Origin of the sequence: Streptomyces sp. NPDC060366 (assembly GCF_042725135.1) — a bacterium.
In the GTDB taxonomy this organism is placed as follows: Bacteria; Actinomycetota; Actinomycetes; order Streptomycetales; family Streptomycetaceae; genus Streptomyces.
The window spans coordinates 230564-287690 of sequence record NZ_JBHXDC010000006.1 but is presented as its reverse complement, the minus strand read 5'-3'; the positions used below and the strand labels follow the sequence as shown (position 1 = coordinate 287690).

At 70.5% G+C, this 57127-nt stretch carries 50 protein-coding genes, 1 tRNA gene and 1 pseudogene (2 of these 52 cut by a window edge); 31 read left to right on the top strand and 21 right to left on the bottom strand.

The features are described from left to right. The 3 genes in view from ACFWHU_RS18080 to ACFWHU_RS18070 are tightly spaced (at most 56 nt apart) and all read left to right on the top strand, a layout consistent with a single transcriptional unit that may run on beyond the window. Positions 1–875, top strand: partial view of a flavin-containing monooxygenase gene (locus tag ACFWHU_RS18080; RefSeq protein WP_387225529.1) — the 3' portion only. 184 nt of this gene lie to the left of the window's left edge; 875 of the gene's 1059 nt are visible here — the last part of the coding sequence; the start codon falls outside the window, past its left edge; the stop codon is at positions 873–875. Positions 876–931: 56 nt separating this feature from the next. Further along, positions 932–1303, top strand: coding sequence for an ArsR/SmtB family transcription factor (locus ACFWHU_RS18075; protein ID WP_387225528.1), 372 nt, complete (start codon positions 932–934; stop codon positions 1301–1303). A gap of 28 nt (positions 1304–1331) precedes the next feature. Continuing rightward, a complete protein-coding gene (locus tag ACFWHU_RS18070; RefSeq protein WP_387225527.1) occupies positions 1332–1847 on the top strand; it encodes a GNAT family N-acetyltransferase in 516 nt (171 codons plus the stop codon). A gap of 20 nt (positions 1848–1867) precedes the next feature. Here the strand turns inward: ACFWHU_RS18070 and ACFWHU_RS18065 are convergent, their stop codons facing one another. Genes ACFWHU_RS18065 through ACFWHU_RS18055 form a run of 3 tightly spaced genes read right to left on the bottom strand, consistent with a single transcriptional unit; the run spans position 1868 to position 4402 of the window. After that, entirely contained in the window at positions 1868–2923 is a 1056-nt protein-coding gene (locus tag ACFWHU_RS18065; protein WP_387225526.1) for an ArsO family NAD(P)H-dependent flavin-containing monooxygenase, read from the bottom strand. Positions 2924–2951: 28 nt separating this feature from the next. Next, positions 2952–4073 carry an ACR3 family arsenite efflux transporter gene (gene arsB / locus ACFWHU_RS18060; RefSeq protein ID WP_387225701.1) on the bottom strand — a complete coding sequence of 374 codons (1122 nt, stop codon included), beginning with the start codon at positions 4071–4073 and terminating at the stop codon, positions 2952–2954. A 14-nt stretch (positions 4074–4087) separates the two neighbouring features. Next, a complete protein-coding gene (locus tag ACFWHU_RS18055) occupies positions 4088–4402 on the bottom strand; it encodes an ArsR/SmtB family transcription factor (protein ID WP_381956476.1) in 315 nt (104 codons plus the stop codon). Positions 4403–4515: 113 nt separating this feature from the next. Here ACFWHU_RS18055 and ACFWHU_RS18050 point away from each other — a divergent pair, with 113 nt between their 5' ends. The 3 genes from ACFWHU_RS18050 to ACFWHU_RS18040 all read left to right on the top strand — a co-directional run bounded on the left by ACFWHU_RS18050 (position 4516) and on the right by ACFWHU_RS18040 (position 6348). Next, positions 4516–4929: an arsenate reductase ArsC gene (locus ACFWHU_RS18050; RefSeq protein ID WP_387225525.1), complete on the top strand. Its 414-nt coding sequence runs from the start codon at positions 4516–4518 to the stop codon at positions 4927–4929. Further along, positions 4926–5921 carry a thioredoxin-disulfide reductase gene (gene trxB, locus ACFWHU_RS18045; RefSeq protein ID WP_387225524.1) on the top strand — a complete coding sequence of 332 codons (996 nt, stop codon included), beginning with the start codon at positions 4926–4928 and terminating at the stop codon, positions 5919–5921. Before ACFWHU_RS18050 ends, trxB begins: the two co-directional genes overlap by 4 nt. Positions 5922–6078: 157 nt before the next feature. Further along, a complete protein-coding gene (locus ACFWHU_RS18040) occupies positions 6079–6348 on the top strand; it encodes a DUF305 domain-containing protein (RefSeq protein ID WP_387225523.1) in 270 nt (89 codons plus the stop codon). A gap of 445 nt (positions 6349–6793) precedes the next feature. Here ACFWHU_RS18040 and ACFWHU_RS18035 read toward each other — a convergent pair whose 3' ends face one another. Beyond that, positions 6794–7132 carry a MerR family transcriptional regulator gene (locus ACFWHU_RS18035; RefSeq protein ID WP_387225522.1) on the bottom strand — a complete coding sequence of 113 codons (339 nt, stop codon included), beginning with the start codon at positions 7130–7132 and terminating at the stop codon, positions 6794–6796. A gap of 839 nt (positions 7133–7971) precedes the next feature. On the opposite strand from ACFWHU_RS18035, the gene ACFWHU_RS18030 reads away from it, so the two are divergent. Further along, positions 7972–8352: an ATP-binding protein gene (locus ACFWHU_RS18030; RefSeq protein WP_387225521.1), complete on the top strand. Its 381-nt coding sequence runs from the start codon at positions 7972–7974 to the stop codon at positions 8350–8352. Positions 8353–8688: 336 nt separating this feature from the next. On the opposite strand, the gene ACFWHU_RS18025 is transcribed toward ACFWHU_RS18030, so the two are convergent. From ACFWHU_RS18025 to ACFWHU_RS18005, 5 genes are all read right to left on the bottom strand, one after another. Next, positions 8689–10413: a relaxase/mobilization nuclease domain-containing protein gene (locus ACFWHU_RS18025; protein ID WP_387225520.1), complete on the bottom strand. Its 1725-nt coding sequence runs from the start codon at positions 10411–10413 to the stop codon at positions 8689–8691. After that, positions 10410–10805, bottom strand: coding sequence for a plasmid mobilization protein (locus ACFWHU_RS18020; RefSeq protein WP_078075956.1), 396 nt, complete (start codon positions 10803–10805; stop codon positions 10410–10412). Before ACFWHU_RS18020 ends, ACFWHU_RS18025 begins: the two co-directional genes overlap by 4 nt. Positions 10806–11117: 312 nt before the next feature. Further along, the gene (locus tag ACFWHU_RS18015) at positions 11118–12638 is read right to left on the bottom strand and encodes a hypothetical protein (protein WP_387225519.1); all 1521 of its coding nucleotides are present in this window, start codon (positions 12636–12638) and stop codon (positions 11118–11120) included. Further along, positions 12635–13450 (bottom strand): hypothetical protein, encoded by an 816-nt coding sequence (locus ACFWHU_RS18010; protein ID WP_387225518.1) that lies wholly within the window; start codon positions 13448–13450, stop codon positions 12635–12637. Before ACFWHU_RS18010 ends, ACFWHU_RS18015 begins: the two co-directional genes overlap by 4 nt. Beyond that, positions 13447–14358 (bottom strand): helix-turn-helix domain-containing protein, encoded by a 912-nt coding sequence (locus ACFWHU_RS18005; RefSeq protein WP_387225517.1) that lies wholly within the window; start codon positions 14356–14358, stop codon positions 13447–13449. The genes ACFWHU_RS18010 and ACFWHU_RS18005 overlap by 4 nt, the downstream gene beginning before the upstream one ends. Positions 14359–15364: 1006 nt before the next feature. On the opposite strand from ACFWHU_RS18005, the gene ACFWHU_RS18000 reads away from it, so the two are divergent. Both ACFWHU_RS18000 and ACFWHU_RS17995 read left to right on the top strand, forming a co-directional pair. Further along, positions 15365–15586, top strand: a complete 222-nt coding sequence (locus tag ACFWHU_RS18000; protein WP_364758718.1) for a helix-turn-helix domain-containing protein — start codon at positions 15365–15367, stop codon at positions 15584–15586. Beyond that, complete coding sequence (locus tag ACFWHU_RS17995; protein ID WP_387225516.1) at positions 15583–16788, top strand: tyrosine-type recombinase/integrase; 1206 nt, start codon at positions 15583–15585, stop codon at positions 16786–16788. The genes ACFWHU_RS18000 and ACFWHU_RS17995 overlap by 4 nt, the downstream gene beginning before the upstream one ends. 282 nt (positions 16789–17070) lie before the next feature. Here ACFWHU_RS17995 and ACFWHU_RS17990 read toward each other — a convergent pair. Continuing rightward, a tRNA-Gly gene (locus tag ACFWHU_RS17990) sits at positions 17071–17144 on the bottom strand. A gap of 431 nt (positions 17145–17575) precedes the next feature. Here ACFWHU_RS17990 and dcd point away from each other — a divergent pair. Together dcd and ACFWHU_RS17980 are read left to right on the top strand one after the other, a co-directional pair. Further along, entirely contained in the window at positions 17576–18151 is a 576-nt protein-coding gene (gene dcd / locus ACFWHU_RS17985) for a dCTP deaminase (protein WP_381795719.1), read from the top strand. Positions 18152–18156: 5 nt separating this feature from the next. After that, positions 18157–18654 (top strand): phosphoribosyltransferase, encoded by a 498-nt coding sequence (locus ACFWHU_RS17980; protein ID WP_387225515.1) that lies wholly within the window; start codon positions 18157–18159, stop codon positions 18652–18654. Positions 18655–18720: 66 nt separating this feature from the next. On the opposite strand, the gene ACFWHU_RS17975 is transcribed toward ACFWHU_RS17980, so the two are convergent. The 4 genes from ACFWHU_RS17975 to ACFWHU_RS17960 all read right to left on the bottom strand — a co-directional run bounded on the left by ACFWHU_RS17975 (position 18721) and on the right by ACFWHU_RS17960 (position 24118). Next, positions 18721–19677 (bottom strand): Yip1 family protein, encoded by a 957-nt coding sequence (locus tag ACFWHU_RS17975; protein WP_385797964.1) that lies wholly within the window; start codon positions 19675–19677, stop codon positions 18721–18723. A 138-nt stretch (positions 19678–19815) separates the two neighbouring features. Beyond that, complete coding sequence (locus tag ACFWHU_RS17970; protein WP_387225699.1) at positions 19816–20925, bottom strand: FG-GAP repeat domain-containing protein; 1110 nt, start codon at positions 20923–20925, stop codon at positions 19816–19818. Between the two features lie 239 nt (positions 20926–21164). After that, entirely contained in the window at positions 21165–23435 is a 2271-nt protein-coding gene (locus tag ACFWHU_RS17965) for a heterodisulfide reductase-related iron-sulfur binding cluster (RefSeq protein WP_387225514.1), read from the bottom strand. 110 nt (positions 23436–23545) lie between these two features. Beyond that, positions 23546–24118, bottom strand: a complete 573-nt coding sequence (locus tag ACFWHU_RS17960) for a sugar transferase (RefSeq protein WP_385797960.1) — start codon at positions 24116–24118, stop codon at positions 23546–23548. A gap of 244 nt (positions 24119–24362) precedes the next feature. Here ACFWHU_RS17960 and dnaK point away from each other — a divergent pair, with 244 nt between their 5' ends. The 4 genes from dnaK to ACFWHU_RS17940 all read left to right on the top strand — a co-directional run bounded on the left by dnaK (position 24363) and on the right by ACFWHU_RS17940 (position 28695). Then, the gene (gene dnaK / locus ACFWHU_RS17955) at positions 24363–26225 is read left to right on the top strand and encodes a molecular chaperone DnaK (protein ID WP_385797958.1); all 1863 of its coding nucleotides are present in this window, start codon (positions 24363–24365) and stop codon (positions 26223–26225) included. Continuing rightward, on the top strand, positions 26222–26902 hold the full coding sequence (gene grpE, locus ACFWHU_RS17950) for a nucleotide exchange factor GrpE (RefSeq protein ID WP_387225513.1): 681 nt from the start codon (positions 26222–26224) through the stop codon (positions 26900–26902). Before dnaK ends, grpE begins: the two co-directional genes overlap by 4 nt. A 99-nt stretch (positions 26903–27001) precedes the next feature. Next, positions 27002–28213: a molecular chaperone DnaJ gene (gene dnaJ, locus ACFWHU_RS17945; RefSeq protein ID WP_078075944.1), complete on the top strand. Its 1212-nt coding sequence runs from the start codon at positions 27002–27004 to the stop codon at positions 28211–28213. 5 nt (positions 28214–28218) lie between these two features. Continuing rightward, complete coding sequence (locus tag ACFWHU_RS17940) at positions 28219–28695, top strand: heat shock protein transcriptional repressor HspR (protein WP_387225512.1); 477 nt, start codon at positions 28219–28221, stop codon at positions 28693–28695. Here the strand turns inward: ACFWHU_RS17940 and ACFWHU_RS17935 are convergent. Continuing rightward, positions 28692–29783, bottom strand: a complete 1092-nt coding sequence (locus tag ACFWHU_RS17935; protein ID WP_387225511.1) for a LuxR C-terminal-related transcriptional regulator — start codon at positions 29781–29783, stop codon at positions 28692–28694. The genes ACFWHU_RS17940 and ACFWHU_RS17935 overlap by 4 nt on opposite strands. Positions 29784–29896: 113 nt before the next feature. Further along, a complete protein-coding gene (locus tag ACFWHU_RS17930; RefSeq protein ID WP_385797951.1) occupies positions 29897–30880 on the bottom strand; it encodes a helix-turn-helix transcriptional regulator in 984 nt (327 codons plus the stop codon). A 296-nt stretch (positions 30881–31176) separates the two neighbouring features. Here ACFWHU_RS17930 and ACFWHU_RS17925 point away from each other — a divergent pair, with 296 nt between their 5' ends. Beyond that, positions 31177–31497, top strand: coding sequence for a hypothetical protein (locus ACFWHU_RS17925; protein WP_023539836.1), 321 nt, complete (start codon positions 31177–31179; stop codon positions 31495–31497). 149 nt (positions 31498–31646) lie between these two features. Here ACFWHU_RS17925 and ACFWHU_RS17920 read toward each other — a convergent pair whose 3' ends face one another. Then, the gene (locus ACFWHU_RS17920) at positions 31647–32051 is read right to left on the bottom strand and encodes a pyridoxamine 5'-phosphate oxidase family protein (RefSeq protein WP_387225510.1); all 405 of its coding nucleotides are present in this window, start codon (positions 32049–32051) and stop codon (positions 31647–31649) included. Between the two features lie 184 nt (positions 32052–32235). Between ACFWHU_RS17920 and clpB the strand changes: the two are divergent. Both clpB and ACFWHU_RS17910 read left to right on the top strand, forming a co-directional pair. Further along, positions 32236–34818 (top strand): annotated as a pseudogene (clpB, locus tag ACFWHU_RS17915) (ATP-dependent chaperone ClpB); the annotation flags it as partial. A 273-nt stretch (positions 34819–35091) separates the two neighbouring features. Further along, a complete protein-coding gene (locus ACFWHU_RS17910; RefSeq protein WP_385797947.1) occupies positions 35092–35640 on the top strand; it encodes a YbjN domain-containing protein in 549 nt (182 codons plus the stop codon). A 46-nt stretch (positions 35641–35686) separates the two neighbouring features. Here ACFWHU_RS17910 and ACFWHU_RS17905 read toward each other — a convergent pair whose 3' ends face one another. The 3 genes from ACFWHU_RS17905 to ACFWHU_RS17895 all read right to left on the bottom strand — a co-directional run bounded on the left by ACFWHU_RS17905 (position 35687) and on the right by ACFWHU_RS17895 (position 38755). Further along, complete coding sequence (locus ACFWHU_RS17905; protein ID WP_387225509.1) at positions 35687–37015, bottom strand: mannosyltransferase family protein; 1329 nt, start codon at positions 37013–37015, stop codon at positions 35687–35689. A 338-nt stretch (positions 37016–37353) separates the two neighbouring features. Further along, positions 37354–38271: a hypothetical protein gene (locus ACFWHU_RS17900; protein ID WP_387225508.1), complete on the bottom strand. Its 918-nt coding sequence runs from the start codon at positions 38269–38271 to the stop codon at positions 37354–37356. A 16-nt stretch (positions 38272–38287) separates the two neighbouring features. Beyond that, the gene (locus ACFWHU_RS17895) at positions 38288–38755 is read right to left on the bottom strand and encodes a hypothetical protein (protein ID WP_387225507.1); all 468 of its coding nucleotides are present in this window, start codon (positions 38753–38755) and stop codon (positions 38288–38290) included. A 101-nt stretch (positions 38756–38856) separates the two neighbouring features. Between ACFWHU_RS17895 and ACFWHU_RS17890 the strand changes: the two genes are divergently transcribed. Further along, entirely contained in the window at positions 38857–42735 is a 3879-nt protein-coding gene (locus tag ACFWHU_RS17890; protein WP_387225506.1) for a CHAT domain-containing protein, read from the top strand. Positions 42736–42751: 16 nt separating this feature from the next. Here ACFWHU_RS17890 and ACFWHU_RS17885 read toward each other — a convergent pair whose 3' ends face one another. Further along, on the bottom strand, positions 42752–43969 hold the full coding sequence (locus tag ACFWHU_RS17885; RefSeq protein WP_385797935.1) for a pyridoxal phosphate-dependent aminotransferase: 1218 nt from the start codon (positions 43967–43969) through the stop codon (positions 42752–42754). A gap of 817 nt (positions 43970–44786) precedes the next feature. On the opposite strand from ACFWHU_RS17885, the gene ACFWHU_RS17880 reads away from it, so the two are divergent. The 12 genes from ACFWHU_RS17880 to kynU form a co-directional block, all read left to right on the top strand. After that, the gene (locus tag ACFWHU_RS17880) at positions 44787–45305 is read left to right on the top strand and encodes a DUF2617 family protein (protein WP_385797933.1); all 519 of its coding nucleotides are present in this window, start codon (positions 44787–44789) and stop codon (positions 45303–45305) included. Positions 45306–45400: 95 nt separating this feature from the next. Next, positions 45401–47035: a polyamine aminopropyltransferase gene (locus tag ACFWHU_RS17875; protein WP_385797931.1), complete on the top strand. Its 1635-nt coding sequence runs from the start codon at positions 45401–45403 to the stop codon at positions 47033–47035. A gap of 81 nt (positions 47036–47116) precedes the next feature. Next, on the top strand, positions 47117–48334 hold the full coding sequence (locus ACFWHU_RS17870) for an SRPBCC domain-containing protein (protein WP_387225505.1): 1218 nt from the start codon (positions 47117–47119) through the stop codon (positions 48332–48334). Positions 48335–48369: 35 nt separating this feature from the next. Next, entirely contained in the window at positions 48370–49188 is an 819-nt protein-coding gene (locus tag ACFWHU_RS17865) for an aldose 1-epimerase (RefSeq protein WP_385797927.1), read from the top strand. A gap of 87 nt (positions 49189–49275) precedes the next feature. After that, the gene (gene pyrE, locus ACFWHU_RS17860; protein ID WP_387225504.1) at positions 49276–49821 is read left to right on the top strand and encodes an orotate phosphoribosyltransferase; all 546 of its coding nucleotides are present in this window, start codon (positions 49276–49278) and stop codon (positions 49819–49821) included. A gap of 105 nt (positions 49822–49926) precedes the next feature. Then, a complete protein-coding gene (gene fbaA, locus ACFWHU_RS17855; protein ID WP_385797923.1) occupies positions 49927–50958 on the top strand; it encodes a class II fructose-bisphosphate aldolase in 1032 nt (343 codons plus the stop codon). Between the two features lie 89 nt (positions 50959–51047). Continuing rightward, positions 51048–52235 (top strand): MalY/PatB family protein, encoded by a 1188-nt coding sequence (locus tag ACFWHU_RS17850; RefSeq protein WP_387225503.1) that lies wholly within the window; start codon positions 51048–51050, stop codon positions 52233–52235. Between the two features lie 24 nt (positions 52236–52259). Then, positions 52260–53762, top strand: coding sequence for an MFS transporter (locus tag ACFWHU_RS17845; protein ID WP_385797919.1), 1503 nt, complete (start codon positions 52260–52262; stop codon positions 53760–53762). Between the two features lie 126 nt (positions 53763–53888). Further along, positions 53889–54302: a DUF3151 domain-containing protein gene (locus ACFWHU_RS17840; RefSeq protein WP_387225502.1), complete on the top strand. Its 414-nt coding sequence runs from the start codon at positions 53889–53891 to the stop codon at positions 54300–54302. 141 nt (positions 54303–54443) lie between these two features. After that, positions 54444–55259, top strand: a complete 816-nt coding sequence (locus ACFWHU_RS17835; protein ID WP_387225501.1) for a DUF3152 domain-containing protein — start codon at positions 54444–54446, stop codon at positions 55257–55259. Between the two features lie 92 nt (positions 55260–55351). Further along, positions 55352–56197: a tryptophan 2,3-dioxygenase gene (locus ACFWHU_RS17830; RefSeq protein WP_385797913.1), complete on the top strand. Its 846-nt coding sequence runs from the start codon at positions 55352–55354 to the stop codon at positions 56195–56197. After that, positions 56190–57127: the 5' portion of a kynureninase gene (gene kynU, locus ACFWHU_RS17825; protein WP_385797911.1), read on the top strand. The gene runs 355 nt beyond the window's last position; 938 of the gene's 1293 nt are visible here — the first part of the coding sequence; the start codon lies at positions 56190–56192; its stop codon lies beyond the right edge, outside the window. Before ACFWHU_RS17830 ends, kynU begins: the two co-directional genes overlap by 8 nt.

The window sequence follows — 57127 nt, the reverse complement described above, 5'->3', positions numbered from 1 at the left end:
GCCTGCCGTTCGGCGGCGACCCGGACAGATACCCCCACCGCGACGAGGTCGTCACCTACCTCCTGCGGTACGCGGACCGGCTGGACGCCGGGATACGCACCGGCCACCGGGTGCGCGAAGTCCGCCCGGACGGGGACAGGTTCACGCTCACCATGGCCGACGGATCCGAGGTCGGAGCCCGGGCGGTGGTGGCCGCGACCGGCGGCTTCGGCCGGCCCAAACGCCCCGAGCTGCCCGGCCTGGACTCCTTCACCGGAGACGTCCTGCACGTCACCGACTACCGCAGCCCGGAGCCTTTCGCCGGGCAGCGCGTCGTGGTGGTGGGTGCCGGCAACTCCGCCGTGCAGATAGCGGCGGAACTAGCCCTGCGCTCCCGCGTCACCCTCGCCAGCCGGGCACCCGTGAGATGGTTCAAGCAGCGCCCGCTGGCGGGGAAGGACCTGCACTTCTGGCTCAAGATCACCGGCCTGGACACCGCACCGCTCGGCCGCTTCCAGAAAGCCCCGGCCACCATGGCCGTCATCGACGACGGCCGCTACCGCGCGGCCCTCGCGGCCCGGGCCCCCGACCGGCGCCCGCTGTTCACCGGCATCGACGGCACGGAACTGACCTGGCAGGACGGCGCGACCGAGCACATCGACACCATCATCCTGGCCACCGGTTACCACCCCGACCTCACCTACCTCGCACCCCTGGGCGCCCTCGACGGGCAGGGGCGCCCCCGTCACCGCGACGGAGCCTCCCTCGCCCATCCCGCCCTGGCGTATGTGGGCCAGGAGTGGCAGCGCAGCCTCTCCTCCGCCTCCCTGCGCGGCGTCGGCCGCGACGCGCAGCGCGCCGCCCGCCGGCTCGCGGCCCGCCTCGCCACCGCTTGAGCGCCCAGCAGCGGCGGCCCCTGGGCGCTTGGTTCGACGTGTGTCAACATAGACGTATGTCGAATGTGCAGGTGTTGCCGCTGCTGGAGCCCGACGCCGCCGACGTCGCGCCGTGCTGCCCGCCACTGAACGAACGCCCCTTCAGCGCCGAAGAGGCCGAAGTGGCCGCCAGGATGTTCAAGGCGCTCGGCGACCCGGTCCGCCTCCGGCTGTTCTCCGCCGTCGCCTCCCACGAGGGCGGCGAGGCATGCGTGTGCGACATCTCCGACGTCGGCGTCTCTCAGCCGACCGTCTCCCACCACCTGAAGAAGCTCAAGGACGCCGGACTGCTGACGTCCGAGCGCCGCGGCACCTGGGTCTACTACCGGGTGGAGCCGAGCATACTGAAGGCCATGGGCCTGCTGCTGACCACCGCGGCCGGCACCTGATCTTCGCCCCGACCCGAGGAGCAACACCGTGTCCACCCCCGTCGGACGGGCGCCGACCGTCATCGTGCCGCTCCACGCCGCGCACGCCGACGAGGTGCTGGCGATTTACCAGGCAGGCATCGACGAGGGCAACGCGACCTTCGAGACCTCGCCCCCGCCGTGGGAGTCCTTCGATACGGCGAAACTGCCCGAGCACCGCTTCGCCGCCCTCGGCGACGACGGCACGGTAGTCGGCTGGGCAGCCGTCACACCTGTATCAAACCGCTCTGCGTACGCCGGAGTTGTCGAGCACTCCGTATACATTCACCCCGGCGCCCGGGGGCGCGGTATCGCCTCCGCACTGCTCAAAGCGCTGATCGAATCCACCGAGGCAGCCGGCATCTGGACCATCCAGTCCGGCATCTTCCCCGAGAACACCGCCAGCCTCGCGCTTCACCAACGAGCCGGCTTCCGCATCATCGGCACCCGCGAACGCGTCGGCCGCCACCACGGAGTCTGGCGCGACGTCCTTCTCATCGAACGCCGCAGCCCCGCCGTTCTCTGATGGCCGGCGATTCGGGACGGTCAGCGCAAAAAGGCGGCGATCTCGCGTGCCGCGTCTCGGGCGGGGCGGCCGACGCCGATGAGGGTGGCGGAGGCAGGGCCGGTCCAGTCGCCGTAGCCGAGCAGGTGGAGGCGGGGTTCGCCGACAGCCCGTGTGCCGTTCGTGGAGATATGGCCGCGTGGCCCGCGCAGCGCGAGCGGGGCGAGGTGGGAGAGGGCGGGGCGGAAGCCGGTGCACCAGATGACGGTGTCGGTCTGGGCGCGTGTGCCGTCGGACCATTCGGCGCTGTCGGAGGTGAGGCGGGTGAACATGGGCTGGGCTTTGAGCAGTCCGGCGTCGCGGGCTTCCCGTACGGGAGGTACGGCGACGATGTCGCCGAGCGAGGCGACGCCGCCGGTGTCCGTACGGCCTTCGTCCAGTGCGCGGCGGCGGGCGGTCGCGGTGTCGAACAGGGCCCGGCCGTCGATGTCGTCGGCGAGGAAGCGCGGCGGGCGCGAAGTCACCCAGGTCAGCTCGGTGTTGTGGGCGAGGTCGGCCGCGATCTGGGCGCCGGAGTTGCCTCCGCCGACCACGACGACGCGCTGTCCGGCGAAGCCGGCCGGACTCCGGTAGCCAGCGGTGTGGAGCTGGCGGCCGGTGAAGGAGTTCATGCCGGGGACGGCGGGCAGGAACGGCCGCCACCAGGTGCCGGTCGCCGAGATCACGGCCCGCGCGGACCAGGCACCGGAGTCCGTCTCCACCCGCAGCCAAGTTCCGTCACGCCGTACGGTGTTCACCCGCACCGGCCGGTGTACGGGCAGGTCGTAGCGGTGTTCGTAGTCGGTCAGGTAGTCCACGACGTGGTCGGCGTCCGGGTATTCCTGCCCCGTCTGAGGGGGCATGAGCCGGCCGGGCAGTGAGGAGTACGCCGCCGGGGAGAACAGGCGCAGCGAGTCCCAGGCGTGCTGCCACGCGCCGCCCGCCCTGGACTGGGCGTCGAGGACGACGAAGTCCAGGCCGAGTCGGCGCAGGTGGTAACCGGCGGCGAGCCCGGCCTGGCCGCCGCCGATCACCACCACATCGGCCGTCGCGCTCACGGGCCCGCCGACCAGTTGCGAGGGCGCATCAGCTCGTGGTGTTCGTGGCCGGGCTGGTGGTGATCGCCGTGGGGGCGAACTTCCGCCGCCAGGCCAGGGAGACGTAGACGAGCCCGATGAGGACGGGGACTTCGATGAGGGGGCCGACGACGCCGGACAACGCTTGGCCGGAGGTGACGCCGAAGGTGGCGATGGCGACCGCGATGGCGAGTTCGAAGTTGTTGCCCGCCGCGGTGAAGGCCAGGGTCGTGGTGCGGTCGTAGGCCAGGCCGATGGCCTTGCCCAGCGCGAAGGTGCCGAAGAACATGATCGCGAAGTACACCAGCAGCGGGAGCGCGATCCGGGCGACGTCCATGGGCTGTGAGGTGATCGTCTTTCCCTGGAGGGCGAAGAGGATGACGATCGTGAACAGCAGCCCGTACAGGGCCCAGGGGCCGATCTTCGGCAGGAACGTGGCCTCGTAGGACTCGCGGCCCATCTTCTTCTCGCCCAGACGGCGGGTCAGGAACCCGGCCAGCAGCGGGATGCCGAGGAAGATGACGACGTTCAGCGCGATCTTCCACATGGAGATGTCGAGCTTCTCACCGTCGCCCAGGCCGAGCCAGCCGGGGAGCAGGTCGAGGTAGAGCCAGCCGAGCAGGCCGAAGGCGATGACCTGGAACACGGAGTTGAGGGCGACGAGGACGGCGGCGGCTTCGCGGTCGCCGCAGGCCAGGTCGTTCCAGATGATGACCATGGCGATGCAGCGGGCGAGGCCGACGATGATCAGGCCGGTGCGGTACTCGGGCAGGTCCGGCAGGAAGATCCAGGCCAGCGCGAACATGACGGCCGGGCCGACGATCCAGTTGACCGCCAGGGACGACGCCATGAGCTTGCGGTCGCCGGTGACGGCGTCCAGCTTGTCGTAACGCACCTTGGCCAGTACGGGATACATCATGATCAGCAGGCCGACGGCGATCGGCAGGGAGATGCCGCCGATCTCGACCTTGGCGAGCGCGTCGTTCAGTCCTGGGATCAGCCGGCCGAGGCCGAGGCCCAGGGCCATGGCAAGCAGGATCCAGACGGCCAGGAACCGGTCGAGTGTCGAGAGCTTGGCGACGACCGAGGCGTCCCCGGGGTCCCCGCTTACGGACGAGGCCGCCTGGGGCAGCGTCGGTTCGGTGGTCACGGGCACGCCCTCTTGATGTCGGCGGCCTGGTTCACGCGGGCGGTCGAGGCCAGCGTGGCGAAGGAACCGGCGAGGCTTTCGATGACCTCCGGACGCAGCTTGTAGTACGTGAACCGCCCGCAGGGCTCGGTGTCCACGACCCCGGCCTCGCGCAGGACACGCAGGTGGTTGGAGAGGTTCGTCTGCTTGGCGCCGGTCTCCTCGACCAGGTGCGTGGTGCAGAGCGTCTCGCGCGCGAGCAGGGTCACGATCTGGAGTCTGAGCGGGTCCGCGAGAACGCGGATCAGATCAGTGTCGACTGACGTCATCATGGAGTGATACTTTCACATCAGTGGCGACTGACGCCACCAGGTACTGATATCACTGGTGCCTGACTCCGTCGCGCGACGCCTGGCGTCGCCTGCGAGAAACAAGAGAGCCCTCGATGCCTGAGAAGCCTTCTGTGCTGTTCGTGTGTGTCCACAACGCCGGCCGTTCCCAGATGGCCGCCGCGTGGCTGACCCATCTCGCGGGGGACCGCGTCGAGGTCCGCTCGGCCGGATCGAACCCCGGCGACGCCGTAAACCCCGCTGCCGTCGAGGCGATGGCCGAGGTCGGCATCGACATCTCCGCGGAGACCCCGAAGATCCTCACCGTCGACGCGGTCAAGGAGTCGGACGTCTGCATCACCATGGGCTGCGGCGACACCTGCCCCGTCTTCCCCGGCAAGCGCTACCTCGACTGGACGCTGGACGACCCGGCCGGCCAGGGCGTCGAGGCCGTACGCCCCATCCGCGACGAGATCAAGAAGCGCGTCGAGGTCCTGATCGAGGAGATCGCGCCGGAGAAGACGGCGTGAGCGAGATACGCGACGTCATCATCATCGGCTCCGGACCCGCCGGCTACACCGCCGCCCTCTACACCGCTCGTGCACAGCTGAAGCCGCTGCTGTTCGGCAGCTCGATCTTCGTCGGCGGCGCTCTGACCACGACCACCGAGGTCGAGAACTTCCCGGGCTTTCCCGACGGCGTCGACGGCCCCGTCCTCATGGAGAACATGCGGGCCCAGGCCGAGAAGTTCGGCGCGGAGATGGTCGACGACGACATCGTCTCCGTCGACCTGACCGGCCCCGTCAAGGAACTCACCGACTCCCAGGGGACGGTCCACCGCGCGAAGGCCGTGATCGTGGCGACCGGATCCGGCTACCGCAAGCTCGGACTGCCACGCGAGGACGAACTCTCCGGCCGCGGCGTGTCCTGGTGCGCGACCTGCGACGGCTTCTTCTTCAAGGGCCGCGACATCGTGGTCGTCGGCGGCGGCGACACCGCGATGGAAGAAGCCACCTTCCTCACCCGCTTCGCCAACTCCGTCACCGTCATCCACCGCCGCAGCACCCTGCGGGCCTCGCAGGTCATGCAGAACCGCGCCTTCGCCGACGACAAGATCACCTTCGCGTTCGACAGCGAGATCGCGGAGATCAAGGAAGAGGGCGGCATGCTCTCCGGCCTCGTCCTGCGGGACACCTTCACCGGCAAGACCCGCGACCTCGACGCGACGGGCCTGTTCATCGCCATCGGCCACGACCCGCGCACCGAACTCTTCACCGGCCAGCTGGAGCTGGACCACGAGGGCTACCTCAAGGTCGACTCCCCCTCCACCCGCACCAACATCCCCGGAGTCTTCGCCGCCGGCGACGTCGTCGACCACACCTACCGCCAGGCCATCACCGCAGCCGGCACCGGCTGCGCCGCCGCCCTGGACACCGAGCGCTACCTCGCCGCCCTCGCCGACACCCAGGGCGAGCAGACTCCGGAGCCTGGTGTGGCCTGCACCAACGAACTGACCGCGTGAGCTCCGAGGCGCCGATTCGCGCTGGTTCCTGCTGGCCAGGACGCTGTTGATCCTCTGCGTCGCCACCGGGGCACTCCTGGTCGCCCTCCCTGGGCGAACGCAGGCGACGCAGGGCCGTCCGGGCAGCGATTCGGCGGATGCGGGGTTCTCGCGGGACATGGCGACCCGCGAGCAACTCGACAGACTGCGAGCCGCCAAAGGGCGGGAGGCCGAAGTCCTGTACCTCCAGCTCATGATTCCGCACCACCAAGGTGGCGTGGCGATGGCGAAAGCGGCGATGAATCAGGCGAGGGACCGTCAGGTAGTGGCGCTCGCTGACGGCATCGCTCGCGCCCAGCAGTCCGATATCCGGCTGATGCGAGACATGCTCAACCAGCGAGGCGCGCCTCGGCCTGAAGCACCGGCGCCCGCCTTGACGCATCACTGAGCGCAGGCGCAGCAGACACGGAATCTCCGGCCCCTTTCGCGCCTGCCTGCGCCGCTCTCTGCTGCAGCGGGCCACCCGTGGCCGACTGAAGTGGCCTTCTCAGATTAGAGAAGGCCACTGACACACCGCCCAAGCCTGCTGGACCGTGGGCCGACCCTCACCGCGAGCCTGAACGGCGTCCTCGCTGACCCTGGAGTCCTGATCACTCCGCACGGACAGTGCGGGCCGACGCTACATGCCGCACGTGGAGTAACGAGCCACTCCGGCGGCTTCGCAGGTCACGTTGCGTCAGCTTCCCCCAGGGCAGACGAACGTCCTGACCTCTTTATGTGGTCAGGGCCTTCGCTCTGCCGGGCGGTGTTCCGTTCGATCCGGGTGGCGGGGCTGCCGGACCGGGTTCCGACCAGGACGCAGCGCTGCCCGGGACGCCGGTGTTACGGCAGCGTCAGGCCAAGGTCGTTGGGTTCGCCGGTCCGGCGGTGCGGTGGTGCTCGGCGTTGATGCGCTGGGCCTCTTCGAGCTGGTCTTCGAGGATGACGATGCGGCAGGCGGCCTCGATGGGGGTGCCCTGGTCGACGAGCTCACGGGCACGGGCGGCGATGCGCAACTGGTAGCGGGAGTAGCGCCGGTGGCCGCCGTCGGAACGCAGCGGGGTGATGAGGCGGGCTTCGCCGATGGCGCGGAGGAAGCCCTGGGTGGTGCCGAGCATTTCGGCAGCGCGGCCCATGGTGTAGGCGGGGTAGTCGTCGTCATCGAGCCGGCTGAACGAGTCGTCTGCTGTCATTTGCACCTCTCTGTGGAACACGCTGGAGGGGCCTTGGTGCCATATGGCACCAAGGCCCCGAAGGAACTGCTACACCATCTGCCGGCCCTGATACTGCACCGGCCTTCTGTTTCCGCCGACCCGACCTGGAAGTTGTCGGGGGTGCGGGGATCGCGGTTGCTTGACCGGAGACCACCTCACTATCGATGTCCTGCGGTACCCGGGCTCAAGACTTCCACCCGGGCGATCCTGATGGCGCCTGGTCCTCCGTTCTTCCCTCTTGGATCAATCACTTACCTGCTGGTACTGCTCTCCTGCGTACTGCTCCGTGGCCTGTGACAGCGCCACTCTCCGGCAGCCAGCCCCGTCGCCCGTCCTGCGTCTGCTCTGGCTTAGAACCCCACTGCCGAACTTCCCGGTGCGCGCGTCCGCAGCCGACGCCTTCACCGAGGTACCGCTCTGACTTCACTTCACTGCTGGGCACTGCTCACGGCGGCCCCTGATGACTGCGGGCCACCCGGTCCGGTCGTCAGCCCCGTCGCCGTCCTGCAACCGCTCTGGCTTCGAAACTCCACCACCGCACCGCCCTGCTGAACTGCGGTCACGCTGCCCGGCAGTTCGTCTCTGCCAGGCCCTGCTGTCTCTCTGGGCTACGAGAGAAACCATAACCACACCACCACTCAATGTCTACTCCGGCCGTCATAGATTTCCGGGTGCTCGACAGGTAGGTAATCGGCCTCGAACGCGGCGTGAGTCCGGGCGCAAGGCGGCTATCACCGGGTTGATCACGGCAGGCCGGGGCATAAGCACCCGGCAGGCAAGCCCGGACATGGGACGATCCAGAGACCAAGGTGGCCGTGATGGACATGATGAGCGTCAGCGTCGCTGCCCCCCGTTCCGCCGCCGGCGCACGCGAGAGCGCCCGGGGCTTCCTCGACGGTCTCGTCCACCCGGTCACGGATGAGGCCGCCGACACCGTGGTCCTGGTCGTCTCCGAACTCGTCACCAATGCTCTGCGCCACGGGGGCGGCACCTGCACCCTGGACCTGACCGCGCATCCGGACGGCATCGGGGTTGCCGTACACGACCGCAGCCCGCGGGTGCCGCGCATGCGCACCCCCGACCTGAACGACGGCACCGGAGGCTTCGGCTGGCCCATGGTCAACCGCCTCGCCCACACCACCGCGGTCACCCCCGGACCCTCCGGCGGCAAGACCGTCAGCGCCCTCCTTCCCTGCTAGCGCCAAGGCGCCGGGCGGCCCTGGGGGGCGACGAGGGTTGATCTGTCCCGAAGTGCTTCGCGGGAGGCCCGCTGTCTGCTGCGGCGAGAGGTCCGGCGGTGATTCGCCTGGTGATGAGCGTGATCGCGGCCCAGGTGATCAACGACTCCGAATGCCGGCACGGGAGACGCCAGGATTCCGGTGAACTCCCTGGGCGCTGCTCAGGGCCTTGAAGTCAGAGGCGCGGGCGTGGCGTAGCTGCCGGGCGGACCTGCGGGTGTGGACCCTACCGGTAGGTATCTCCCCATACACCCCGCTCGCAGGAAGGCCGGCTGGCCGCATGCCCAACCGACTCGCTCATCGCGCCCTGCGCCGCTGATCGGCTCCGGACCGGTCGGTGACAGGGCGGGTTGTGCGTGAGTGCGGACCTGGGGTCGCGCTGGCTGCGATGGGCATCAGCTGTGTATCTGCGGGCAGGTCGGCGGTGCGGCGCAGCCGCCACACCAGCACTTCGCTGATGGAGTCGGCGGTGTGAAGCTCGCGTCGTCTGGTGGCTTCGGTGAGCAGTGTGGCGGGTTGGTGTCCGGCGGCTTCGGCGTCGGTGAGGGTGGCGGCGAGGGCGGGCCAGCCGGGTTCGGCGAGGATCTGCTCGGCCAGCTCTGGCACCGCCTGCCGGACCTGCGCGGCTTGCCTCTGCAGCCGGGGCCGGGTGAGGTGCTGGCCTCGTTGGTGGAGTACGGCCATGGGGTGCTGGGCGGCGCTCCGGTAGGCGGTGCGCAGGTGTTGGGCGGTTTGAAATGCCGCTGCGGCCTGTTGGGCGTGATTCTTCCTGGCGTGCCAGTGGGCGGCGGCGGTGATGAGGAAGAACGCCATGTCGATCACCATCGCCGTGGTCGCCCCGTCCTCCCCGCTTCCGAGGACGGGCCCGCTGCGGACGAGGTCGCGTGCGGCGTGGCGAAGTGCCCGGTCGTGTCCGCTTGCTGCCTGGGTGTGGGAGCGGGTGGCGCGCTCGAACACGAAGGCGGCCCGGCGCAGTTCACTTCTGGTGGGGGCGGCGGAGGTGGTGGCGAGCGCGTCCAGGACTTCCCCGGCTCCGGTGATGCGGGCGGCGACCTGCTCGTCGGTGCCGTGGTCGATGACCAGCAGTGCCTGCCACATGGCGTTCGTCGCTTGCCGTCTGGCACCCGCCGGCCCCGGCCACCGGGGGCCTGCGGACGCGGAGGCGTCACGGCCCGACTCCGAACCGCTGGTGGTCCACCGTTTGCGGATCTTGGGGAGGGAGAGGTCGGGGGCGAGGGTGGAGCCCGCGTAGAAGACGGGTTCACCGTCGTGGTTGCGGTCGTCGGGCAGGGCGACCTTGTAGCCGAGGAGGTCGCCGGAGGGCGCGGTGCGCTGGTGAATCAGGAGACCGGCGGCGGTGAGGCGGTGGAAGAACTCGGTCTCGTTCATGGTGCCGGCTGCCGCGTGGCGGACTGTTTCGCGTAGTTCCTCGCGCGGGGTCTGGGGTCGGTTCTCGCGTGCGGCTTTGTGGCGCTCCGCGCTGGTGGGGCGTTTCGCGGCGGTGCCGTCACCGGGGTTGAGCTGCCGCAGGCCGTACTCGGCTTCGAGGAGACGTGCTTCGGCCTGGGCGCGGGCGGCGTCGTTGTTCAGCCGTGGCCTTCGGCCGTCTTCACGGACGAGGGTGGCGACGATGTGGATGTGGTCGTCCGCGTGGCGTACGGCGGCCCAGCGGCACGCGGTGTCGTCTGCGGTGGGGGCGATGCCGGTGGCGGCGACCATGCGGCGGGCGATGTCCGCCCACTGCTCGTCGGTGAGCAGCGGGTCGTCGGGGCTGTTGCGTACGGACAGGTGCCACACGTGCTGGTCGGGGCGGCGTGAGGGGACCAGGGCGTCGACGGGCTGGTCCAGGAGCCGTGCGAGGTCGGCGTAGGTGGCGTCCGGGTGGCGGCCGGGGTCGGGGGCGAAGGCGTCCCAAGCCGCGACGAGATGGGGGTCGGTGTGCTCCTCACACCGGCCGGGCTCGTACAGGTAGAAGACAAGGCCGACAGTGCGGCTGCCCCGTTTCTGAACACAGGGAATCATCCGGGCCGGTTCTCGTTGCCGAGGTAGTTCTGGGTGAAGGCGTCGACCCGCCGTGCGGCGCGTTCGACGGCGTCGAGAACAGCGGTGGCGTGGAGAGCGTCGGCGCCGGAGTTGGCGGCCTTGGTGACCTGGTTGAGGTTGTTGCCGATCTGGCCGAGATGCCGGCGCAGCGCGAACAGCTCGCTCACCACTTCGCGTTCACCGGCCACCTCGGCGGCGGTCCGGTCGAGATCACGGGCGGCGTTGAGACCGGCGCGGGCGAGGAACGCGGCGATGCTCATACCGCAGGCGGCAGCGCCACGGGCCAGACGCTGGTACTCGGTGTCGTTCATACGGCAGCTCGGCTGGTGCATACGTTTGTCGTCGTCACGCAGACGCTCACGCTGCTTCACACGCGGCTTCAACGGAGCGGCGCAAGCGTGCTCACACGACGAACGACGGCACGCGTGCTGCTCCTCCTGCTGTTCCGGATGGAGGCCGCCCTCGGCCCCATCCGAACCGGCCGGCGCCCCCTGGCGCAGACCGGCTCCCGCCACCCCCGGGGCGGGAGACGCGTGAGCATTGCTGCCATCGGCAGCAATGCTCACGCGATAACTTGCTCCGCCCGCAGCCGAGTTGGAGTCCTCCTGACCGGGCTCGTGTGCGGGGGTGTTCTGCGGGTCTGTCATCGGTTTCGGTTCCTCATCGTGCGTGGTTGTCGGATGTCAGGTGGTGGTTTTGGTGCGCAGTTCTTGCAGGACGAGGCCCAGACGGTCGTTCCGGCCGCCCGTCAGGCCCTCGTTGCGGAGGATCTCCCGCAGCTGAACTCGGTTGACGGTCTCGTTGCCGTCCCGCTCCAGGAGCGCCGGAACATGGGGTCTGACCCTGGTGACGAGCTGCTCCACCGGCAGCGCCGATCCCCTCGACGCGCCCTTCGCCTGGCATGCACGGGTCCGCTTCCGCTTGCCCTTCCCCTTCGGCTTCCGCCGTGCTGGGACCGTGCCAACACGGCCCCGGTCCCCGCCACGCCCGGTCCCCGAGCGGGTCCCGGTCCCCGTGTCGGTCCCGCTCGGTCCCCGGTCCCCGATGCGGTCGGTCCCCGACTTGGTCCCCTTCGGTCCCCGGTGCGTTTGGGGGGTTTGAGCAGGCATTTCTCCCGCGAAACGCTCGGTCCCCGCGTCTTGGTATCGGCTTTCGGGGACCGGTCCCCGTTCGGTCCCCACGTCGGTCCCCAAGCTGTGGCTTGTGCTTTTGGGGACCGGTCCCCGTTCGGTCCCGGCTGTCCTGTCCCCGACGGGTTCGGTATCCGTGCGGGGACCGTCGACGGGGACCGAGGCGCTCCGGGCCTGCGGTGCGGGGACCGCGGCTGACGTCGGTTCAGCGGGTTCGTCGTGTCCGGTGGTCCAGGGGGAGGGGAGGGGGACGGTGGCGAGGGCGTGTGCGTGGCGGCGGGCGGCGAGCTGGTCGAGGAGGTCGGCGCGTTGGGCTGGGTCGGTGCCGACGGCGGCTCTGCCGAGTGCCTTTGACAGCCGCCGAGTGAGACGTCGCCCGCGCCACTTCTGCCGTTGGGCGGGGGTGTGTTCGGCGAGGCGGGTAGCGAGGGTGACGGCGCGTGCGGTGGCACGGTCGCGGGTGATCTGCGCGGCGTCGCGGTCGCGGGCGGCGATGCCCAGGCGGGAGAGCAGCCGTTCGCGCGCCTCGCGGCCGAGGGTGGCGAGCAGGCTGTGCGAGGCGGCGTCCGGCTTGTGCAGGCGCAGTTCGATGCCCATGGCCAGGTGCCAGAGCATCGCGGCCATGACCGGGCCGACGAAGGCCCGCACGGTGCCGCCGACCGGACCGGACTCGGCGTACGCCGGGATGATCTGCACCCCGGTGATGACCCAGACCAGGGTGCCGGGCAGCCCCGGCGTGCCCTGGGTGTTGAGGTTCTGCCGGGCCATCAGCGCGGTCGCGAAGAGGGCCAGTTCCGCGGCGCCGAACATCATGGCGCGCTCGACGGTGCCGGCCATGTCGAGGTAGTCGGCGGCGAAGCGCCAGCTGGTGTCGGCGCTGTAGGCGGTGCAGCCGAGCGCCGCGAGCGCGGCGACCTTCACCGCCGGACTGCCCGGCCGACGCTCGCTCCGTGCGGCACGCCGTCGGCGGGCCCATCCCGCTGCCGCGAGGGCGACCATGCCAGTGACCGCGATGCCGACCGCGAGAAGCGCAGGCAGGGCGGTGAGAGAACCAGGGGACAGGAGGTTGCTCATGCGGCCTTTCCGAGAGGGGAGTTCGCAGTGTCAGCCGAGGGCTGGCGGGTCACCGCCTCGTCCATGCCGGGTCCGTTGGGCGCGGGCCGGCTGCTCGGCGACCTCGAATTCGTCCTGTCGGAGGCCGTCGCGGGCTGCTGTGCATCCTGCGCGGCGGCGGATTCGAGGCGGCTCGGGTGGGGTGTTGTCCGGGGGGCGTTGCCCCTGGTGCCGCCGTCGGGGCCGACGCGCCTGCTGCGGCAGGGCTGTCCCTCGGGGGCGTGGCACCAGTCGCAGCGGACGCCGAGGGCGTCCGGTCGGCCCTGTGTGATGGCCGTTTCGCGGGCCGTGCGGGTGGGCCGGTAGGTGGCCAGTTGAGTGCGGACGGCCGGGGGTATGCAGGAGCCGATCTCCCGCAGCCGCGCCTCCAGGTCGGGGCGTGCCCGGCCGCCGGTGAGGGCCTTGTGCTGGGCGGGCTCGGCGCTGCCGGTGGCCACGGCCCGCCTGGTGCGGGCCAGTTCGGCGGTCCAGGCGGCCTGGTCGTCCGGATCGGCGGTCGGGGTGGGGTCGGTGTGCCGGTGGAGGCGGTCGCGGCGGTAGGCGTTCCACCGGCGGGCGATGTCGGCGGGGATGATCGGGTACGGCGAGTTGAGGATGTGTTCCCGTGCGACGAGGCGGGTGTCCCATTCGTGCCCGGTTTCCAGGGGCACGTCGCCGAGCAGGTGGTGCCACTGGGCTATCTGGTCGCGGGCTTCGCCGGTGTCGATGCGGATGAGGCGCGGGTCGAGCCGGCCGAGGTAGGCCAGCAGAGCGCCGACTTCGTTGGGGGTCACCGGGGTGCTACTCCGTTCGGCTCGTCGAGCGCGGCACGCAGGGCGGCGATGTGGGCCTGGGTCCGGGTCAACCCTCCGGCGGGGGAGGGGTCTTGGCCGGGCATCGCGTGGAGATTCGGGCGGCTGGGTGTGGGGTTGTGCTCCCGGGCGATCCAGGACCGCCAGTCCGCCGCCCACGCTCCTGCCGTGCGGGGCCCGAAGTCGGCACGGTGGACACGCCACTTCATGTCGGCGGTGGCGAGGCCCTGTTCGCCGAGGCGTTCGAGGTGGCCCTGCTGGCGGGCCCAGGCATGGGTGTCCGGGCCGGCCTGCCACTCGCCGGCCGAGGTGACGGCGGCAGCACCACTGCTGCTGTACCTACGGTTCACCTTCGGTTCACTACGGTTCTGGGGGTCAGTTTCTGACCCTTCCGGGGGTCGGGATCCGACCCGTCGAGGGGTCGGATTCTGACGTGAGGGGGCAGATTCCGACCCGGTCGGATTCTGGCGACGGGGGTCGGATTCCGACCCGTCCCTGGGCCAGATTCCGTGCCTCCGCAGCCGCTTCCCGTCCAGCTCAGGCACTGGATCGGAGGCGGCCGGCGGCTCGACAATCGCCCCGGGGTCGTCCTCCGTGGCCGCGGCGGCCTTGGCGAGCTGTGCGGCGGTGCGCGGCAGCCGGTAGACCGTGCTGCGCTGCGGGCCGATGAAGGTGTCCAGCGTCTCCAGCTCGCCGCTCGCCGCGAGGGTGGTCAGAGCGCCCCGCACGGCGTTGCGGCTCGCGTTCGTCCGCTGCATGAGCGAGGCGATCGAGGCCCAGGCGACGCACTGCTCGTCCGGCACCCGGTCGGCGATCGACAGCAGGACAAGGCGCGCGGTTCCCCGGCTGGAGCTGTGCTCCCACACCCATTCACGAGCGTCCTTGCTCATCGGCCGCCCCGGCGGCCGGCTGCGGTGGGACCAGGCGGCTGGCTCGGCCTCGGGGCATGGAAGATGCCTACGGCGGGCTGGGCCGTAAGGTCGGGCATAGAGGTTCCTCACCCGGTGGCCATTGGGCTGGCACCCATGGCACACCGTTGTGTTCGTCGCGGAAGGGCGAATCGGCAGGGGACTTGGCGGCTCCCGGCGCTTTGCGCGGCGGGAGCCGGCCTCATTTCCGGGCGGGCGAATCCAAGAAGCCACACCCACGCCGCAAAAGTCCAGCATTCACCGGAGAAAGCGGACAGCTGTCGGCGAACACCTGCTGCGAGGTCTTTCTCTAACGGTAGACCCGAAACGCCGGTTGACGAAAAAGCCCGCCCAAGGGCAAAGCCAGAAGCGTCACATCGCGGAACCTTGCACAGCCGCCGTGACCCGAGCTACAACACACAACCCCACGTCAGACCACACCTCGACGCCCGCCGCCGACACTCGCACTGTGCCCTCGGGCATCCCGCTCGACTTCCCTGTGGTGGTGAAACGGGGCGCAACATAGCCGCAGAACGCCGGTTCACCAAACCGGCGAACGCGAGGTACAAATTTGGCTATGGAAATCAGGCCGCTCGCAATAGGCCCGCCGGGAATCCGGGCTGACCCCACCGTTGAATTCGTCGGCACCTGGCAAGGCATCCACCAGCGTCAACTCGCCGACCGGGCACCCGCTTTGAGCCGCACGGTGACCAACACCGCCTCGTGCCGTATCGAACGCACCCCACGACGCCCCGGTATCGACGACCTCGCTGTCATTGCAGGCGCGCCGCGCGTCTCGCCCTCCGCACCCCTGCCGGAGCCGACCGCCCCTTAGCCGGGCTGACCAGCCTCTCCCCGCCCTTCCGCGATCAACACCCAAGGCGCCGCCCAGGGATGCCAGTCCCCGCGCGCCGGAACAGGAACGTTCTTGCACCGCTCCGCCATGCCCTCGCGCGGATCTTCCGCCCGGACCGATGCCGGGAAGGAGGTGAGCAACGAGCCCGATCGCCTCCTCACCGTGGCCGACGCCGCCGAACGGCTCGGTACCGGCGAGCGGTTCATACGCCGCCTGATCCACGAGCGCCGTATCCGCTACGTCAAGGTCGGCAAGTACGTCCGCATCGCCGAAAGCGTCCTTCGCACCTACGTGGACGAGCGGACCATCGAGCCCGTCCGCAGTACGCGGTCCCGTCACGGGAGAGCGGCGTGAGCGCCCGCGCCCGTGGGGCTTCGCGTCGCCGCTTCGGCGCGATCCGCAAACTGCCGTCCGGCCGGTACCAGGCCCGGTACCCCGGCACCGACGGCATGTTGCGCCCAGCCCCCGACACGTACGAGACGAAGCGCGACGCCGAGGTCTTCCTCGCTCAGGTCCAAGCCGACCAGACGCGTGGCGACTGGATCGACCCGGCCGACGGCGAGGTGCTGTTCGCCGAGTACGCCACCCGCTGGATCGACGAACGGGGCCTCGCACCCACAACGGACGAGCTGTACCGCCGGCTCCTGCGACTCCACCTGGAGCCGACGTTCGGTGCTCTGTACGTCAACGCCGTCAGTCCGGCCCGCGTCAGGTCATGGCGCGCGGAGCGGCTGCGGGCCACCGGCAGGACCACGGTCGCCAAGTCGTACCGGCTGCTGAAAGCCATCATGGAGACCGCGGCCGACGACAACATGATCCGCAAGAACCCGTGCCGTATCCGCGGCGCGGGACGCGAAGAAGCCGACGAACGACCCGTCGCGACGGTGGCCCAGGTCTTCGCTGTCGCCGACGTCATCGGCCTGCGCTGGCGGCTGATGGTCCTCCTCGGCGCGTTCGCCTCGATGCGCCCTGAGGAACTCGCCGAACTCCGCCGAGGAGACATCGACCTCGACGCCGGCTCCCTCTGGATACGCCGCGCCGCGCCCGAGCTGAACACCGGACACCGCGTCATCGGCGACCCCAAGTCCCGTGCCGGCAAACGGGAGATCGCCCTGCCCGCCTTCCTGTATGAAGACCTCCGCCGTCACCTGGAATGGTTCGCCGAGCCAGGAAGCGACGGGCTGGTGTTCGTCGGAGAGAAGGGCGCGGCCCTGCGCGGTACGACCTTCGGGCGCAAGTGGCGAAGAGCCCGGGACCGGGCGGGCCTGCCCGATGGCTTCCGCTTCTACGATCTGCGGCACACCGGCAACACCCTCGCCGCCGATACGGGGGCCAAGCTGAAGGACCTCATGGTCCGCGCGGGCCAGTCCTCCGAGAAGGCGCAGCTCATATACCAGCACTCCACCAAGGAGCATCAGCGCCGGCTCGCCGCCGACATCGACCACGACGTCCGCCGCCAGACACAGCCACCCCAGCAGAGCGGCAGCGGCGCGACCGTTCACCCTCTCCAGCCACGCTCGCCGGGGCCCGGCCCACAGGCCGCTCGTCGCCGGTAGTCCGAAGGCTGCTTGCTCCTGCCGCAGAGCGACGACGACAAGAGCAGTCGCCCCGCAGCGGATTCGCCACCGCACAGCTCAGCCCGATCCGTCTGCTGTGATGCAGGTCACTCAAAGTGTGTCTTATCAAATGAGACGACGGAGTGTCAGGTGCTGGCTGAGGGGGTCCGGCGGCGACGTTCGACCTGGTCGGAGGGGTCGCTATGGCACGCGAATGGCACGCGGCCGGAAAATGGTCTAGACAACAAAGGAGGCCCAAGTCGCTGACTTGGGCCTTCGTCGTGGAGCGGGTGACGAGAATCGAACTCGCGCTCTGAGCTTGGGAAGCTCATGTTCTACCATTAAACTACACCCGCCGGAGCGCCCATGATCACTGGCGCGTCCGTGGACACTCTACCCCATTGTCGACTCCGCGTGCTCGATGGCGCTGTCGGTCGCGGGAGTTGGGGCGTAGCGTTCAGGGTCGGAGTGCCGCTTCGGTGGGCTGTTTGTTCATCCCCTAATGTGTGGGTTCGTCCGCGTTTTGGGGAAGGGACCTGATGGATTTGATGGAGCGCACCGTCGTCCGCTGTGCCGAAGGGCATGTGTTCAGTACTACGTCGTTTCCGATGCAGCAGCTTGACAACGGGCGGCTCGGGCCCGGGCGGCTCATTCGGTGTCCGCGTTGTGCGCGGTTGCGGCATGCCGTCCCGGTGGAGGTCGGGCGGCGCTGACGCGGGTGGTCGGTAGGGGCGCGCGGGGTTGCCCGAGTTGGGGTGGGCCCGCGCGTTCTGCGTATCCTCGGGGCGTGCTTCTCTCTGACAAGGACATCCGGGCCGAGATCGATTCCGGGCGCGTGCGTATCGACCCTTACGACGAATCGATGGTGCAGCCGTCGAGCATCGACGTGCGGCTCGACCGGTTCTTCCGCGTGTTCGAGAACCACCGCTATCCGCACATCGACCCCGCCGTCGAGCAGGTCGATCTGACGCGGACCGTGGAGCCGGCCGGGGACGAGGCGTTCATCCTGCACCCCGGTGAGTTCGTGCTCGCCTCGTCGTACGAGGTCATCTCGCTGCCCGACGACATCGCCTCCCGGCTGGAGGGGAAATCGAGTCTCGGCCGTCTGGGGCTCGTCACGCACTCGACCGCCGGTTTCATCGACCCCGGCTTCTCCGGGCACGTGACCCTGGAGCTGTCGAATCTCGCGACCCTGCCCATCAAGCTCTGGCCCGGTATGAAGATCGGGCAGCTGTGTCTGTTCCGGCTGAGTTCGCCGGCGGAGTTCCCGTACGGCTCCGAGCGCTACGGGTCGCGTTACCAGGGCCAGCGCGGGCCGACCGCCTCCCGTTCGTTCCTCAACTTCCACCGGACGCAGGTGTGAAGGACGTGGACGACATACGGGAGAACCTGACGTACGAGCGCTTCGGCGCCGCCGTACGGGAGCTGGCGCAGGCCGTCGCGGACGACGGGTACGAGCCGGATGTCGTCCTGAGCATCGCGCGCGGCGGGGTGTTCGTCGCCGGCGGGCTCGCCTACGCGCTCGACTGCAAGAACATCCACCTGGTGAACGTCGAGTTCTACACGGGAGTTGGTACGACTCTCGAGATGCCGGTCATGCTGGCGCCGGTGCCGAACGTGGTCGACTTCTCCAACAAGAAGGTCCTCATCGCCGACGACGTCGCCGACACCGGGCGCACCCTCAAGCTCGTTCACGACTTCTGTCTCAACCACGTCGCCGAGGTCCGCAGCGCCGTCATCTATGAGAAGACGCACTCGCTGGTGAAGTGCGAGTACGTGTGGAAGCGCACCGACGAGTGGATCAACTTCCCCTGGAGCGTCGAGGCTCCCGTCGTGCGGCGCTCCGGGCAGATACTCGACTCCTGAGAGCGGGGCGGGAGAGCCGGGGGAGAGACCGGGGGACCCGCCGCCGTCGACGGCGGGTCCGGGCCGCTAGATCGTGCCGAGCTTGATCAGGGACAGCAGCGCGATCAGCTGGATCGCCGACGCGCCCAGCGCCTTCGGCCACGGCAGGTCGTGCGACCTGCTCACCATCACCGTGAACAGCGCTCCCGCAGCGACCCAGGTGACCCAGCCGAGGATCTGCACCAGTGAGTTCTCGCCGCCCAGGAAGAGCGCGAAGACCAGGCGCGGTGCGTCCGTTATCGACATGATCAGCATGGAGAGGCCGACCGTCGGCTGCCAGGCGCCGTCACCGCCGAGCTGGCGGGCCATCGTGTGGGTCACCGCGCCCAGGATCAGGCCGCCGATCACGAAGGCCACGGCCGTCGTCAGGACGTACGGGATCGCCGTCGAGAGGGTGGCGTTGATCGCCTCCTCGCGGGCCCCGTCGAAGCCGAAGATGGCCAGCAGCCCGTAGAGGAACGTCACGACCAGCGCGGGGCCCCAGACCGGGTAGTCGCGCATCTGCCAGAACGTCGCGTTCGGGCGCAGCACGATGCCGCTCAGCAGCTGCTTCCAGTGCAGTCGCGGGCCGGACGGGGCGGGCGCGGAGCCCGCGTGGTACGTCGCGCCGTCGCCGTAGCCGCTCTCGTCCACGCTGAACTGCTGCGTGTGACCAGGGTTGTTCGCGTACGGGTCGTGGGCGCCGCCACCGCCGTGCTGGTTGTGCGGGTCGCCGAAGTACTCGGGCTCGCCGTGCCCTCCCCCCTGACCGCCGTGTCCACCCGGTCCGGGGTAGCCGTAACCGCCCTGCTGGGGGCCGGGGTGTCCGGCGCCCGTCTGGGGCCACTGCTGCTGCGGAGGGTGCGGCTGTCTGCCGTACGGCGGTGCCGGCTGCCCACCTCCGTACTGCGGAGGGGGCGCCGCCTGCCGTCCGTACGGCTGCTGCTGCGGTTGTTGTTGGCGTGTGCGGTTGTCCCGGCCGCGTCCGATCCTGAATCCAGCCACGTCACCGAACGTACCCGCTCCGGACGGGCGCCGGGCGGGCGCAGCCGGAACCGGCCGGCCTTTGCGGCCGAGCTGTGACATCCCCTAAGGGAACCCTGGGGGGCTTGCTACACCTGGGATGGGGGAGGTCGGTTCACCCTACTTGAGGAAGATCGACGTGCTGAAGCTGATCACCGGGCGCTGAGCCGCCTTCCCGCCCTTCTCGGAGGGGTACAGCGCGATCAGGTCCTTCTCCTCGCCCTGGTGTGTGCGGGTCACCACGTCGGGGCGCTTGTCGCCGGTGAAGTCCCCCGAGTCCAGGAGGTCCGTGGTGGGCTCGCCGTCCGCGCCCGGCAGTCTCGGCGCGGGCGGGAGCGCGAGCGCCTTGAAGGTGTACGTGCCGCCCGCCTCGCCGGGTCCCCGCGGGCCGCCGAGCAGCAGCTTGCCCTTCGCGGCCTTGCCGGGCTCGTGGGTGCGGGTGGTGTGGACGAGGTCGTCGTAGCCGTCGCCGTCCGTGTCCGCCTTGCCCGTGGGGGCGTAGAGGACCGGGCCGCCGCCGGGGACGGGGGCCGTCGCCGCCTTGGGGGCGCCCGCGCGGCTGAACGGGCCGCGCAGATAGCTGACCTGGCCCGCGCTGGCGGAGACTGCGAGATCCGGCTTGCCGTCGCCGTCGAAGTCCCCGCACACCGGGTGGTCGGGCCAGTCGTCGCCGTAGCGCGCCTTGGCGGGGATCTTGAGTACGACCGCCTTGCCCGTGATGCCGTCCGGGCCGCCGAAGAGGAGCTGGAGGGGGACGGGCGGGCGGCCGAGGCCGTCGTACGGAGGGTCGGTGCTCACGATCAGGTCGGCGTAGCCGTCGCCGTCCAGGTCGCAGGTGGCCGCCGCGTCGAAGGCGGCCGGGAGGACGCCGTCGGTGGCCGCGCCGTTGGCGGTGGGGCTCAGTGTCTGGCGTACGGCGGGATCGAGGCCGCGCGGTGAGTCGGAGCCGTACACGATGCCGATCCCCGCGTCGTCGCCCTGGATCGCGTCGGGTGCCTTGACCAGGTCGTTCAGTACGAGGTCGCGGTGGCCGTCGCCGTTGAAGTCGGCGGGGACCTCGCTGCCGTCGCCGCGCGGGACGGGGCGCTTCGGTACGGAGGCGCCGCCGGCGAGGGGCGTGGTGTCGCCGTTCTTCGCCTTGGTGCCGCTGCCCGGCCCGCCGCCGTCGGCGGAGCCGCTGCAACCGGTCAGCAGTAGGGCCAGTGCCGTACAGACGCCGGCGCCGGTCATCACCGCTGTCGTCGCGCCGGTGCGTATGCGCACGACCCCACCCACCCATCTGTCTCGGCACATGACATTCGCTGCCACATGATGCTCCAGTTCGCGCGTCGCGGTAAGGAAACGGACCAATCGCGATCACGGACCGATCGGGATCACCGGCCGGATCGTCAGAGGGATGGCCCGAGGGCAGAAGAAAGGCCGGACCCGCCCCCGAGGCAGGTCCGGCCGCGCTCTTCCTGAGGAGGGCGTTACGTCGCGGGCTCCGGCTCCGGTTCCTCGGCCGGCTCCGGGGTGTCCTCCGGGTCCGACGGCGGCGTCCGTACGGAGTCGAGCAGCAGCTGCGCCACGTCCACGACCTGGAGCGATTCCTTCGCCTTGCCCTCGTTCTTCTTGCCGTTGACCGAGTCGGTCAGCATCACGAGGCAGAACGGGCACGCCGTCGACACGATGTCCGGATTCAGCGAGAGCGCCTCGTCCACACGCTCGTTGTTGATGCGCTTGCCGATCCGCTCCTCCATCCACATCCGCGCGCCGCCCGCGCCGCAGCAGAAGCCGCGCTCCTTGTGGCGGTGCATCTCCTCGTTACGGAGGCCGGGCACCTTCGCGATGATCTCGCGCGGCGGTGTGTAGACCTTGTTGTGCCGGCCCAGGTAGCAGGGGTCGTGGTAGGTGATCAGACCCTCGACGGGGGTCACCGGGATCAGCTTCTCCTCGTCGACGAGGTGCTGGAGCAGCTGGGTGTGGTGGATGACCTCGTACTCGCCGCCGAGCTGCGGGTACTCGTTCGCGATGGTGTTGAAGCAGTGCGGGCAGGTCGCGACGATCTTCTTCGAGGACTTCGGCCTCTTCGTCCCCGGATCCTCGTCGTCCTCGCCGTACGCCATGTTCAGCATCGCCACGTTCTCCTGGCCGAGCTGCTGGAACAGCGGCTCGTTGCCCAGGCGGCGGGCCGAGTCGCCCGTGCACTTCTCGTCGCCGCCCATGATCGCGAACTTCACACCCGCGATGTGGAGCAGTTCGGCGAACGCCTTGGTGGTCTTCTTGGCGCGGTCCTCAAGAGCGCCCGCGCAGCCGACCCAGTACAGGTAGTCGACCTCCGTGAGGTCCTCGACGTCCCGGCCGACGACCGGCACCTCGAAGTCGACCTCCTTGGTCCACTCCAGACGCTGCTTCTTCTGGAGGCCCCAGGGGTTGCCCTTCTTCTCCAGGTTCTTGAGCATCGTCCCGGCCTCGGAGGGGAACGAGCTCTCGATCATCACCTGGTAGCGGCGCATGTCGACGATGTGGTCGATGTGCTCGATGTCGACCGGGCACTGCTCGACGCACGCGCCGCACGTGGTGCAGGACCACAGGACGTCCGGGTCGATGACACCGTTCGCCTCGAGCGTCCCGATCAGCGGGCGCTCGGCCTCCGCGAGGGCGGCGGCGGGCACGTCCTTCAGCGCCTCCGCCGACGCCTTCTCCTCGCCCTCCATCGTCTTGCCGCCGCCGGCCAGCAGATACGGCGCCTTGGCGTGCGCGTGGTCGCGCAGGGACATGATCAGGAGCTTCGGCGAGAGGGGCTTGCCGGTGTTCCAGGCGGGGCACTGCGACTGGCAGCGACCGCACTCGGTGCACGTGGAGAAGTCGAGGATGCCCTTCCAGGAGAACTGCTCGACCTGCGAGACACCGAAGACGTCGTCCTCACCCGGGTCCTCGAAGTCGATCTCCTTGCCGTCCGACACCATCGGCCGGAGCGCGCCCAGCGCCGTACCGCCGTCGGCCTCGCGCTTGAACCAGATGTTCGGGAAGGCCAGGAAGCGGTGCCAGGCCACGCCCATCGTGGTGTTGAGGCCGAGGGTGATGGCCCAGATCATCGTCACGCCGAGCTTGATCATGGCGGTCAGGTAGACCAGGTTCTGGAGCGTGCCGAGGCTGAGCCCGTCGAACGCCACGACCAGGGGATACGAGACCCAGTACGCCGGTTCGTAGCTGTCGACGTGGTGCAGGGCGCCCTCGAGGCCGCGCAGGGTCAGGATCGCGACGCCGATGGTGAGGATCACGTACTCGACGAAGTACGCCTGCCAGGCCGTGGAGCCGGCGAAGCGCGACTTGCGGCCGGCCCGCGAGGGCAGGTTCAGCAGCCGGATCGCCATCAGTACGAGGATGCCGACGGTGGTCGCGAGCGCGATGAACTCGACGTAGATCTCGTACGGCAGGAAGGTGCCGATGTACGGGATGATCCAGTCGGCCTGGAACAGCTGGCCGTAGGCGTTGACGATCGTCAGCCCGAGCGTCAGGAAGCCGATCGCGACGAACCAGTGCGCGAAGCCGACGACACCCCAGCGGTTCATCCGCGTGTGGCCGAAGAACTCCTTGGCCAGGGTGATCGTGCGCGCTCTGGGGTCGTCGGTGCGACTGCCGGCCGGTACGGGCGAGCCGAGCTTCACGAACCGGTAGATCTCGGCGACGGCTCGTGCGATGAGCGCGACGCCGACGACGGTCAGCACCAGCGACACGATGATCGCGGCGAGTTGCATTGGGGGCTCCTCGGGCCTGCGAGGGTGGGAAGAGCAGCACCACGTCGAGGGGTGCTACCAAGCGGTTCTACTAAGCGGTAACTTAATCGGTTTGTGCTGAGGGTACCCAGTTATCCCGCCGCACTGTAGCCGCGTGGCCGGTGATCTGTGTCGCTGAGGTGACCCTGAGCGGGGATGCGCGGTACGACGAGGTCGTCGCCGTACGGGGCGAGCGCGGCGGCCGGCGTCCGTACGAGGATCAGCAGGTCGAGGCCGATCCAGTACTGCTCCACGTAGTGCTGGTCGAGCAGCGCCGGCTCGTCCCACGGCATCGGGGAGCGGCGGCGCACCTGTGCGAGGCCGGTGAGGCCCGGCCGTACGAACCGTCGCCAGGGCGCCGCGGCCCTGGGGTCGCCCGGCGCGAGCGGCGCGGGGCCGACGAGGGACATCTCACCGCTCACGACGTGGGGCAGGCGTGACAGCAGGTCCAGCCGGTGCCGGCGGGTGGCGAGGGAGCGGGCGGTGAAGACGCGGCCCTCCAGGCCGACGAGGCGCTTGTGGGTGAAGGCGGTGCCGGGGTGCCGCGCGGAGAACGTGAGGGCGAGGGCGGCGGCGGCCAGCACGGGCGCGGCCAGAATCAGCAGGAGTGTGCCGAGCGTCAGATCGAGCAGGCGTTTGGGGTCCAGATCCAGGTCCGGAACCATGGGACCTCCCTGACCGTTGTATGCGACATCGCGCCTTTTGCGCTCGCTTGCCGACCGATCGTGCCGCAGTGGCGGAGAGAAGTTCCGAAGGCGCGCGGACCTGCGGGAACCGCACGGTTGCCGGAAGGTTCCCGGAAATTGAGCCGCACGATAGTTGAGTCTGGTCGACTCAGCTCTGTTGACGCCCGAGGATCGGTCGTGCATCCTTGAGCCTGTTCCACTCAAGTCAGTTGGAGGAATCGAAATGGCACGTGCGGTCGGCATCGACCTGGGCACGACAAACTCCGTCGTCAGCGTTCTCGAAGGCGGCGAGCCCACCGTCATCACCAACGCCGAAGGCGCCAGGACCACGCCGTCCGTCGTCGCCTTCGCCAAGAACGGCGAGGTGCTCGTCGGAGAGGTCGCCAAGCGCCAGGCAGTCACGAACGTCGACAGGACCATCCGGTCGGTCAAGCGCCACATGGGCACCGACTGGAAGATCAACCTCGACGGCAAGGACTTCAACCCGCAGCAGATGTCCGCGTTCGTCCTTCAGAAGCTGAAGCGCGACGCGGAGTCCTACCTCGGCGAGAAGGTCGTGGACGCGGTCATCACCGTCCCGGCGTACTTCAACGACTCCGAGCGCCAGGCCACGAAGGAGGCCGGCGAGATCGCGGGCCTCAACGTCCTGCGCATCGTCAACGAGCCGACGGCCGCCGCGCTGGCGTACGGGCTCGACAAGGACGACCAGACGATCCTCGTCTTCGACCTCGGCGGCGGCACCTTCGACGTGTCGCTCCTGGAGATCGGTGACGGCGTCGTCGAGGTGAAGGCCACCAACGGTGACAACCACCTCGGTGGTGACGACTGGGACCAGCGTGTCGTCGACTACCTGGTGAAGCAGTTCGCCAACGGTCACGGCGTGGACCTGGCCAAGGACAAGATGGCTCTCCAGCGTCTCCGCGAGGCCGCGGAGAAGGCGAAGATCGAGCTGTCGTCCTCCACCGAGACCACGATCAACCTGCCGTACATCACGGCCTCCGCCGAGGGCCCGCTGCACCTGGACGAGAAGCTCACGCGCTCTCAGTTCCAGCAGCTGACGGCCGATCTGCTGGAGCGCTGCAAGACCCCGTTCCACAACGTCATCAAGGACGCCGGTATCGCGCTGTCCGAGATCGACCACGTGGTCCTGGTCGGTGGCTCCACGCGTATGCCCGCCGTCGCCGAGATCGTCAAGGAGCTCACCGGCGGCCGTGACGCCAACAAGGGCGTCAACCCGGACGAGGTCGTGGCCATCGGTGCCGCGCTCCAGGCCGGTGTCCTCAAGGGCGAGGTCAAGGACGTCCTGCTGCTCGACGTCACCCCGCTGTCTCTTGGTATCGAGACCAAGGGCGGCATCATGACCAAGCTCATCGAGCGCAACACCACGATCCCGACGAAGCGCTCCGAGATCTTCACGACGGCCGAGGACAACCAGCCGTCGGTGCAGATCCAGGTCTACCAGGGCGAGCGCGAGATCGCGGCGTACAACAAGAAGCTTGGAATGTTCGAGCTGACCGGACTGCCGCCCGCCCCGCGCGGTGTGCCGCAGATCGAGGTCGCCTTCGACATCGACGCCAACGGCATCATGCACGTGGCCGCGAAGGACCTCGGCACCGGCAAGGAGCAGAAGATGACCGTCACCGGTGGCTCCTCGCTGCCGAAGGACGAGGTCAACCGGATGCGTGAAGAGGCCGAGCAGTACGCGGACGAGGACCACCGCCGCCGCGAGGCCGCCGAGACCCGCAACCAGGCCGAACAGCTCGTCTACCAGACCGAGAAGTTCCTCAAGGACAACGAGGACAAGGTCCCCGGTGACGTGAAGGAAGAGGTCGAGACCTCCATCGGCGAGCTGAAGGAGAAGCTCAAGGGTGAGGACACGGCCGAGATCCGTACGGCCACGGAGAAGGTCGCCGCCGTCTCGCAGAAGCTCGGCCAGGCCATGTACGCCAACGCCCAGGCCGACGGTGCCACCGACGCCCCGGGCACGGAGCAGGCCGGTCCCGCCGGCGGCACCGACGCCGCGGACGACGTCGTGGACGCCGAGATCGTCGACGACGAGAAGCCCAAGAAGGACGGTGCCGCGTGACGGAGGAGACTCCGGGCTTCGAAGAGGAGCCCGACGTCCCTTCAGGCGCCACCCCCGAAGACGCCGCGCCGAAGGCCGCCGAGTCGGACTCCGCGAAGGAGACCGGCCCGGCGGCCCCCCCGGCAGGGGACGTACAACAAGACGCGACACAGACCGCGCTGATCGCTCAGCTGGACCAGGTCCGTACGGCGCTCGGCGAGCGCACGGCAGACCTCCAGCGGCTTCAGGCCGAGTACCAGAACTACCGCCGCCGGGTCGAGCGGGACCGGGTCACGGTCAAGGAGATCGCCGTCGCGAGCCTCCTTACCGAGCTGCTGCCCGTGCTCGACGACATCGGGCGCGCCCGGGAACACGACGAGCTGGTGGGCGGGTTCAAGTCGGTGGCGGAATCGCTGGAGACGGTGGCCGCGAAGATGGGCCTCCAGCAGTTCGGCAAGGAGGGCGAGCCCTTCGACCCGACGATCCACGAGGCCCTGATGCACAGCTACGCGCCGGATGTCACCGAAGACACGTGCGTCGCGATCCTGCAGCCTGGGTACCGGTTCGGCGAGCGGACCATCAGGCCCGCGCGCGTCGCCGTGGCGGAGCCCCAGCCGGGGGTCCAGCCCGGGGAGAAGGCGAAGTCCGCCGACGAGCCGGACACGGACGAGGAGAGCGGTGGCCCGGACGAGGGCTGACGTGCGGCCCCGCGGTACGGGACGTGCGGACGGCGGTACGGATGGGCAGTACGCATGACAGGCAGTACGCATGACGGGCAGTGAGGAGGGACGTCGGGAATGAGTACCAAGGACTTCGTGGAGAAGGACTACTACAAGGTTCTCGGCGTCCCCAAGGACGCCACCGAGGCCGAGATCAAGAAGGCGTACCGGAAGCTCGCCCGCGAGTTCCACCCGGACGCCAACAAGGGTGACGCCAAGGCCGAGGAGCGCTTCAAGCAGATCTCCGAGGCCAACGACGTGCTCGGCGACCCCAAGCGGCGCAAGGAGTACGACGAGGCGCGCTCGCTCTTCGGCAACGGTGGCGGCTTCCGGGCCGGCCCCGGTGCCGGGGGCGGCGGCGGGTCCTTCAACTTCGACCTGGGCGACCTCTTCGGAGGCGGGCCCCAGGGCGGCGGCCAGGGACCCCAGGGCCAGAGCGGCGCCGGCGGCTTCGGCGGCGGGCTCGGGGACGTGTTCGGCGGCCTCTTCAACCGAGGCGGTCCCGGCACGGGCACGCGTACGCAGCCGCGCCGCGGCCAGGACATCGAGTCCGAGGTGACGCTCAGCTTCACCGAGGCGGTCGACGGGGCCACGGTTCCGCTGCGGATGTCCAGCCAGGCTCCCTGCAAGGCGTGTTCGGGCACCGGCGACAAGAACGGTTCGCCGCGGGTCTGCCCGACCTGCGTCGGCACCGGGCAGGTGTCGCGCGGCACGGGCGGCGGTTTCTCGCTGACCGACCCGTGCGTGGACTGCAAGGGCCGTGGGCTGATCGCCCAGGACCCGTGCGACGTCTGCAAGGGCAGCGGCCGTGCCAAGTCCTCGCGGACCATGCAGGTCCGGATCCCGGCGGGCGTCAGTGACGGCCAGCGGATCCGGCTGCGCGGCAAGGGCGCTCCCGGTGAGCGCGGCGGTCCGGCGGGCGACCTGTACGTGGTCGTCCATGTCGGCTCGCACCCGGTCTTCGGCCGCAAGGACGACAACCTCACCGTCACCGTGCCGGTCACCTTCGTGGAGGCGGCGCTCGGCGGCGAGGTCAAGGTCCCGACGCTGGGCGGGCCGGCGGTCACCCTGAAACTGCCCGCGGGCACGCCCAACGGCCGTACGATGCGCGCCCGGGGGAAGGGTGCCGTACGCAAGGACGGCAGCCGTGGCGACCTCCTGGTCACCGTCGAGGTGGTCGTCCCCAAGGATCTCGGCGCCGAGGCTCGTGACGCGCTGGAGACCTACCGGAAGGCGACCGTGGGGGAGAACCCGCGGGACGAGCTGTTCCAGGCAGCGAAGGGAGCGTGACTCCAATGGACGGGGTCGGGCGGCGTCGACCGCACTCATCGTTCAACCAGGCCTTTGAGCTGACCGAAGAGTCGCCGGTCTACGTCATCTCGGTGGCGGCCCAGCTCTCCGGGCTGCACCCACAGACACTGCGCCAGTACGACCGGCTTGGCCTGGTCTCGCCGGACCGTACGGCGGGCCGCGGCAGGCGTTACTCGGCGCGCGACATCGAACTGCTCCGGCAGGTGCAGCAGTTGTCGCAGGACGAGGGCATCAACCTGGCCGGGATCAAGCGGATCATCGAGCTGGAGAACCAGGTCGCGGCGCTCCAGGCGCGCGTGGCGGAGCTCGGCGCGGCGGTGGACGGCGCGGCGGCGGCGATGCGCCAGCGCGAGGCCCAGGTGCACGCGTCGTACCGGCGGGACCTGGTGCCGTATCAGGACGTGCAGCAGACGAGCGCGCTGGTGGTGTGGCGGCCGAAGCCGAAGCTGTCGTCGGACTAGGTCGTGTCCGGCGGATCGGACAGGACCTGGTCGGAGCCTGACGTGTGAAGGCCCGGCGCCTCCCGGAGAGATCCGGGGGGCGCCGGGCCTTCGTCCTGTGGCCGGGGTGGAGGTGCCTGGGTACCCGCCAGGCCCGACCGGACCAGCAGGGCGCCGAGATGGGTACGGCTGGAGGCGCCGAGGGCCTGCATCAGTTTGGCTATGTGGGAGCGGCAGGTACGGACGCTGATGCCCATCTTGCGGGCGACCGCCTCGTCGGTGGTGCCCTCGACGAGGAGTCGCGCGATGCCACGCTGGACCGCGGTGACCGGGGTGTCCGGGGCCGTCGAGGTCAGGTGCTCCGTCAGCGGTGTGCCTTGGGCCCACAGGACGTCGTAGACCTGGACGAGGTACGTGACCAGGGCGGGGTGCCGGATCTCCAGGGCGGTGGTCCGTTCCGCGTTGGCGGGGATGAGCGCCATCTCGCGGTCGACGATGATCAGCCGCTCCACGGTCTGCTCGACGGTGCGTACCTCCAGCCGGCCGGTCGGTACCCGCGTCATGTAGTCCTTGAGGTGCGGGCTGTAGCGCGCCGGGTGCTGGTAGATGTGGCGGAGCCGGGCACCCTGCTCGATGGCCGTGAGGGAGTTCCTGAGTCCCTGCTCCATGGCTGTCTTCGTCCGGTTGCCGCCCGGCTGCGCCGTCAGGATCTCCGACGTGGCGGCGGCCGACGCCTCCCTCAGGACGGAGCTGATGAGCGGCAGTCCTTCGAGGACGGTGATGGAGAGGTTGGGGTCCTCGCTCGGCACGGTCATCAGGGGTGCCAGGGAGTCGGCGAGGACGGCGGTGAGCCGTACCCGTTCGTGGATCTCCCGCGTGATGGGAAGCAGGAGATGCGCCAAGGCGGCCGACGGGGGTACGGGGCGCAGCCAGTCGGCGTCCCTGGGGTCCGGGTGCAGCAGCGCCATGTCCATCAGGCAGGGAGCGGCGGTCAGTTCGCCGCGGCCGATCCCGTCGTTGCGCAGGGCCGCCGTGTAGAGCCGTACGGCCTCGTCGCACAGCTCCCGATCGCCATGTGGATGCGCCCGCTTTGGTCTGGTTCCTCCCATTTGGGTACCCCCCTGTTTCTGCAATGCAGGAAGATGGCGGTGGTGGAATTCTAGCTACCGGGGGATCGTTGTCGGTGGCTGGGAGTGGCCAACTTCCGGGGCGGGTGTGCGTGTCAGTGGTCCTGGTCGAGCATCCCCGACTGGGCGATGAGATAGCCGAGTTGGGCGCGGCTGCCACTTCCGAGCGTCGTGTTGAGCTTGGCGATGTGCGCACGGCAGGTGCGTACGTTCATGCCGAGCCGACGTGCGATCGCCTCGTCCACGTGGCCGTCGACCAGGAGTTTGGCGATGGAGCGCTGGATGCTGGTGATGCCGTCCATCTCCGGCGCGTACGACAACGGTTCGTCCCAAGGGGTCCCGTGGAGCCAGAACTGCTCGAACACGCCGACGAGATACTGGACGAGGCCTTCGTGGCGCAGCTCCAGAGCGATCCTGCGGTCGCTGCGGGCGGGGACGAACGCCACTTTGCGGTCGACGATGATCAGCCGTTCGATGATCTCTTCAAGGGTCCGCACTTCCACCCCGCGCGAGCCGACGCGTTCCACGTAGGCCAGCGTGGACGGGTGATGGCGGGCGGTGTGCTGGTACAGGGTGCGCATCTTCACCCCCCTGCTGATCAGTGGGCGAACCCTGCGGAGCCCTTCCTCGAGGACATCGGGTGCGCGCCCGCTGCCCGGCTGGACGGTGAGCAGTTCCTCGGTGCATTCGCCGGTGACGCGGTCCAGGGTCGAGTTGATGAGGCTCAGCCCTTCGAGCACGGTGATGGCATGCGTGGCCGACGGATCCATGGCTGTGAGGGTCATGAACGGCTCGAAGGTGTCGGCCAGGGAGATCGCCAGCTGCCGGCGTTCCTGGATTTCCCGCTCGATGGGATGCGTGAGCTGGTTCAGCGCGATCGCCGGAGGGACCGGGCGCAGCCACTGGAACTCGTCGGGGTCCGGGCGTAGCAGGGCCAAGTCGAGCAGGCAGGGCGCCCCTTGCGCGTCTGAGCGGGACAGCCGGCCGTGGCGCAAAGCCGCCGCATAGAGGTTTTTACCCACTTCGCACAGTTCGCCTAGCCCATGCTTGTGCCCCGTATTGCCCTGCTCTGACTCCATATGCCACCCCCTCAGGGTCCTGAATTACAGGAACATGATGCCCGTGCTTGCTGGTGGAAGCGTTCAGAGTGAGCCATCGTCTTAATCGCGGGGGGAGGGATGATGATCAGAATGGGGTGGAGATCTTCCATGAAGAGGATGGTTCGCGCGCTTTGCGCACTCGCTTTCGTGGCAGCGACAGCAAGTGTTCTCGTTGCCGGTGGTGACCTCTCGGCGGACGCCCAGTCGTCGTCTTTCTCGATGACCGCGCTGCCCGGTGAGCCCACTTGGGACAGCGCACCGGCGGACTTGGGCGCATGACCGTCCCGCCGGACGACAGGGTCTTTCGGCGTGAGATGGCCTCGGCCTACCGGTCCGGGTGGCACTTCATCGATCTCGTCACGGCGATCCCACACCGTGGTGACTCGCTGATGGTCACGCTGTTCGGAGAGCCCGTGGTCGTCGTCCGCGAGGAGGACGAGGACGTCCGTGCCTACCGGTGTCTGAGGAAGCCTCGGGGGGCGCCGCAGCCCGTACGCTGCGCGATTCGGTACGACATGATTTTCGTCAATCTCGACCAGCGTGACCACCAGCTGGTCGAACCACAGACCATTTCCGCCACCCCCCGCAGTGCCTGAGCGATTCCCCCGTCGTAGTAGATCGCTCGGGCGCTTCCCCCACACAGCGGCGCCATCGTGGACCTGAAACGCGATGGCGCCGCTGTGCTGTCCGCGTGCGGGGCCGGCGTGCCGCGCGCCGCGTGGTGGCGGCGTTCGCGGGGTGCGCGTCATCCTCTGCCCAGCGCGCGGTCGACGGCGATCTCGATGACGACCCGGTCCGGGTTGGGCGCCGGCACGCGCTCGTAGCGGGCCGCGTAACGGCCTACGGCGTCCGCGACCCGATCGGCCTCCGTGTGTACCGTCGCGAGGCCCTCAAGCGTCGCCCAGCGCCCGCCGTGGACCTGGCAGACCGCGACCCGCGCTCCGTCGGGGCCCGCCGCCAGGATGTTGCCGACCTTCGTCGAGTTCTTGTTGGTGATGACACGTGCCAGCCCGGCCTCCGGTTCGTACGTCACGCCCACCGGCACCACGTGCGGTGTGCCGTCCGGCCGGAGTGTGGTCAGGGTGCACAGGTGGCGCTCTCCCCAGAAGGCGAGATATTCGGGGTCGGGATCGCGTACGTCTTGGGCCATGCCGGAAGAATAGGCGCGTATCGGCCTCCGAGGTGCGGGGCGGCGGGAGTTGGTCCGCGAGGACGGCCGGCCGCCGGACGTTCCTCGCGCGCCTTGAGTGGAATAGACTCAACTTTGCGTACGTTGGGTGGGTCAGGTCCCGGGGGTTGAGGGGCGGGCCCGAGTCGAGGAGGAGAGACCGCACGTGGACGCCGAGCTGACGAACAAGAGCAAGGACGCGTTCAACGCCGCCACCGAGCGCGCGGTGTCGGCCGGCCATGCCGATCTGACACCCGCGCACCTGCTGCTCGCGCTGCTGGCCGGCGAGGAGAACGAGAACATCACCGACCTGCTCGTCGCGGTCGACGCCGACCAGGCTGAGGTACGGTCCGGGGCGGACCGGGTGCTGGCCGAGCTGGCCAGCGTGCGGGGCTCCACCGTCGCGCCGCCGCAGCCCGACCGCAGGCTGCTCGCCGTCGTCGGCGACGCCGGCAAGCGGGCCAGGAAGCTGGGCGACGACTACGTCTCGACCGAGCACCTGCTCATCGGGATCGCGGCCGAGGGCGGCAAGGCCGGGGACGTACTGGACCGGCAGGGAGCCGGTGCGAAGAAGCTGCTGGAAGCGTTCGAGAAGGCAAGGGGAGGACGCCGGGTGACCACGCCCGACCCGGAGGGCCAGTACAAGGCCCTGGAGAAGTTCGGCACCGACTTCACGGCAGCGGCGCGCCTGGGCAGGCTCGACCCTGTCATCGGCCGGGACCAGGAGATCCGCCGCGTCGTACAGGTGCTGTCGCGCCGTACGAAGAACAACCCCGTACTGATCGGCGAGCCCGGCGTCGGCAAGACTGCCGTGGTGGAAGGGCTCGCGCAGCGCATCGTCAAGGGCGATGTGCCGGAGTCCCTGAAGAACAAGAAGCTGGTCTCCCTGGACCTCGGCGCGATGGTCGCGGGCGCCAAGTACCGCGGTGAGTTCGAGGAACGGCTGAAGACCGTCCTGTCCGAGATCAAGGAGAGCGACGGGCAGATCATCACGTTCATCGACGAACTGCACACCGTCGTGGGCGCGGGCGCCGGCGGCGACTCCGCCATGGACGCGGGCAACATGCTCAAGCCCATGCTGGCCCGCGGCGAGCTGCGCATGGTCGGTGCGACGACCCTGGACGAGTACCGGGAGCGCATCGAGAAGGACGCGGCGCTTGAGCGGCGTTTCCAGCAGGTGCTGATCGCCGAGCCGAACGTCGAGGACACGATCGCGATCCTGCGCGGGCTCAAGGGCCGGTACGAGGCGCACCACAAGGTGCGGATCGCGGACGCCGCGCTGGTGGCCGCCGCCGCCCTCTCCGACCGCTACATCACCTCGCGCTTCCTGCCCGACAAGGCCATCGACCTCGTCGACGAGGCCGCGTCCCGCCTCCGTATGGAGATCGACTCCTCGCCCGTCGAGATCGATGAACTCCAGAGGTCGGTCGACCGCCTCCGTATGGAGGAGCTGGCCCTCAAGAACGAGTCGGACCCCGCGTCGAAGCAGCGTCTGGAGAAGCTGCGCCGCGACCTCGCCGACCGTGAGGAGGAGCTGCGCGGGCTCGACGCGCGCTGGCAGAAGGAGCGGCAGGGCCTCAACCGCGTCGGCGAGCTGAAGGAGAAGCTGGACGAGCTGCGGGGGAAGGCGGAGCGCGCGGAGCTCGACAACGACCTCGGCACCGCGTCCAAGCTGCTGCACGGTGAGATCCCGGCTGTGGAACGGGAGTTGGAGACCGCGGCAGAGGCGGAGCAGGAAGCCGCCACGGACACCATGGTCAAGGAGGAGGTCGGCCCGGACGACATCGCCGACGTCGTCGGCTCGTGGACCGGGATCCCGGCCGGGCGGCTCCTGGAGGGCGAGACGCGCAAGCTCCTCCGTATGGAGGCCGGGCTGGGGAACCGGCTGATCGGTCAGACCGAGGCGGTCGAGGCGGTGTCGGACGCGGTACGGCGCACCCGCGCGGGCATCGCGGACCCGGACCGGCCCACCGGCTCGTTCCTCTTCCTCGGACCGACCGGTGTCGGCAAGACCGAACTGGCCAAGGCGCTGGCCGACTTCCTCTTCGACGACGAGCGGGCCATGGTCCGTATCGACATGAGCGAGTACGGCGAGAAGCACTCGGTGGCCCGGCTCGTCGGCGCGCCGCCCGGATACGTCGGCTACGAGGAGGGCGGCCAGCTCACCGAGGCCGTCCGCCGCAGGCCGTACAGCGTGGTCCTGCTGGACGAGGTCGAGAAGGCGCACCCGGAGGTCTTCGACGTCCTGCTCCAGGTCCTCGACGACGGCCGGCTCACCGACGGCCAGGGCCGGACCGTGGACTTCCGCAACACCATCCTGATCCTCACGTCGAACCTCGGCAGCCAGTACCTGGTCGATCCGATCCCCTCGGCGGAGACGAAGAAGGAGCAGGTGCTGGAAGCCGTACGGAACTCCTTCAAGCCGGAGTTCCTGAACCGGCTGGACGATCTCGTGGTCTTCTCGGCCCTCTCCAAGGAGGAGCTGGCCCGGATCGCCGAACTCCAGATCGCCCGCCTCGCCAAGCGCCTGGCGGACCGGCGTCTCACGCTCGACATCACCCCGGAAGCCCTCACCTGGCTCGCCGACAAGGGCAACGACCCGGCGTACGGCGCGCGCCCGCTGCGCCGCCTCATCCAGACGGCGATCGGCGACCGGCTGGCGAAGGAGATCCTCTCGGGCGAGGTCATGGACGGTGACACCGTGCGGGTGGAGCGCGTGGAGGACGAGCTGATCGTGGGGCCGGTGACGCGTGGGGAGGAGCCGGAGGACGCGGTGGCGGAGGACGCGGCGGCGGGGTCCGGGCCGGACGCGCCTTCTTTGGAGAAGACGCCGTAAGACGCTGCGAGGCACGGCAGGTCGCAGGCCCGTCACCCGCGTGGTGGCGGGCCTGCGCGCTCGCCGTCGCGTGGGCCGTCGCGCGGACCTTCCTGTGATTGCCGACGGGGTGCAGGGTTTCCGCCCGGGGATCGCGGCTAGGGTCGTCGTCAGACAACGGCATGCCATCCTCAGGAGAATCCAGCGATGACCATCGACCCGTCCTCGATTCCGAATTTCGGGGCCCAGCCCCAGCCGCAGGCTGCGGGAACGGCGGGCCCTGTCGTCCCCGACCAGGATCTGGTCAAGCAGCTTCTCGACCAGATGGAGCTGAAGTACGTCGTCGACGACGAGGGTGACCTCGCGGCGCCGTGGGAGGAATTCCGTACGTACTTCATGTTCCGCGGCGAGGGTGACCAGCAGGTCTTCTCCGTGCGGACGTTCTACGACCGGCCGCACGCCATCGATGACAAGCCCAAGATCCTCGACGCGATCGACGACTGGAACCGCCGCACGCTGTGGCCCAAGGTCTACAGCCACGTGCACGAGGAGGAGGACGGCGGCACCACGACCGTCCGGCTCATCGGCGAGGCCCAGATGCTGATCGGCACCGGGGTCAGCCTGGAGCACTTCGTGTCGTCGACCGTCAGCTGGGTGCGGGCGTCGATCGAGTTCGACAAGTGGATCGTTGAGACCTTCGGGCTGACTCCGGCGGAGGAGAAGCCCGCCGAGGACAAGCCGGCCGACGACGCCTGACGCGCCTGACGACGCCTGACGACCTGACGACAACGTCCGAGGGTCGTTACAGCGGCATCGGGGCCAGCGTCAGCAGGTACGTCCCGTAGCAGCACGACAGCCCGGCGAGGGCGGCGATCACGACGATCGCGGCCCTCGGCCGGGCTTTTGTGAGCGCGCACGCGAGCGGGAGCAGCAGCGGGAACGCGGGCAGCAGGAAGCGCGGCTTGGACTCGAAGAATCCGCCACCGCCGACCGCGATCAGGAGCAGGACCCCCGCGTACACGAGCAGTGGCAGGGGCGGGCGATTCTCCCGGTCCACGAGGAGCAGAGCGAAGAGCAGTACGGCCGCGGCGACGATCAACGCGGTCATGGGGGAGGCGAGTTCGGTGGGCCGTAGCGCGACGTCCCGTACGTTGACCATGTTGTCGACACCGAGGTCGAAGCGGGACCGCCAGCCTGCCTGCACGGCGAAGTAGCCACTGAGCGGATCGCCGGTGCGTAAGCCCACCCAGAGTACGTAACCGCCCCAGCCGAGCGGCGCGACGACGGCCCCGGCCCAGAGGCGCCAGGGGGCGTGGGCGCGGCGCTTCCACAGTTCGTACGCCGCCGCGACGCACACCGCCGCGGCGATCGCGATCCCGTTGGGCCGGGACAGACCCGCGAGCGCGGCCAGCGAACCCGCCCACAGCCAGCGGCCGGTGAGCACCGCGTACAGGGAGAAGGCGGCGAAGGCGGTGAGGAGCGGTTCCGTGTACGCGATGGAGAGCACGACCGAGTGGGGCAGCAGGCCCCACAGGAGCACCAGGACGGCCGCGGTGGTACGGCCCTGGAGGCGCTCGCCGAGAAGGTAGACGGCAAAGGCGGCGGCTGCCGCGGCGGCCCAGGAGAGCAGCAGGGCGGCGGTGCCGCCGTCGAGGGGGAGGACGGTGGTGACGGCGCGTACGAGGCCGGGGTAGAGCGGGAAGAACGCCATGTCGCTGTGGACGGCGCCGTCGGTGAAGTGGAGGGTGTGACCGTAGCCGTCGGCGGCGATCCTCGTGTACCAGACGGAGTCCCAGGTGCGGGTGAGGAGTTGGGACGGGGAGCGGCCGATGTGCTCGGCCCACAGGCACAGGACGAGCAGGCCGGTGAGGCGGGCGGCGGCGAACAGTCCGAGCGCGGGGGCGGCACGGCGGAGGGCGGAGGCGAGGCGGGCGGCGCGCCGGCGGGGGACGCGTCGGGGGATGAGGGCGGTGAAGGTGACGGCCGGTGGGGCGGCCGGCCCGGAGGCCCGTGCGGGGGCCTTTCGGGTGGCCGGTGGGACGGCGTCGGCGGCGTCGAGCGTGTCGGCGGACAGGGGGCACCTCCGTGCGCGCGTGATCGGTCGAACCGACCTTCCGCGCCACTCGCACACCGCGCGACCGCTGAGCCGCCGACCGGGTACGAAGGCGGGCCGTACGAGGGGTGCGCGGGGTTGGGCGGCGTGTCGCCGTGACAGGTGGTGGGCGTGGGCGGGTTGCGGGCGGTGGGTCGGCCGAGGCGCGCCTGCGTGGGCGCGGTACCGGCGGCCGGGGCGGGCGGCGGTGCTTTGGGGGGCACGCCCTCGGGCCCATGCCCGCCCTGCGGGGGAGAGCGATCATGCGCCCTGCGTCGCAGTCGCCTTGACGAGTCGTCAGCCGTCCCGCCGGGCGGATGGCTGCGCTTCGCGCGCATGCCCTGGGCGAGCTGGAGAGGTCCCGCCCCGGCCAGTGCTCAGGTCTCGAACGGGTCGTCGTCGGTGTCGAACAGGCCCGCCTTGCGGAACATCTCCGAGAGCCGGTCGCCGGTGTCCATCGACAGTGGGCCCGCGCCGTCCGCCTGTTCCAGCCCCACCAGCACCGCCAGGTCCCGGCCGTGTACGTCCACCGCCGACTCCACCAGCGATGCCAGCGCCTCCATCGACTCGTGCGCCCTGGACCGGGCCACCAGTGCGCAGCCGGCCGCGATCAGGGCGGCGGGCCACCACCACGCGGCGAGGGCGAGATAGGCGAGCGACCAGGCGCCGAGGCGTGCCGATGCCGTGAAGGACGTGCGGGCGGCCTCGATCTGGCGTTGGGCCGGTTCGGGGAGGATCAGCCACAGGCGGGGCCAGACGGCGTCGAGGTCGAGGCCGTACACCGCCTCGACCCGTTCGCCGGCCGCCTGGAGCCGGTCGCCGTACCAGGTGGGGCGGCTCGGGGGAACCAGGCCGATACGGGCGCGGGCCAGGTCCAGTCGGCGGATTTCCGCGGCCGGGGTCGCCGGGTCGCGGATCGCGGCGTTCCGTTCCCGGGTGAGGCGTTCCCAGGCCCTGAGGCGGTCGCGTCGGCGGCGGTTGTCGAAGGCGGAACGGCTCTCACGTAGCCAGAAGCTCTCGACGGCGGATCCGAGGAACTGCGCGGCCAGCGACAGTGCGGTGGTGATCAGCAGGACGGCGGCGACCGCCACCGCCGCTGTTCCTGCGCGGTCCAGGACCGGCCGCGCCGTCAGGTCGTCCAGGGCTTCGCCCAGCCGGTGGACGTCGTACCAGTGGGCATGCCCGAGGATCGTGCCGGAGGCGAGTACGCCCAGGAAGAGCGCGCCGGGCAGTACGAGGAGGTTGAGCCAGCGCTCGGTGAGTTTGGTGCCGAGCGTGACCAGGAGTTGATTCACCGGCGCGGTCGCGCGTTCACGTGGTCGAGTCCGGGCGCAGGCGCACCTTGCGCATCTGCGCGCCGTTGAGCGCGCACGGGGGCGCCGGCCGCAGGTCCCTGGTCGGTTCACGGCGCGTGCAGGGCTCCGTACCGGGACAGACCGCGACCTTGATCGTCGTCCGGAGACCGGGGAGCCTGGACCCGGGGGGCGGCTCGCCGAGGATTCCCCGGACGTAGCCGAGCAGTCCCCGTGAGTCCCCCGACCTCCGCAGCGCGTCGTCCAACGCCTCGAAGGCGTCATCGAGTCGGCCGGAGCCGGAGCCGGAGCCCGTGCTCATGCTCGTCGCGACAAGTGCCCTGGCCCGCTCGACGGCCCGAGCGACCCCGTCGTCCGTGCGTCGCGGCGCGTGCGGGTCCGTGAGCAGCACGCACAGCGCCGCGATGCGATCGGCGCGAAGACGCTCCCCGTGCGCCGGGTCCGGGTCCGGAATCGGTGCCGTCATGGCGGCAAGTCTGCCTCGATCACGCACGCTTGGCATCCGATTGAACACAATGGGTCAGTGGGACGGATGAGCGGTGGGTGTGAGCGGGGAGGGCGTCAAGGGTGAGTACGCGTCGGGAGCGTCTGCTGACCGCGATTGTCGAACGGCTGACTCGGGCCGATCAACAGGGCGACGACGCACTTCTGTTCGGCCCGGAGGCCGACGCCGAACTGGGCGCGCTCCTGCGCGGCTGCGACCTCCGTACCGACATGCAGGCCCGGTACGCGGCCGGTTGGCTGTACTGGTACCGCTGCGCGGCGCTCGGCGAGGGGCACGGCGCGGAGGAGGGCAGCTGTGCGGGGATGCTGCTGTATCCCGTCTGGGTGCACGACCGGGACGCCGTACCAACGGAGTTGGCGGGATCCTGGGCCGCACAGCCCCCGGAACTCTGGCCCGACCCCACCGCGGCGGACGGACCGGAGGAGTGGAGCATGGTGTGCCTGGCCGCCACGGCGACCGGTCAGGGCCGTCAACTGCCCGGACAGCCACCCGAGATGGCGAAGGCCCTCGAAGCGGCGGGCGCCACCGACATCGTGCGCGCGCAGGCGATCGGCGCGGGACGGCTCTCCGTGCTCGCCACCGAGGACGACGACCCGCAACGCGCCTTCCGGGTCGCCGGGCTGGCCGATGCGCTGGCTGCGGCGGCACACGCCTGGGACGACGACGGGCTGCGGCAGGAGTCGGTGCTCCTCGCCGACGAGGCGTTACGGCTCCAGCGCCGCGCCGTGCGGAGCACTCCGGCCGATGACCCTGCCCGGCTGCCACGGCTGAGCAATCACGGGCTGTTGCTGGTCCGGCGATACGAACGCACGTTCGACCCCGAGGACTTGGCGGAGGCGGTCGGGATCGCCCGAGACGTCCTGGCCCAGACGGATGACGGTGACTCCGATGTGCCCCGGTACCGAAGCATCCTGGCACGGGCGTTGAGCCTGTGGCTCGCCCGGTCGGGCGGTGCGGACGAGGAGTTCGATGAGGTCGTCGACCTGTACCGGCGAGCCGCGCCCGGCGATCCGAACGGGCCGAGTGCGGGTCTGAGCAATCTCGGTGGCGCCCTCCTGAACCGGTACGAGGTGACGGGCGCGGTGCGCGACCTCGAGGAGGCGATCGCCGTGCTGACCCGGGCGCTCCGGGAGTCGGGGGCCGAGCCGGAGGACCGGTCACGGGCGGCCGGACAACTGGCACTCGCCCTGCGTGCGCGCCACGCGCTCCTCGGAGACGTACGGGACCTGAAGGAGGCACAGCGTCTCACCGGGGAAGCGCCGCGCGACGCCTCCGAGACGCCCGGCCGCGCGCTCCAGCGGCTGGTCAACTCCGCGCTGGAGCTGCGTGGGCGGTACGAGCGCGGCCTGGGCGACCCGGAAGACCTCCGTACCGCGGCGGCGACGCTGCGCCAGGCGCTCGCGATGCTCCCCGCCGGTCACGACTCCCGGCCGAGCGTGCTGAACAACCTCGGCAGCGTCCTCAACTCGCTCAACCAACAGTCCGCCGCCGTCGAGGTGTTGACCGAGGCGGTCGACGCGCTGCGCGAGTCCGTGCGCGAGACTCCCGACGGTCACCACCAGCTCGGCGCACGGATGCTCAATCTCAGTGCCGCACTGATGCTCCGTCACGACCGGTTGCAGGACTCGGAGGACCTCACGGAGTCGCTGGACTGTCGTCGGCGCGCGATGGCACTGCCCGGCACCTCCCCCGTGCGCCGCGCCGCGATCCTGTCGGCGACGGGTGCGGCGTTGATGCGTGCCGCCGAACGTACGCGTGACCCGGCCACCGCCGATCAGGCGGTGGAGCACCTCAGGGCGGCCCTGGAGCTGACCGGCGCGACCGATCCGCTGCTGCCGAGACGGCGGTTGGGGCTGTCGATCACCCTCCTGGCGCGCCTCGGGATCACCGGCCGCCGGCGCGATCTGCGGGAGGCGCGGGAGGTTGTGGACGCGTTGCTCGCCGCACTGCCCGCGGGGTCGCCGATGCGGGGCAATGTGCTGGTGGTGGCCGCCGGTGTCCGGCGGATCGCGCTGGAGAACGGGCGGATGTCGTCGTCCGGGCACGAGCGGGTGGTCGCCCTGCTGCGGGAGGCGGCGGACGTGACACCGCCCGGCCATCCGAACCTCACGCCCCGGCTGGCCCAGCTCGGTGCGGTCCTGGCCGAACGGTACGAACGTACGCACGAGATGGGCGATCTCCGGGAGGCCGTCGGGGCTTTCCGCGAGGCCGCACTCGAACCGCAGTGCCCGCCGTCCGAACGGCTCGACGCGGCCTGGATGTGGGCCCGTGGCGGGTTGGACCTCGGACGGCCCGATCTGGCGCTGAAGGGCTACGTCGTCACCGTCGACCTGATGCCGGCCGTCTCGCCGCGCCATCTGCTCCGCGACGACCAGGAGTTACGGCTCGGCGCGACCGCGGGACTGGGCGCGGAGGCCGCGGCCTGCGCGATCCGGTGCGATGAACCGGGGCTCGCGGTAAGGCTGTTGGAGCAGGCGCGCGGAGTGCTGCTGGCACAGGCCTTCGACGCGAACAGTGACTTGACAGAGCTGGCGCGCAAGGCACCTGAGCTGGCACGGGAGTTGGTCAGGCTGAGGGAGGGGCTCGACGCGTCGACGGGCGCGGTGGAACCGCTGGAGCCACTGGAGGAAGGCGAAGACCCCGCCGGTGACCCCGCCGGCCCTGCCGATCCCGCCGACCCCGCCAGTGACCGACGGCAGCGGCTGACGGCCCAGTGGGACGAGCTGACCGCGCGCATCCGCTCCGAGCACCCGGAGTTGCGGCTCTTCCGGTCCGTACGCGACTGGGACGACGCCGACCTGGTCTCGACGGCCGCCGAGGGCCCCGTCGTGCTCGTGCATGTGCCGCCCGCGGACAGTGCCCTCGGCCCCGAGGCCCCGGCCGGTGGCGCACTCCTGGTGACCGGGAGTTCCGTCGAGGCCGTACCGCTGCCCCTGCTCAACGCGTCGGCGGTGACCGCGCGTACGGAACGTTTCCACGACGCGCTCGCCCGGCTGAACGCGACCGGCACCAGCCGCGAGGAGGCACTGCGGGCCCAGGGCGAGGTGCGGGCCACGCTGGACTGGCTCTGGTCGGCCGTCACCGGCCCCGTGCTCGACCGTCTCGGCCTCGGCGTCCCACCGAAGGGGGAGGAGCTGCCGCGGATCTGGTGGTCGCCGGGCGGGCTGCTCGGCACGCTGCCCCTGCACGCCGCGGCGCCGGACGGCACCGGGCCCGGCGCACTCGACCGGGTGGTGTCCTCGTACGCCCCCACGCTCCGTACGCTCCACCACGCCCGCACCCGCGTCCCCTCCGGCGCGGGAGTAGGCGACCCTGGGGCACGCGGTCCCGGGCCGGACGGCTCCCTGCTGATCGTCGCGGTCCCGGAGGCGGAGGGGTTCCCCGTGCTGCACGGTGCGCGCGAGGAGGCGCGGTGGCTGGCGCGGCGGCTGCCCTACGCCACGGTCCTCGCCGACGGCGCGGCGACCCGCGCGGCGGTCGACGCCCGGCTGCGCGACGTCGCGTACGCGCACTTCGCCTGCCACGCCGTCAGCGATCCGCTGCGCCCCTCGAACGGCCGGCTGATGCTGCACGGCCCGGCGGAAGCGTCGCCGACGGTCCGCGATCTCGCTCGGCTGCGCCTTCCGGGCGCTCGCCTGGCCTACCTGTCCGCGTGCGACACGATGCGTATCAGCGCCGAACTCGCCGACGAGTCCGTGCACATCGCGAGCGCCTTCCAGATGGCGGGCTTCCCGCATGTCGTCGGCTCGCTCTGGCAGGTGGACGACACCGTCGGGGCGAGGGTCGCCCGCAGGCTGTACGAGCAGCTGGCCCCCGACGAGGAGGGCCCGCTGTCCGTCGACGGCGCGGCGCGCGCCCTGCACCGCGCGGTGTGCGAGGTACGCGCGGACTACCCCCGCACCCCGAGCCTCTGGGCCTGCCAGGTCCACACGGGGCCGTGACGGTGGCCCGGTCGCTTCACCCCGCCAGCGTCTTCAGGCGCCCGGCCGCGTCCGCCAGTACCTCCGTGCGCTTGCAGAACGCGAACCGTACGAAAGGCGCGCCCTGCTCCCGGTGGTCGTAGAACACCGCGTTCGGTACGGCCACCACCCCGCAGCGCTCCGGCAGCGCGCGGCAGAAGGCGAAGCCGTCGCTCTCGCCGAGCGGGCGGATGTCGGTGGTGACGAAGTACGTGCCCGCCGGCCGGTAGACCTCGAAACCGGCCGCGACGAGCCCCGCCGACAGCAGGTCGCGCTTGGCACGCAGATCGTCGCGCAGCTCGTCGAAGTAGCTGTCCGGCAGCCGCAGCGCCTCGGCGACGGCGTACTGGAACGGGCCCGCCGAGACGTACGTCAGGAACTGCTTCGCGGCCCGGACCGTGGTCACCAGCTCCGGCGCGGCCGTCACCCAGCCCACCTTCCAGCCGGTGAACGAGAACGTTTTCCCGCTCGATGAGATGGTGACGGTGCGCTCGCGCATCCCCGGGAAGGTCGCGATGGGCAGGTGTTCGCCGTCGAAGACCAGGTGTTCGTACACCTCGTCGGTGACGACCAGCAGATCGCGCTCGACGGCGAGCGCGGCCACGGCCGCCAGCTCCTCGCGCGTGAGGACCGTGCCGGTGGGGTTGTGCGGGGTGTTGAGGAGGATCAGCCGGGTGCGTGGGGTGACGGCGTCGCGCAGCTCGTCCAGGTCCAGGTGGTACGCGCCGTCGCGGGGCCGCAGCGTGACGGGGACGCGGGTGCCGCCCGCCAGGGCGATGGAGGCGGCGTACGAGTCGTAGTACGGCTCCAGGGCGATCACCTCGTCGCCGGGCTCGACCAGGGCGAGCAGGGACGCTGCGATCGCCTCGGTGGCGCCCGCCGTGACCAGGACCTCGGTGTCGGGGTCGTACGCCAGGCCGTACCGCTTCAGCTGGTGGTCGGCGATCGCGCTGCGCAGCTCGGGGACGCCGGGGCCCGGTGGGTACTGGTTGCCGCGGCCGTCGCGCAGGGCCCGTACCGCCGCCTCCCTGACCTCCTCGGGGCCGTCGGTGTCGGGAAAGCCCTGGCCCAGGTTGATCGCGCCGGTGCGGACGGCCAGCGCCGACATCTCGGCGAAGATCGTCGTCCCGAACTCCGCGAGGCGTCGGTTGAGCAGGGGGCGGCGGCGCGCCGGGTCGTCGCTCGCGGCGGGCGTCGGGGGATTCGTGGCGGTCATGGCGGCCATCCTGCGCCGAAGCTCTGGAGTTGCTCAAGTCTGCTTTGGGCTCGCGGGGCGGGGGGCATCCCCCAGTCACAAAAGAAGACGGCACGAAAGCCGATCACTGGCGAAGCCGGTCCCGCTACGACGCGGGGGCCTCGCTTCGGGGGAACAGAAAGACGGTGAAGGACGATGAACGTTGTGGCGTTGGCCCTCGGCCTGCTCGCACTGTTGGTTGTCGGGTTCTTGATCATGATGGGCGGCTTCTCGAAGCGCCGGCGCGTACGGAACAACCGCGGGGTCCGCCTCTCGCGCAGCCGTTCGGGCTCAGGCTCCGGCGACAGCGGTGGCGGTGGCGGGGGCGGTAGCTGGTGGTCCTCGGGAGACGGCGGTGGCTCGTCGTCCTGCGGCGGAGGTTCGTCCTCCTGCGGCGGAGGCGGCGGGGGGTGCGGCGGCGGAGGCAGCTGACACGGGGCAGCTGGTCCGTGGTCATTGACGATGCCCGGTGGAACGAACTTCCGCCGGGCATCGTCATGTTGGTCCGCCGAGAGGTCCGCGAGGTCCCGTGCGATGCCGCGCGACGCCGTCCCGCGAGGGCGTTCGGAGCCCGAAATCGTTGAACAGTTGAACTGTGGTGCCCCCCAGGGGATGGAAACCACGCCAAGTTGGGTAAAAACGCTGTGAGCGCCCCTTACTTCGTGATTCTCTCGCTGTTGAGATTTTCCAGCCCCGGACCTTGGGCCTCGAGCCTCGGACCTTCGCGCGGAGCCGAGCAGACGATCTCCTACATCCGTCAGTTCTCAGTTCTCAGTTCTCGTGTTTGCGGAGCCGACCCATGCTCAGAACTCTCAACACCGCCTACACCGACACCCGTTCGGCCGACTTGGCCTGGGCGCTGGGACGCGAGCCGCTGCCCGCTCTCGCCGTCCTCGATCTCGAACTCAGCGGCGCCAAGGTCCAGATGAGGCTTCTTGGCGCCTCCCATCAGGTACTTCTCGAACAGGAGCAGGGCAGTTGCTCCGAAACGGTGGCCTGTATCCCCGGCAGCAGTACGCCGTTGCCGCTCGGCGTCGCGGAGCGCGTGGGGGAGTGGCACTACGAATTCGCCGCGCGCGTCGAGACGTTGTCGCAGGGCTCCTTCGCGGGGCGCGCACAGGAACTGCTCGCACTGGTCGCCGACCATCCGAACGGGCTCGCGGGTACGTTCCCGGGGGACCCGCACGCGTTCACGGCGATGCTCGTGCAGCGGCACGAGGGCCAAGTGTCCTGGCGCACCTGGCACGCGTATCCCCAGGAGGGGACGCTGGTGGTGACCCGGACGCGAGTGGGGGTGCGAGTGCCGGTCTCCCTGTAGCGGGGCTGGGCAGGGGCGCGGGGAGTGGATACGAACACCGTTACCACCCTTGTGGGTGACAGGCCGCACGGACGTCGTGACGTAGCGTTACTGGAATGATCGACCAGTCTGTGGTCGCGCCGCCGGACAGCGTGGCACGGCTGCCCGTCCGACCGAGCGCGGGTCGCTTCCTGATCCTCGCCGTGGTCTTCGTGTGCGCCGCGTGCGGACTGGTCTACGAGTTGGAGCTGGTCGCCCTCGCGTCGTATCTGATCGGGGACTCCGTCACGCAGGCATCGGTCGTCCTGTCCCTGATGGTCTTCGCGATGGGCCTCGGCTCGCTGCTCGCGAAGCGGCTGCGCTGCCGGGCGGCCGTCGGATTCGGTCTGGTCGAGGCGGCGCTCGCGCTGCTCGGGGGCCTCTCGGCGCTGGTGCTGTACGCGACGTTCGCCTGGATGGGTGAGTCGCGGTACGCGCTGATCGGCTTCTCACTCGCCATCGGGGTCCTCATCGGCGCGGAGATCCCCCTGCTGATGACGCTCATCCAGCGCGTCTCCCGGCAGGACGCGGGCGGGACCGTCGCCGACCTCTTCGCGGCGGACTACGTGGGCGCGCTGGTGGGCGGGCTGGCCTTTCCGTTCCTGCTGCTGCCGTGGTTCGGGCAGCTCACGGGCGCGCTCCTGACCGGCGCGGTCAACGTGGTGGCGGGCGGGGCGCTCGTGCTCTGGGTCTTCGGACGCGATCTGACGGGCCGTGAGCGGGGACTGCTGCTGCTCGTGAACGTCCTGGTGCTGGCGGTCCTGGCCACCGCCGCCGTCCTGGTGGACGACTTCGAGAGGGCCGCGCGGCGCGCGGTGTACGGGGACGGGGTGCGGGTCGCCGTCCAGACCGACGTCCAGGAGGTCGTCCTCACGGGCGGGGCCGAGGGGCCGCTGAATCTGTATCTGGACGGGCGGCTGCGGGTCAGCGAGCGCGACGAGTACCGGTACCACGAGGCGCTGGTGCATCCCGCGATGCGCGGTCCGCACGGGCGGGTGCTGATCCTGGGCGGCGGGGACGGGCTCGCGGCGCGCGAGGTCCTGCGCTATCCGGACGTCCGTTCGGTCACGCTGGTCGAGCTGGACCCCGGTGTCGCGCGCCTGGCCCGTACGGACCCGGCGCTGGCCGCGCTGAACGAGCACGTGTACGACGACCCGCGATTCCGGGTGGAGTACGCGGACGCGTTCACATGGCTGAGGGGGCGGGGGTCGGCGGCGGGGTCGGGAGCGTACGACGTGGTCATCTCGGACCTGCCCAACCCCGGCATCACCCCGAGCACCAAGCTCTACTCGGAGGAGTTCTACGGGCTCGCCTCGCGGGTCCTCGCCGAGGACGGGCGGCTCGCCGTGCACGCGGGGCCGCCGGCCGTCCGGCCGCGTACGTACTGGACGGTCGACGCGACGCTGCGGGCGGCCGGTTTCGGTACGAGTCCTTACACCGCGACGGGGCAGGCGGCCGGGTTCGGGGCGGGGCCCGACCGGTCCCACGACGGGAAGAACGCGGGCGGGGGCGGGGATGAGGGTGCGCGGACGGACTGGGGCTTCGTCCTCGCGGCCGTCGGCCGGCCACCGGCGGTGGGGCTCGCCCCGGACGTGCCCCGGTTGCGCTCGCTGGCCGCGCCGGTGCTCGAAGCGGGCATCGTCAGGGCGGAACGCACCAGGTTGCGCGACCTGCCACCGTCGACTCTGGTGCATCCGAGGTACGCGGGCTGATGGGAGTGGGTTCGTGGTCGGAGGTGGCCGATGTGTGCGGAGAGGCGCCTGATGCGGCGGGGCTGAGTAGGCTCGGATCCCATGGAGCATGAGGTGTTCATTCCGGTTCCGGCTGAGACCCTCCGCGAGGCGCTGCGGGACCACGCCCGCGTCGCGCGCTGCGTCCCCGGACTCCAACAGGACGCGGACGAATCGGCGCGCCCCCTCTCGGGCCGCCTGAAGGTCCGCGTCGGCGGCCACACGATCACGTACCGCGGCGCGCTGACGCTCACGGAACGGGCGGGGGCCTTCACGGCGAAGGGTGAGGGCGCGGAGGTCCGTGGTACGGGCTCCGCCAAGCTGAACGTCCGCATCCGGCTGCGGGAGACGGCCGGGGGCACGACGGTGGCCTTCACGGCGACGTCGACGTCGGAGGGCCGCCTGTCGGAGATGGCCCCCGCGACGTCCGAGGCGACGGCCCGCAGACTGCTGGACCGCTTCACGACGGCGCTGGGCGCCTCCGGCGGGGTGGGCGAGGACGGGTCTGCCGCGGGTGCGGCCGATGCGGGCGGGGCTGCTGCCGATGCCGCAGGTGCGGGCGGGCTTGCTGTCGGTGCGGCTGACGAGGCCGGCTCGGAGCGAGATGTGACGGCTTCGGGAGCCACGTCCGGCGCGGAGCCGGGCGCCGCCGGGGCGGCGGATTCCGAGAGTCCCGGTGTCGATGCCGGTGCGGGCGGGGCTGCCGCTGACGAGGCCGGCTCGGACCGGGACGCGGCCAAGCCCGATGCGGCAGCCGGCGCTGCCGCCGGGCAGGACGGGGACGTAACGGCTTCGGGTGCCGCCGAGTCTGGCGACAACGGCCCGGACGACGACGACTCCGTCGCGCAGACCCCGGACGACTCCGACTCCGACGCCGACGCCGACGCCGACGCCGACGGAGGCGAGTCGGACGCCGACGACGAGGACAGCGACATCGCGGCCTCGGGCGAGGACCCCGACGTTCCCGATCCCGGTGACTTCGACGCTCCCGTGCCGCCCTCCGCGCTCGACGCGTCCGTCGAGTTCGGGGTCACCGCCTCCGGGGAAGGCGACTTCCTCGTGCCGCTCGATCCGCCCGCCGAGGCCGCCCACGCGCGGCGGACCATGATCGGGCGCAGTGCCGAGGAGGTCGACCACGCGCCGCCGCGCGGGCGTTACGCGCCCGAGCGGGCCCCCGACGCCGGGGGCGCCGGTGCCGCGCTGCGGTGGGTGGCGCCGGCCGCCGCGCTCGCCATCGCCGGGGCCGTCGTCGTCGGGCGCGCGCTGCGGCGCAGGCGTTGAGCCGTACGCCTGGCCCCGCCGGTTAGGGTCATGGCGTGAGTACGGACACGGACCAGAAGCGCGAGATCCGACTGGCGGCCGGCGACGCCGAGTTGACCATCCATCCGACGAACGGCTGCCGCGTGGCGAGCCTGCGCGTCGGCGGCACCGAACTGCTGCGCCAGGGCGACCGCTACGGCTGCTTCCCGATGGTGCCCTGGGCCGGGCGGGTCGGCCGGGGACGGTTCCGCAACGGCGGCGAGACCCACCAACTGCCGCTCAACTCCCCGCCGCACGCCATCCACGGCACTGGACGCGACACCTCCTGGCGCACGGCGCGCAAGAGCGGGAGCGAGGCGGCGTTCACGTACGAGCTGGCGGACCCGTGGCCGTACACCGGCCGGGTCACACAGCTCTTCGAACTCACCGAGGACTCGCTCACGCTGACGCTCGGCGTCGAGACGTACGACGACTCCTTTCCCGCGCAGGCGGGCTGGCACCCGTGGTTCCTGCGCCATCTCGACGGCGCCACGGCCGACGACGACGCCGTACGTCTCGACTTCTCCCCCGCCTGGCAGGAGGAGCGCGGCGAGGACCATCTGCCCACCGGCCGCCGGGTCGAGCCGGGTCCCGGTCCCTGGGACGACTGCTTCGGGATGCCCGACGGTGTCGAGGCGACGCTGACCTGGCCGGGGCGGCTCGAACTGAAGGTGACCAGCACCGCCGAGTGGGCGGTCGTCTACGACGAGCAGGCCGAGGCGGTCTGCGTGGAGCCGCAGACCGGCCCGCCGAACGGGCTCAACACGGCGCCGCGCCTGGTCACCCCCATCGACCCGCTGGAGATCAGGGCGACCTGGAGCTGGCGCCGGCTCTGACAGGGCCCGTCGGCTCCGACAGTGCCCTCCGGCACTTGGCCTCCGGCTCCGGCAAGGCCCTCCGGGCCAGGTCGTAAGCTCAGGGCCATGACTGACGTACGCGCTGAGCTGCTCCAGCAGATCAAGGACAAGGCCGTCGTGCACGGCAAAGTGACCCTCTCGTCCGGCATCGAGGCCGACTGGTACATCGATCTGCGCCGCATCACGCTGGACGGCCGGGCGGCGCCGCTGGTCGGTCGGGTCATGCTCGACACCGCCGCGACCGCCGGTCTCGACTACGACTGCGTCGGCGGGCTGACGCTCGGCGCGGACCCCGTCGCGACATCGATGCTGCACGCGTCCGCGGCGCGCGGTGAGCGACTGGACGCGTTCGTCGTACGCAAGCAGGGCAAGGCCCACGGCATGCAGCGGCGCATCGAGGGCACGGACGTGAAGGGCCGCCGCTGTCTGGTCGTGGAGGACGTGTCGACGACCGGCGGGTCCCCGCTGACCGCGGTCGAGGCCGTACGTGAGGCGGGCGGCGAGGTCGTCGCCGTGGCCGTGATCGTCGACCGCGGGGCCGCCGTGGCCGTCGAGGCCGCGGGCCTGCGTTACGTCAGCGCGTACACCCTGGACGACCTCGGCCTGGCCTGAGCCTCACCGTAGGCACGAGAGTCTGGAAAGATGGCGGCGACAATGACGTCGCCCCCAGGTCAGGGACAAAGCACCTCACACCCGCACATCACAAGGAGCGGCCCGATGCCCATCGCAACCCCCGAGGTCTACGCCGAGATGCTCGACCGGGCGAAGGCAGGCAAGTTCGCCTACCCGGCCATCAACGTGACCTCGTCCCAGACTCTGCACGCCGCGCTGCGCGGCTTCGCGGAGGCCGAGAGCGACGGCATCATCCAGATGTCGACCGGTGGTGCGGAGTTCCTCGGCGGCCAGCACAACAAGGACATGGTGACCGGCGCGGTCGCGCTCGCGGAGTTCGCGCACATCGTGGCCGCCAAGTACGACGTCACTGTCGCGCTGCACACCGACCACTGTCCCAAGGACAAGCTGGACACGTACGTGCGTCCGCTGCTCGACGTATCCGCCGAGCGCGTCAAGGCCGGCCGCAATCCGCTCTTCCAGTCGCACATGTGGGACGGCTCCGCCGAGACCCTGGCGGACAACCTCGGCATCGGCGAGGAGCTGCTCGCCAGGGCCGCCGCCGCGAAGATCATCCTTGAGGTCGAGATCACCCCGACCGGCGGCGAGGAGGACGGCGTCACGCACGAGATCAACGACTCCCTCTACACGACCGTCGACGACGCGCTGCGCACCGCCGAGGCGCTGGGCCTGGGCGACAAGGGCCGCTACCTGCTGGCCGCGTCCTTCGGCAATGTGCACGGCGTCTACAAGCCGGGCAACGTCGTGCTCCGTCCCGAGCTGCTGAAGGACCTCCAGGAAGGCGTGGCCGCCAAGTACGGCAAGCCGGCCGGCAGCCAGCCCTTCGACTTCGTCTTCCACGGCGGCTCCGGTTCCTCCGCCGAGGAGATCGCGACGGCGCTGGAGAACGGTGTCGTGAAGATGAACCTGGACACCGACACCCAGTACGCCTTCACGCGTCCCGTCGCCGACCACATGTTCCGGAACTACGACGGTGTGCTGAAGGTCGACGGCGAGGTCGGCAACAAGAAGACCTACGACCCGCGCACCTGGGGCAAGCTGGCCGAGGCTGGCATGGCGGCGCGTGTGACCGAGGCGTGCGCGGCGCTGCGGTCGACCGGCACGCGGCTCAAGTAAGCGACTTGTCGCACCCAGCGGGCCCGGTGTCCTCAGTGATGCCGGGCCCGTGGGCTGTCCTGACGAGGTCCGAGGAGGATCATTCACCCGTGGGCTACGACTTCGACACCCCCGTCGACCGCCGCGGCACCTGGAGCGTCCAGTGGGACGGGGTCGCCGACCGTTTCGGCGTCGACGAACTGCTCCCCTTCACCATCTCCGACATGGACTTCGCGTGCGCGCCCGAGGTGCTCGCCGCCCTTCAGGAGCGTCTCGCGCACGGCGTGCTCGGCTACACGGACTGGCGGCACGAGGACTTCCTGTCGGCGCTGCGCCACTGGTTCACCACGCGCTACGACACCGAGCTGGACACCGACCGTGTCGTGTACGCGCCGTCCGTGCTCAACCAGGTGTCGCAACTGCTGCGGATGTGGACCGCTCCCGGCGACGGCGTGGTCGTCCACACCCCGACGTACGACGGCTTCCGCAAGGCGGTCACCGGGCTCGGCCGTGAGCTGCGCGGGGTGCCGGTGGGTGATACGGCCGGCGACGGGACGAGCGACACGGCCGCGCTGGAGCGGGAGCTGGCGCGCGCCGACAGCAAGGTGCTGATCCTGTGCTCGCCGCACAATCCGACGGGCCGCGTCTGGACGGAGAGCGAGCTGACGGTGTTCGCCGGGCTGGCGGCCGCGTACGACGTGGCGGTGATCAGCGACGAGATCCACGCCGACTTCGTACACCCCGAATTCGTCCCGGACGGCCGCCGCCATCTGCCGTGGACCCGGTTCGGCACGGGCCGGTGGGCGATCGTCACCTCGGCGTCCAAGTCCTTCAACTTCCCGGCGCTCAGCGGCTCGTACGGCGTCATCGGCGACCCGGACGACCACGCGGAGTTCATGCGCCGGATGCTGACCGCCGAAGGGCTCGCCTCACCCGCGGTACTCGCGCTGACGGCCCACATCACCGCGTACCGCGAGGGCGCGCCCTGGCTGGACGCGCTCAACACGTACGTCGCGGCCAACCTCCGCATGCTCGCCGACCGCCTCGACGCCGCCTTCCCCCAACTGGCCTGGCGCCCGCCGGAGGCCGGCTATCTCGCCTGGATAGACCTGCGGGCCCTGGGGGTGGACGACGCCGCACTTCAGCGAGAGCTGATCGACCACGAGAAGGTCGCGATCATGCCGGGCACGACGTACGGCTGCGAGGGCTACGTACGGCTCAACGTGGGCTGTCCGCGCGCCAAGGCGGAACTGGGCGCGGACGCGTTGATCCGTGCGCTGGGCCGGCTCGCCAGGTAGCGCCCCTGCGGGGATGATGCCCCCATGGACATCAGGCTGGGCACGGCCTCCGGCCGGTGGATCGTGTTGACGACGGTGCTCGGCTCCAGCATGGCGCTGCTCGACTCGACCGTCGTCAATGTCGCGCTGCCGCACATCGGTGACGATCTCGACGCGAGCCTGGCCGACCTCCAGTGGACGGTCAACGCGTACATGCTCACGCTCGCCGGGCTGATCCTGCTCGGCGGGTCGCTCGGGGACCGGTTCGGGCGGCGGCGGATCTTCGTGCTCGGCATCGTGTGGTTCGCCCTCGGGTCGCTGCTGTGCGGCATCGCGCCCACCGCCGAGGTGCTGATCCTCGCGCGGGCGCTCCAGGGGGTGGGTGGCGCGCTGCTGGTGCCCGGGTCGCTGGCGCTGATCCAGGCGAGTTTCCATCCGGACGACCGGGCGCGGGCCGTGGGGCTGTGGTCGGGATTCGGGGGTGTCGGGGCGGCCGTCGGGCCGTTCCTGGGCGGGTTCCTGGTGGACGGGCCGGGGTGGCGGTGGGTCTTCCTGCTGAACATTCCGCTGGCCGCGATCTGTGTGCCGGTGGCGCTGCGGCACGTACCGGAGTCGCGGGACCCGGCGGCGCACGGGCGGTTCGACGTGCTCGGCGCGGTGCTGGGCGCCGCCGCGCTGGGGCTGGTGACGTACGCGCTGATCGCGAAGGCGTGGTGGGCAGGGGCGGCGGGTGTGCTGGTGGGGGTGTGGTTCGTCCTGCTGGAGCGGCGGCGGCCCGATCCGATGCTGCCGCCGTCGATCTTCTCCTCGCGGCTGTTCACGTCGGTCAACGTGGTGACGCTGTGCGTGTACGCGGCGTTCGGCGGGTTCTTCTTCCTGACGGCGTTGCAGCTCCAGGTGGTCGCGGGCTACTCCGCGCTCGGCGCCGGGACGGCGCTGCTGCCGACGACCGTGCTGATGCTGCTGTTCTCCGCGAAGTCGGGTGAGCTGGGCTCCAGGATCGGGCCGCGTATCCCGCTCACGGTGGGGCCGCTGCTGTGCGCCTGCGGGCTGCTGCTGATGCTGCGGGTGGGAGCCGGCGCGGACGGCTCGTACGTGCGGGACGTACTGCCCGCGCTGGTGGTGATGGGGCTCGGCATGGTGACGCTGGTCGCGCCGCTGACCGCGACGGTCCTGGCGTCCGTCGACAGCTCGCGCGCGGGTCTGGCCAGCGGTATCAACAACGCGGCCGCGCGGGCCGCGGGTCTGCTGGCGGTGGCCGCGCTGCCGCTGCTGGCGGGCGCGGGGCCGGAGGTGTACCGCTCGCCGACGCAGTTCGACGCGGCGTTCGACCGGGCGATGCCGCTGTGCGCGGGGGTGCTGGTCCTGGCGTCGCTGATCGCCTTCACGATGGTGCGTACGCCGCAGGCCGCTCCCGGCGAGAAGGCGGAGGCCGCGCCCAGCCTGCCGCAGTGCAAGGTGAACTGCGGGCTGTCGTCGCCGCCGCTGGAGCCGACGACCGTGCGCAAGGGGGCGGCGGAGGGGGGCGCGTCCGCGGCCGGCGCGTGAGGGCGCGGCGGTACGGGATCCGGGCCCGCGTTCCGCACCGGCGATCGACGGTCCGGGACCGCGATTGCCGGTGGCAAACCCGCTCCACCGCCACGGAATCCGGCGCGACCTGGGACACTCGGAAGCATGGCCATCCATAAAGACCTTCTCGGGGGACCGCCCCCCACCCACCTGCCCGACGACCCCGAACCGCGCGAGCTTCTCGCGAACGGGACGGCGCCCGCCGACGTCGCGGCGAAGTATCCGACGTCGTCGCTCGCGTGGGCCCAGCTCGCCGACGACGCGTTCGAGAACGGCCGGGTCGTCGAGTCGTACGCGTACGCCCGTACCGGCTACCACCGCGGTCTGGACTCCCTGCGCCGCAGCGGCTGGAAGGGGCACGGCCCGGTGCCGTGGGAGCACGAGCCGAACCGCGGCTTCCTGCGCGCCCTGCACGCCCTCGCCCGCGCCGCGCAGGCGATCGGCGAGAACGAGGAGTACGAGCGCTGCTCCGGCTTCCTGCGGGACTCCTCCGCGGCGGCGGCCGACACCCTCGGCTGAGGTCGCCTCGCAGGTCCGTGGCCGTCCGAAAGGCTACGGACCTGCGGTGCGCGGTCGATACGATCGCACACGCCATCGAATCCGGCAGGAGGCCCCGGCACCCTCTCCCCGACGCCGGTCGTACCAGGGGAGAAGTCCGTCTTGGGCAAGCGTGTCCCGGCCCCGCGCCGGCGCCGGCTGTACACGCGCGCGCTGCCCCTCGGTCTGGGCCTGACCGCGCTCCTCGTCGGCGGTGGCGCCGCCCTCGTGGGTTGGCCGGAGTCCGATCCCACCGCCGAGGCGGCGGCCCCGGAGGACGAGAAGCCCGAGCCCGTGGGGACCACGAAGCCACCCCCGCCCCCGAGCCCGACCGCCGAACCGAGCCCCGAGAAGCCGTCCCGCATCCCCATACCGCCCGACGGCCCCGGCACCTTCACGACCGCCCGCTCCGCGGGCTCACCCGTCGGCTCCGGTGGCACGGTGCGCCGCTACAAGGTCCAGGTCGAGAAGGGCATCGACCTCTCCGAGCGGGAGGCGGCCGTCGAGATCGAGACAATCCTGGCGCACCCCCGGGGCTGGACCTCCGACGGTCGGCACTCCTTCCAGCTCGTGGGCTCAGGACCGTCCGACTTCGAGGTCAAGATCGCGACGCCGGGCACGGTGGACCGGATCTGCGGCGCCGCGGGCCTGCTGACGCGCGGCGAGGTGAACTGCACCGTCGGCCGCACCGTTGTGGTGAACCTCAAGCGGTGGGTGCTGGGGTCCGGGCAGTTCGACGGCCCGGTCACCGAGTACCGCGCGTTGATCATCAATCACGAGGTCGGCCACCGCATCGGCCGGGGCCATGTCACCTGCGGCGGCGCCGGAAAGCCGGCGCCCGCGATGATGCAGCAGATCAAGGGACTGCGCGGCTGTCATGCGAATGCCTGGCCGTACGCGGAGGACGGGACGTACATCACAGGTCCGGCGGTGCCGTGAAGACGGGATTATGATGCCCGCAGGGGACCGGAGCTCCGAAACGACACGGAAGGGGCGGACCGCTACCCGGTAGCAATATCGAGGAGACAGAGATGTCGCAGCACCCCGATGCCTCCGGAGCCGGTTCGGAAGCCCCGAACCTCGACTTCGCGGGTACGACCCCGTACGAGGACTACGTCCAGGCGGACGTCCTCACCCATCTTCAGCACCCGATGTCCGACGATCCGGGCGAGATGGTCTTCCTGGTGACCACCCAGGTGATGGAGCTGTGGTTCACCGTCATCGTCCACGAGTGGGAGACCGCGTCGCGCGCGCTGCGCGAGGACCGGGTGCCGGTCGCGGTCGACGCGCTCAAGCGGTCGGTGCGCGAGTTCGAGGCGCTGAACGCGTCGTGGACGCCGCTGAGCCAGCTCACGCCCGTGCAGTTCAACTCCTACCGCAGCGCACTCGGTGACGGCTCCGGCTTCCAGTCGGCGATGTACCGGCGCATGGAGTTCCTGCTGGGCGACAAATCGGCGTCCATGCTCGTACCGCACCGTGGCGCGCCGCGCGTGCACGCGGAGCTGGAGAAGGCGCTTCAGGAGCCGAGCCTGTACGACGAGGTGCTGGGCCTGCTGGCCCGGCGCGGTCTGCCGGTGCCGGCCGAGGCTCTGAACCGGGACTTCACCCAGAAGTACGAGCCGTCGACGGCGGTCGAGGAGATATGGGCCGGGGTCTACGCGGAGCCCGACCAGCACGGTGAAGTCATCAGGCTGGGCGAGGCGTTGACGGACGTCGCCGAGCTGGTGTGGCGCTGGCGCAACGACCATCTCGTGGCGACGCGGCGTGCGATGGGCTCCAAGACCGGGACGGGCGGCTCCGCCGGGGTGGCCTGGCTGGAGAAGCGCGCGCAGAAGAACGTGTTCCCGGAGCTGTGGACGGCGCGCAGCCATGTCTGAGACGCGGGAAGTGCCTTCTGCTCCTGTGTCCGAGTCTGCGTCGGAGGCGTTGGCGAAGCGTGCCGCCGAACTCGACGCGGCGGACGAACTGGCCGCGCGCCGCGAGCTGTTCGCGCTCGACGACGACTCCGTCTACCTGGACGGCAATTCGCTCGGGGCGCTGCCCCGTCACGTTCCCGAGCGGGTCCAGGACGTCGTGGCCCGTCAGTGGGGCGAGCTGCGCATCCGCTCCTGGACCGAGGGCGGCTGGTGGACCGCGCCGGAGCGGATCGGCGACCGGATCGCGCCGCTGGTCGGCGCGGGCCCCGGCCGGATCGTGGTCGGTGACTCCACAAGTGTCAACGTCTTCAAGGCCGTTGTGGCGGCGGCCCGGCTGGCGGGGGAGGGCCGCGACGAACTCCTCGTGGACGCCCTGACGTTCCCCACGGACGGGTACATCGCGGAGTCGGCCGCACGCATGACCGGCCTGCGGCTGGTCCCGGTGTCGCCCGCGGATCTGCGGAGCGCCGCCGGACCCCGTACGGCCGCCGCGCTCGTCAACCACGTCGACTTCCGTACGGGCAGGCTCCACGACCTGCCCGGCATCACGGCGGCGCTGCACGACGCGGGCGCGCTCGCCATCTGGGACGTCTGCCACAGCGCGGGCGCGCTGCCGGTCGGCCTGGACGAGCACGGGGTCGACCTGGCGGTCGGCTGCACGTACAAGTACCTGAACGGCGGGCCGGGTTCACCCGCGTTCCTGTACGTCTCCGAGCGTCACCAGGCGGCCTTCGACTCCCCGCTGCCCGGCTGGACCTCGCACGCGGACCCGTTCGGGATGACACCGCACTACGCGGCGGCGGACGGCGCGACGCGCGGCCGGGTCGGCACGCCGGACATCCTCTCCATGCTGGCGCTGGAAGCGGCGCTCGATGTGTGGGAGGGCGTGTC

Coding starts and splice junctions, on each gene's coding strand:
- ACFWHU_RS18050 (WP_387225525.1), top strand. CDS start 4,516: ATGCCTGAGAAGCCTTCTGTGCTGTTCGTGTGTGTCCACAACGCCGGC.
- ACFWHU_RS17870 (WP_387225505.1), top strand. CDS start 47,117: ATGGAGCATGAGGTGTTCATTCCGGTTCCGGCTGAGACCCTCCGCGAG.
- ACFWHU_RS18025 (WP_387225520.1), bottom strand. CDS start 10,413: ATGATTCCCTGTGTTCAGAAACGGGGCAGCCGCACTGTCGGCCTTGTC.
- ACFWHU_RS17875 (WP_385797931.1), top strand. CDS start 45,401: ATGATCGACCAGTCTGTGGTCGCGCCGCCGGACAGCGTGGCACGGCTG.
- ACFWHU_RS17940 (WP_387225512.1), top strand. CDS start 28,219: ATGGACGGGGTCGGGCGGCGTCGACCGCACTCATCGTTCAACCAGGCC.
- ACFWHU_RS17925 (WP_023539836.1), top strand. CDS start 31,177: ATGACCGTCCCGCCGGACGACAGGGTCTTTCGGCGTGAGATGGCCTCG.
- ACFWHU_RS17880 (WP_385797933.1), top strand. CDS start 44,787: ATGCTCAGAACTCTCAACACCGCCTACACCGACACCCGTTCGGCCGAC.
- ACFWHU_RS18075 (WP_387225528.1), top strand. CDS start 932: ATGTCGAATGTGCAGGTGTTGCCGCTGCTGGAGCCCGACGCCGCCGAC.
- dnaJ (WP_078075944.1), top strand. CDS start 27,002: ATGAGTACCAAGGACTTCGTGGAGAAGGACTACTACAAGGTTCTCGGC.
- fbaA (WP_385797923.1), top strand. CDS start 49,927: ATGCCCATCGCAACCCCCGAGGTCTACGCCGAGATGCTCGACCGGGCG.
- ACFWHU_RS18035 (WP_387225522.1), bottom strand. CDS start 7,132: ATGACAGCAGACGACTCGTTCAGCCGGCTCGATGACGACGACTACCCC.
- ACFWHU_RS17965 (WP_387225514.1), bottom strand. CDS start 23,435: ATGCAACTCGCCGCGATCATCGTGTCGCTGGTGCTGACCGTCGTCGGC.
- ACFWHU_RS18015 (WP_387225519.1), bottom strand. CDS start 12,638: ATGAGCAACCTCCTGTCCCCTGGTTCTCTCACCGCCCTGCCTGCGCTT.
- ACFWHU_RS17970 (WP_387225699.1), bottom strand. CDS start 20,925: ATGACCGGCGCCGGCGTCTGTACGGCACTGGCCCTACTGCTGACCGGT.
- ACFWHU_RS17845 (WP_385797919.1), top strand. CDS start 52,260: ATGGACATCAGGCTGGGCACGGCCTCCGGCCGGTGGATCGTGTTGACG.
- dnaK (WP_385797958.1), top strand. CDS start 24,363: ATGGCACGTGCGGTCGGCATCGACCTGGGCACGACAAACTCCGTCGTC.
- ACFWHU_RS17840 (WP_387225502.1), top strand. CDS start 53,889: ATGGCCATCCATAAAGACCTTCTCGGGGGACCGCCCCCCACCCACCTG.
- ACFWHU_RS17960 (WP_385797960.1), bottom strand. CDS start 24,118: ATGGTTCCGGACCTGGATCTGGACCCCAAACGCCTGCTCGATCTGACG.
- pyrE (WP_387225504.1), top strand. CDS start 49,276: ATGACTGACGTACGCGCTGAGCTGCTCCAGCAGATCAAGGACAAGGCC.
- ACFWHU_RS17885 (WP_385797935.1), bottom strand. CDS start 43,969: ATGACCGCCACGAATCCCCCGACGCCCGCCGCGAGCGACGACCCGGCG.
- ACFWHU_RS17920 (WP_387225510.1), bottom strand. CDS start 32,051: ATGGCCCAAGACGTACGCGATCCCGACCCCGAATATCTCGCCTTCTGG.
- ACFWHU_RS18055 (WP_381956476.1), bottom strand. CDS start 4,402: ATGATGACGTCAGTCGACACTGATCTGATCCGCGTTCTCGCGGACCCG.
- ACFWHU_RS18030 (WP_387225521.1), top strand. CDS start 7,972: ATGGACATGATGAGCGTCAGCGTCGCTGCCCCCCGTTCCGCCGCCGGC.
- ACFWHU_RS17930 (WP_385797951.1), bottom strand. CDS start 30,880: ATGGAGTCAGAGCAGGGCAATACGGGGCACAAGCATGGGCTAGGCGAA.
- ACFWHU_RS18040 (WP_387225523.1), top strand. CDS start 6,079: ATGGCGACCCGCGAGCAACTCGACAGACTGCGAGCCGCCAAAGGGCGG.
- ACFWHU_RS17935 (WP_387225511.1), bottom strand. CDS start 29,783: ATGGGAGGAACCAGACCAAAGCGGGCGCATCCACATGGCGATCGGGAG.
- ACFWHU_RS18005 (WP_387225517.1), bottom strand. CDS start 14,358: ATGAGCAAGGACGCTCGTGAATGGGTGTGGGAGCACAGCTCCAGCCGG.
- ACFWHU_RS17895 (WP_387225507.1), bottom strand. CDS start 38,755: ATGACGGCACCGATTCCGGACCCGGACCCGGCGCACGGGGAGCGTCTT.
- ACFWHU_RS17830 (WP_385797913.1), top strand. CDS start 55,352: ATGTCGCAGCACCCCGATGCCTCCGGAGCCGGTTCGGAAGCCCCGAAC.
- ACFWHU_RS17910 (WP_385797947.1), top strand. CDS start 35,092: ATGACCATCGACCCGTCCTCGATTCCGAATTTCGGGGCCCAGCCCCAG.